Source organism: Actinoplanes sp. NPDC048796 (assembly GCF_040650035.1).
In the GTDB taxonomy this organism is placed as follows: Bacteria; Actinomycetota; Actinomycetes; order Mycobacteriales; family Micromonosporaceae; genus Actinoplanes.
In genome coordinates, this window is the sequence record NZ_JBEZGO010000014.1 from 1 (window position 1) to 55,651 (window position 55,651).

Below are 55,651 nucleotides of genomic sequence, written 5' to 3' on the forward strand. Positions count from 1 at the left end.
CTCATAGCCGACCTCGTCGACGAGCTCGGCGCAGGCGTCGAGCATGCGTTGGACCCGGGCCACGCTTCTGCCCTGCACCGGAACCCGGCGCAGGGCGGGAACCGCGTCCGGCGCGGGCACTCCACCGCGACCGAGGGTTCGCCGGACCAGCTCGCCTGACGGGCCCCGATCGGCACCATGGCCCGGCTCGGCCAGGGAGGAGTCCTCGATGAGATCGTCGATCTCGCGCGCGGACACCGCGGCCGGCGAGTAGGGGGCCCGAGGCGTGGGTGCTTGTGCGGTTGTCCCCGCGTTTCGCTCGTCCATCACACCTCCTCCTGGCCTCGAAGGCCCTTGCGTGCGCGATGCAGCAACGCCGTGGTGGCGGCGATCGGCACTCCGAGCAAACGAGCGATCTGATCGTGAGTCAAGCCCTGCGCCTCGAGAACCAGGACACGCTGCCGACGCTCGGGGAGGGCCGCCCATCTCCCGATGATCTGCTCTTTGGCGATGACCTCGCTCTCCGGAGTCTTCCAGTCAGCGGACTCGGGCTCGGGCCGATCCGCGGTGGCCGCCACGGATCGGCTCCCGCTCCGCCGCCACGTGCGGAACGCGTTGGGGTAAGCGTCGATGCACATGCCGATGAAGTACGTCAGAGGGCTGGCGCCGCGATCGGGACTCCATCGTCCCGCGATCAGCCCGGAGCGCATCCATCCTTCGATGGTTCCGAGACCGTGCCGGGCGAGCCGCTCGGCGAAGCGCGTATATCCGTCGCCCTGGAAGCCGTTCGCCCGCAGGGCGTCGACAAGTTTCTGATCGCGAAGCAACTGGCCGTCGTCAGTGTCTTGACCCGATGTCGGCGATTCGGGGCCGGCGGAGGGGTCGTGGCGCGGAGAGGTCATTGTCTGTCCGCGACCACGCTCGATCTGTCACGGGTGGTGACCCGCGATGCGGTCGGGTGTATCACACCGAAAAGCTGGCATGCCGGCGTCATGCGTCACAGGCCTCGAACACATCACCAAGCACAACACGAATGGTGACGGAGGCCAAGATGCCCAACGGACGAACCGGTGATTCTCTGATCGACCTCCGGTCGGCGGTGATCGGAATCGGCGCTGCGGGTGTGGCGCTCGGCGTCGGAGTGCTCGCTAGCTGGGGCCATGCACCGGACGTATCGAGGTCGCTGATCCCATGTATTGGACGCATGCGTTCCGGCGGTGAAAAGTCGGTCGGGTGAGCACGTATCGCGCCGGGACGCCCGGCTACCGCCGGATCTGTCTGACTCTGTTCGCGGCCGGGGTGGCCACGTTCGCTCTGCTCTACAGCACGCAGGCGCTGTTGCCGAATCTCGCCGTGGCGTTCGGGGTGACGCCGGCGCAGAGTGCCTGGTCGCTGTCGCTGGCCACGGTCGGGCTGGGTGTGGCGCTGCTGGTCACCGGGCCGCTGTCGGAGAAGGCCGGGCGTACCCGTCTCATCCACCTGTCGCTCGCGAGCTCGGCCGTGGTCGGGCTGGCCTGCGCGGTGGCGCCGACCTGGCACGTGTTGCTGGGGCTTCGGCTGCTCCAAGGCGTCACGCTGGCCGGGCTGCCCGCGGTGGCCACCGCCTACCTGCGGGAGGAACTGCACCCGGACACGCACGCGCGGGCGGCCGGGCTCTACATCGGCGGCACCGCTCTCGGTGGCATGGCCGGGCGTCTGATCACCGGGTGGGCCGCCGAGGCGTACGGCTGGAGATGGGCCCTGGCCGCAGTGGCCCTGCTCGGCGTGGCCTGCGCCGTGGTGGTGGCGGTGCTGCTGCCGCGGTCGCGCAACTTCGTGGCCCGGCCGGCTGCGGCCATGACCCGGCGGGCGCTCAGTGATCCGGCTTTGCTGAGCCTCTACGCGATCGGGGCGTGCGCGATGGGCGCGTTCGTCGCGGTCTACAACGCCGTGGGTTTTCGCCTGACCAGCGCGCCGTTCCTGCTCGGCGCGGGTGCGGCCGGCGCCGTCTTCCTGGTCTATCCGGTGGGCACGCTGAGCTCGGCGGTCTCGGGCCGGTTGGCCGACCGGTACGGGCGGCGGGCGGTCATGCCCTTCGGCGCCGTCCTGACCGCCGTGGGGCTGCTGCTCACGCTGCCGGACAGTCTGCCGCTCATGGTGACCGGGCTGGCCGTGATGACCGCCGGGTTCTTCTGCGTGCACGGGGTGGCCAGCGGCTGGGTGCCGGTGCGGGCGCACGCCGGTGGGGTGCCGGCCGGGCAGGCGGCGTCGTTCTACCTGTTCGCGTACTACGCGGGCTCGTCGATCTTCGGCAGTCTGGCCGGTACGGCCTGGTCGCTGGGCGCGTGGCCGGCGGTCGTGGCGCTCGCGTCGGTCTTCGCCGGGATCAGTGGGGTGCTCGCGCTGAACCTGCGGCGCGTACCCGCTCTGGGCCCCGTGGCACAGGTGAACGCCGGAACTTCATCCTGAGATGTGGCTATTACGTCTCTTGGGCGAACTCGTCGGAGTGTTTTACGACTTTCCCGGTCGACTTTGATCAGATGGCCTTGTGGCCAGGCGAGTCTTTCTGCACATCGGTGCGCCGAAAACCGGCAGCACCTACATCCAGAACGTTCTCTGGGGCAACCAGGACACCCTGCGCGACCGGGCCGGCGTCCTCGTGCCGCACACGCTCTACGCCCACGACCAGGCCATGGCCGACCTGCGCGAGGTGCCCTGGTACGACCCGTCGTCCGGCTGGACCTGGGACCGGCTGGCCGGGCTGGCCAACGCCTGGCCGGGCGACGTGGTGATCAGCAGCGAGGGGCTCGGCGCGGCCACCCCGCCGCAGGTGGCACGCGCCTTGGCGAGCTTCGGCGAGGCGGAAGTGCACGTCATCGTGGCCGGGCGCGACCTGTGGCGCACGCTGCCGTCGATGTGGCAGCAGAGCATCCGGGGCCGCAGCACGTGGCGCTTCGAGGACTTCCTGTCGGCCGTGGAGAAGGGGCGCTACCAAGCCTTCTGGGACGAGCACACGGCCGACCGCATGCTGCGCCGCTGGGGTGACCCGCTGCCGCCCGGGCACCGCCACCTGATCACGGTACCGCCGGCCGGGTCGCCGCACGACACGCTGTGGCGCCGGTTCGCCGGGGTCGTCGGGGTGCCCGGCGACCTCTGCCGGCTCGAGGAGCCGACGGCCAACGTCTCGCTCGGCGCGGCCGAGATCGAGCTGCTGCGCCGGGTCAACCAGGCCCTGGGCGACCTCTACCCGCACCGGGTGCCCTACCAGCGGGTCGTCCAGCGGCACCTGGTCGACGCCGTACTCAAGCAGCGGGCCAACGCGCTGCGCTTCGGCATCGGGGCCGACCGGGCGGCCTGGGTGCTGGCGGTGGCCGAGGAGCAGATCGCCACCCTGCGCAACTACCCGTGCGACATCGTGGGCGACCTGGACGAGCTGCGCCCGGTGGCCGTGCCGGTCACCGGGCCGAGCCCCGACCAGCTGCCGGACACCCAGGTGCTGGAGGCGGCCATCGACACCATCGTCGGCATGCTCGGGCACGCGGCGTCGCTCGACCGGCCGCTGGAGAAGCGCTCCCCGGGGACGCTGAACCGGCTGCGGGGCATGCGGCGCCGGTTGCGCGACACGGTCACTTTCGGCACCCGCGTAACCGATCCGGCCGACCGGGTACCCGGGGCGCGCCCCCGGGCATAGCCTGGGCCCATGCCGTACGTCGCCGCCCGCGACGGCCGCCGGCAGCGCGGCCCTCAGGATCGGGCACCCTCCGTCCCCGAACGACTCGACGACCTTCGTGGCCACAGCGTGGGAGTGCTGGAACTCCCGCATCACATGGCCGCCGGCCACAAGTCCCGCCGCCGGTTCGACCTGGAAGACCCGGCGCAGCAGCGGCTGGCCTACCAGACCGTGCTGTGCCAGGCCTCGGACTGCTGCGAGATCAACGATCTCCTGCATCCCGGCGTGCTCCGCCGCCTGTGGCGCCACCTGCACATTCCTGACCGCGTCCGGCAGGCGTGGGAGAACCGCTACCCGGATCTGAACGCGCCCGCCCCGTCGTCCGAGACGAAGATCCCCACCGCCGAGCTGATCGCCCCGCGCACCGACGACGGCTTCCGGCGGGCCGGGCGCCGGCCGACCGCCTCGGTGCCGGCCGACCGCCTCACCGCCGCGCAGATGATCGCCGCCCGTACGGCCTCCAGCCGTTGATCTCGGTTCGGGGCGTCGGCCTGGGCCTGGCCGCCGTCGCCCGCCCCGGGTACATCAACCTGGGGCGCGACGCCGACCTGCCCGCCGACCGTACGGTGGAGTCGCTGCGCACGCTCGTCTTCGCGCTGCTCGACGACGCGTACGGCAAAGGGGTCAGGTATTTCGACGTCGCCCGTTCCTACGGGCGCGCGGAGGAGTTCCTGGCCGCGTGGCTGCGTGCCCGTGACCCCGAGGGCGTCGTGGTCGGCAGCAAATGGGGCTACACCTACACGGCCGGATGGCGGGTCGACGCCGACGTGCACGAGGTCAAGGACCACAGCGTGGCCACCTTCGACCGGCAGATCGAGGAGACCCAGGACCTGCTCGGCGAGCGCCTGGACATCTACCACGTCCACTCGGTCACCCCGCACAGCACGGCGCTGACCGACAAGGTGCTGCACCGCCGCCTGGCCGGCCTCGCCGCCCAGGGCATCATCGTGGGCGTCTCGACGAGCGGCCCCGCCCAGGCGACGGCGATTCGAGAGGCTTTGGCCGTACGGATCGACGGCGAGCCTTTGTTCCGCAGCATCCAGGCCACGTGGAACCTCCTCGAGCCGTCGGCCGGTCCCGCCCTGGCCGAGGCCCACGAACAGGGCTGCCTGGTCATCGTCAAGGAGGCCATGGCCAACGGCCGCCTGGCCTCGGCCGGCGAGCTGGGCGAGGCCCCGGACGCGGTCGCCCTGGCCGCGGCCCTGGCCCAGCCGTGGGCCAACGTGGTGCTGTCGGGAGCGGCCACCCTCGAGCAGCTCGACTCGAACCTGCGCGCCCCGGCCGTCGATGTCGACGCCGAAGCGCTCGCGCACCTGGCCGAGCCGCCCGAGGAGTACTGGTCACACCGCTCGACCCTCGCCTGGACCTGACCACCGCCCGGCCGTCACCGTGACGCGGCACCGACCCGCCGGGACTTCGCCTCGTACATGGCGCCGTCGGCGCGGCGCAGCACCGAGACGGCGTCGTCGCCGGGGGCGGCGCGGACCGCGCCCACGCTGACGCCGACAGAAGCCGGCTCGCCGGTGACCACGAACGGGGCGGCGAAGGTGGCCTCGATCCGGGGCACCACCTCGGCCGAGGCGTCGCGGCACAGGACGACGAACTCGTCGCCGCCGTAGCGGGCGAGCAGGTCGGTGTCCCGGACGCACGCGGACAGGCGTACGGCAACCTGTCTCAGCAGTTGATCTCCGGCCACGTGGCCCAGGCCGTCGTTCACCGCCTTGAAGCCGTCGAGGTCGCAGAACAGGATGAGCGGGGCTTCGCCGGCCGCCAGGGCGGCGTCCAGGCCGTCCAGGAACTTCTTGCGGTTGGCGAGGCCGGTCAGCGCGTCGTGGGTGGCCTCGTGGGCCAGCGCCCGCTCGGCCCGCGAGCGCTGCGCCGACAGCATGCCGATGCGGACCATCACCATGGGCACGATCACCGCGGTGCCGACCGCGAGCAGCACGGCGTCGATCGGCCGGCCGGCGAGCTGCTGCACGGCGGCCACGACCGGGTTGAGCGCGATCGCGCTGCCGAGGAAGGCCAGCCGGCCGGGGCCGAGCCGGTCGGCCGACACCGGGCCCGGGCGCTGCAGCTGATCCATCGAGCGGTCGGCGACGCCCGTGCCGGCCACGATGTAGCCGGCCAGGAAGAGCGTGTCGACCCAGCCCGGCCGGGTCAGCGGGGTGTCGGCCGCGTACCAGAGCAGGCTCAGGTTACCGATCAGGGCCAGCGGCAGGACCACGACGAAGGCGCGCAGGGCGAGCAGCGACTCGCGCCCGGCGCTCTCCACGCGCAGCAGGGCGCCCAGCATGCCGGCCAGGCACAACGCCATCACGAGCAGGCCCGCCCGCGAGCCGGCGGACAGCTCGCTGGCCTCGAGCCGGGGCTGCACGAGCACGGTCCAGAGCAGCCCGGCGAGACCCACGGCCATCACGGCCGCGTCGAGGATGCCGCCGATGTCGCCGCTCCCGTGCCGCAGCACGATCCACACCGCGGCCCCGAGCAGCAGCAGATGCCCGGCCACGATGAAGACCAGCGAGGTCAGGTCCCGGTTGTCGGTCAGGCCCAGCTGGACGGCCGCCCACAGCCCGCCCAGGTTGATGACGGCGAGCCCGGCGACGATGAGCACCGACGGCCCGCGCCGCTCGCGCAGGGCCAGAATCCCCGGCACGAGGGAGGCCGAGCCGATCAGGAAGTACAGCAGGGGGTGGGCGCCCTCCGGCGCCAGCGGGTAGGCCACCGCCGCCACGAGAGCCGCCAGGGCGTACGCGAGCAGGGGGACCCGGGACATGACGCGCCTATCGCCCGAGCGCTTGCGAACCTGAGCCGAATCGGGTTGCGAATCCGGCGTGGCCGGGCAGGATCGGACCCCGTGACAAAGATCGAGGAGTTCCCGGTGCCCGGCGGACCGTACGCCCTGGCGACCGGCGGCGACGGCGCCCTCTGGTTCACGCTGGTGTCCCGCGGGCAGATCGGGCGGCTCGCACCGGCGGCCACCTTCGACGTGGGCGCCGCCGCCCGGCCCACGATCATCGCCGCCGGGCCGGACGGGGCGCTCTGGTTCACCGCGTACGGCACGCACACGGTCGGGCGGATCACCACCGCGGGCGAGCTGACGGAGTTCACCCTGCCGACGCCGCAGGCGGGCCCGTTCGGCATCGCGGCCGGCCCGGACGGGGCGATGTGGTTCACCGAGAGCGCCGCCGACCGGATCGGGCGGATCACCGCCGACGGCACGGTGACCGAGGTTCCCACCGGTTCGTTCCCGTCCGCGATCGCGGCCGGCCCCGACGGCGCGATGTGGTTCACCCTCAACCAGGGCAACGCGATCGGCCGGGTCGGCATGGACGGCTCGACGGCGATCCACCCGCTGCCGACCGAGGGCGCGGCGCCGGTGGGCATCGCCGCCGGCCGGGACGGCGCCCTGTGGTTCACCGAGATCGGCGCGGGCCAGATCGGCCGCGTCACACCGGAAGGAGCCATCACCGAGTTCCCGCTGCCCGACCGGGCCGGGCGCCCGCACGCCATCACCGCGGGCACGGACGACCGGATGTGGTTCACCGAGTGGGCGGGCAACCGGATCGGCTCGATCACTCCCGGCGGCACGATCGAGTCATACGATCTGCCGACCCCCGGCAGCGAGCCGCACGGCATAGCGCTCGCCCCCGACGGGACGGTGTGGGCCGCCCTCGAGATCGGCGCCCTGGCCCGCTTGACGGGGCGTCGGTGAACGCTCACTGATCCAGGTCGGCCAGCGCCTCCGGCCGCAGCGCGTAGATGCGGCGTTGCACGTCCTGCCGGAGGTCGACCAGTCCGGTCTCCCGCAGCAGCCGCAGATGCCGGGACACCCCCGGGCGGCCCATCGGAAGTGTCGCCGCGCCGGTGCCGTCCTACCAGAGCAGGCGACGCGTGTTCCGGCCGGCGGGGCGGCGGCGGAACGTGCCCCACATGGCCCACGCGACGACCATGGCCAGGCCCTGCACGGCCCACAGGGCCAGGTTCCAGGGGTTTTCGTCCCCGAGCAGGAAAGCGCGGACGGCGATGGTGGTCAGGGCGACGGCCGCCGCGACGACCGCGATGAGGTTGCGGGTTCGGGGAGTCAGCCGGTCGGGGCTCATGGTGGGACTCTATCGCGCGGGTAGGCCGCGGAGCGTGGGCGCGATGATCGATGCGGTGATGTGGCCGGATCGGCCGTGGCGCGAGCTGCGGGGGAGTGGGAGCGGGCCGAGCGGCTCGGGATCGGGCGAGGGTGGCTCTGGGATCACCTCGTTCTGGGTGGACGGCCGGTCTGGCACGACGCGTACGCCGTTCTCGCCGCTGCCGCGGCCACCACGACCACGACCACGATCGGGGTGGGCACGATGGTGACCGCGCCGAACTTCCGCCATCCCGTCACCACGGCCAAGGCGGCGCTCGCCCTCGACGATGTGAGCGGCGGCGCGACGCGGGTCGCCGTGTTGTGGCCGCGCGGTGACGACGCCGAGCGGCGGTTCGCCGTACTGGAGAAAGCCGAGTTAACGGCGTAGAAACCTCCGATACTTCTGGCCGAATCAACGCGTCTTTAGCTTCTTTCTCAGCTTGAGTCTCGCGAGTCACATCCTCGTATTCGCCTCGCACGCTTCTCCGGCTCCATTGACGATTTCTATCTGTCTGGAGACCGCTATGTTGGGAAATTCCGCATGAGCGGAGAAATCCGCGTCACCGGAGTGCGCCGGGTCTACGACATCGGCGCGGGCGGCTCGCTGACCGCCCTCGACGACGTCGATCTCACCGTGGGGACCGGCACCTTCGTCAGCGTCATCGGGCCCAGCGGCTGCGGCAAGTCGACGCTGCTGCGGGCCGTGGCCGGGCTGGAGACGCCGGACGCCGGCCGGATCACCGTCGGCGGGCTCACGCCGGAACGGGCCGCCGCCGACAAGATGCTCGGCCTGGTGCCGCAGACGCCGGCGCTGTTGCCGTGGCTGTCCGTTCTCAAGAACGTGTCGCTGCCGAGGAAGGTCAACCGCCGGAAGGGCCGGAACACGGCCGACATGGTGGATCTGCTGAGCAAGGCCGGGCTGGCCGACGTCATGCACAAACTCCCCTCGCAGATATCCGGCGGCATGCAGCAACGCGCGGCCATCGTGCGCGCTTTCGGCCTGCACCCGGACGTTCTGCTCATGGACGAGCCGTTCTCCGCGCTCGACGAGTTCACCCGCGAGGCCCTGCAGGAGCAACTGCTGGACCTGTGGGACGAGCTCAAGGCCACGGTCCTGTTCATCACGCACTCGGTCAGCGAGGCGGTCCGGCTGTCCGACCGCATCGTCGTGATGGCGCCCCGGCCCGGCCGGATCACCGACGTCATCGACATCGATCTGCCCCGGCCGCGCGGGCAGGCCCTTCTCAAGACCCCCGAGTTCCACGCGTACGAGGACCTCGTGCGTGACCGGCTCCGCGGTGCGTTCCACTACGCGAATGCGATCGCCTCATGACCATCGCTCTCGTGGCGAAGCCGCGCGCCACACGTAAACGAACCTTCGCCTTCCTGCACCCGGCGAAGTGGCTGCCGCTGGTGCTCATGCTGGCCGTGCTCGGCGCGCTGTGGCAGTGGGGCGCGGCCCGGATGCCGTACCTGCTGCCGCCGCTCGGCGACATCGGGCGGACGCTGACCGAGGACGCCGGCTACTACCTCGAGAACGCCCTCGTCACGTTGCGGGAGGCGGTCGGCGGCCTGGCCATCGGCACGGCGGTGGCGTTCGTGCTGGCCGTGGTGGTCAGCGAGTTCACGCTGGCCCGGCGGGCCATCATGCCGGTCGCGGTCATCCTCAACGTGACCCCGCTGGTGGCGATCGCGCCGGCGCTGGTGGTGGCGTTCGGTTTCGGGGCGGCGCCCAAGCTCATCGTGACCGGGCTGATCTGCTTCTTCCCGGTGCTCATCAACATGTCGATGGGCCTGCGGGCGGTGCCGTTGCCGGTGTTGCAGGTGTACCAGACCATGCACGCCTCCCGGCTCGAGACGCTCTGGTACATCCGGGTTCCCAGCTCGCTGCCGTATCTGTTCGCGGCGCTGCGGATCGTCTTCCCCCTCTCGGTGGTGGGCGCGGTCGTCGCGGAGCTTTCGGCCGCCGGGTCGTCCCAGGGTCTGGGTACGGCGATCAGCCTCGCCTCCTCCATGAACCGGCTGGCCGCCGTCTACGCGTCGATCGCGATCCTGGCCGTGCTCGGTTCCCTGCTGCTGCTCGTCGTGACGCTGCTGGAGCGCCGTCTCCTGCACTGGCACGAGACCCGCGCCGGCGCCAAATAACTCAACGCACCCTCTGACGGAGACTCCTCATGCGTACTCGCACCCTTTTTGCGGCTTTTTCCGCCGCGGCCCTGCTGATAGGCACCGCCGCCTGCGGTTCCTCCGACTCCTCGGACGAGGTGGCCGCCGCCGCGGCCGGCACGGCCATCTCGGCCGACCGCTGCGCCCAGAACAAGGCCGCCGGCAAGATCACCTACTTGTCGGGCTACCAGTGGCAGGCGTCGGCGTCGATCCTGGAGTACGCCGCGGCCAAGAAACTCGGCTACTTCGACGCGGTCTGCCTCGACGTCGCCATGCAGCCCGGCACCGGCGACACCAGCCAGAACACCAAGCTGCTGGCCAGTGGCAAGGTGACCGTGAGCCCGGTGAGCCAGCAGGACGTGCTCTCGGCCAACGCCAACGGCATCAAGGTCACGGGCGTCTCGTCGTACTCGAACGTGGGTCTCGAGGTTCTGATGACCAAGACCGACGTCACCGACCTCAAGCAGCTGGACGGCACGACGCTGGGCCAGAAGGGCGCCATGCCGGTCGGCGTGCAGGCCATGCTGGTGCGGGCGGGCGCCGACTTCGGCTCGGTCAAGCAGGTGACCGTCGGCTACGACCCGTCGGTGCTGACCCGCGGCCAGGTCACGTCGCTGACCGGCTTCATCTCCAACGAACCCAACCAGCTCAAGGCGGCCGGCACGCCGGTGACCGTCTGGCGGCCGTACGACTACAAGGTGCCCGGTTCGCTCGGCGCGATGGCCGTGAACCCGGACTTCGCGGCGAAGAACCCCACCGCCGTACAGGACTTCCTCCGGGCCGGCCTGCACGCCTTCGAATACTGCGAGGAGCACGGCGAGGAATGCGTGAAGGCGGCGGCCGACCTGACCGGCGCCGGATACGACGAGAAGCAGAACCTCGCCGTCTGGCAGACCGAGACCAAGGTCGTCCGGGACAGCCTGCCGACGGGCGCGGCGCTCGGTGCGATCGACACGAAGAACGTCACCGCGCTGGCCGAGATGCTGAACACGTACACGAAGACCTCGATCACGCCCGACCAGGCGACGAGCGAATTCGACCCTTCGTACGTGTCCGCGATCTATCAGGGTGACAAGCTGATCTGGCCCGCGCCGTAATTCGAGAACAGGAAACAGTTATGGCTAGCAAGGAATTCGGCGTGTTCCTGCCGATCGGCAACGGCGGCTGGATGATCTCGGAGACGGCCCCGCACCCGGAGGCCACGTACGCCTACAACCGGCGGGTGGCGGTGGAAGCCGAACAGATCGGCCTCGACTTCATCATGTCGATGGCCAAGTGGAAGGGCTTCGGCGGCACCACCGACCACTGGGGACAGACGCTCGAGTCGATGACGATGATGTCGGCGCTGGCCGAGGCGACCTCCACGGTGAAGATCTGGGCCACCATGCACGCGAACATCCACCACCCGGCGGTGGCGGCCAAGATGTTCACCACGCTGCAGGACGTGTCCGGCGGGCGGGCCGGCATGAACATCGTGAACGGCTCCTACGCCGACGAGTTCCAGCAGATGGGGCTCTGGGACGCCGAGCTGTCGCACGCCGACCGCTACCGGATGACCGAGGAGTGGACGCAGGCCGTCAACCGCCTGTGGACCGAGGACGTCGTCACCATGAAAAGCGAATTCTTCACGCTCGACGCCTGCGAGTCCCGCCCGCACCCGGCGGTGCGGCCGACCATCATCAGCGCCGGCCGCTCGGCGGCGGGCCGCGACTTCCAGGCCCGGTACGCCGACGGGGCCTTCCTGAGCGCCGACAACCTCGACCAGATGCGTGAGTTCTCGCGATACGTCCACGACAAGGGCGCCGAACACGGGCGCGAGGTGAAGACGTACTCGATGCTGACAGTCGTCCTCGACGAGACCGACGCCAAGGCCGAGGCGAAGGCGGCCCGCTACGGCGAAGGGCTCGACAAGGAGGCGCTGATCGGCATGCGCACCTCGTGGGGCATCCCGGCCGACACGGCACGCGCCTGGGCCGACGGGGCGACCGGGTCGGAGGCGTTCCAGACGCCGTACGTGACCGGTGGCCCCGAGAAGGTCATCGAGCACATCGAACAGATCACCAGCGAGGCCGAGCTCGACGGCCTGATGCTCATCTTCCCGGACTACCACGCGGACATGCTGCCGTTCGGTGAGGCCGTGCTGCCCGCACTGCGGGGCAAGTCATGAGCGAGCTTCGTACGGCCCAGATCGCCGCCCTCGACGGTCGCAAGCCGGCCCTCGTCGTCGTCGACGTGCAGCGGTCCTTCGCCGATCCGCCCGTCGTCGCCGACGCGGTCACCGCCATCGGCAAGCTCGTGGAGGCCGCCCGCGCCGCCGGCGTCACCGTGGCCTGGGTCGAGTTGGGCAGCGATCCCCGCAACCCCTGGCACGCGAGCCAGTGGCTCCGCGCCGGCGACCCCGAAGCCCCGTACGGACCGGAAGAACCCTGTGTTCTGGGCACCCCGGGCGCGCAGTGGTACGGCACCGGGCCCGCCGAGGGCGAGATCCGGGTGGTCAAGCGCGCCTACAGCGGCTTCCTCGGCACCAGCCTGGAGGCTCAGCTGCGCGCGGCCGGCATCGAATGGGTCGCCGTGTGCGGGCTCACCACCGAATGCTGTGTGGCGGCCACGGCCACCGACGCGTTCCAGCTCGACTGGCCCGTCCTGCTTCCGGTCGACGCCGTCGCGGCGTACGACAAGCAATTGCATGAAGCTTCTCTCGCCGCGCTCGCCCTGAACGTGGCCGTGCTGAGCGACAGCGACGAGCTCGCGAAACTGTGGGTGACGGCATGAGCGGCATGCACCTCGCCTTCGACCTCTCGTTCACGCACACCGAGGGCCGCTGGGCCCGGCGCGGCTCGTGGGTCGGCCGCGACTTCCCGGACCCCCGGATGTACATGGAACTGGCCCAGACCGCCGAACGGGCCGGCATCGGCATGCTGTTCTTCGGCGACGGCACCGGCATCCCCGACACGTGGCGCGGCTCCATCGACGCCGCCGTCGAATGGGGCGTGCAGTGGCCGCGGCACGACATGAGCCCGATCATCGCGGCCATGTCGACGGTCACCGACCACATCGGCTTCGGGCTGACCTACTCGTCGACCTTCATGCACCCGTTCTACGTGGCCCGGCTGCTCAACTCGCTCGACCACGTCACCGGCGGGCGGATCGCGTTCAACGTGGTCGCCTCCACCCGCGGCGCCGACGCCGCCAACTACGGCTTCGACCAGCTGATGGCCCACGACATGCGCTACGAGCGGATGGAGGAGTTCATCGACGTCTGCCAGGCGCTGTGGCGGTCGGTCGACACCGACGCCATCGTCCGCGACCGGCAGACCGGCCGCTTCGCCGACCCGGCCAAGGTGCGGGCCATCCACCACCACGGCAAGTTCTTCGACGTCCAGGGCCCGCTGCCGAGCGTGCCCAGCCCCCAGGTGGCGCCGATGCTGGTGCAGGCCGGCAACTCGCCGCGCGGGATCGCCGCGTCGGCCCGCTTCGCCGACCTGGTCTTCGGCTTCGGCGGCAGCCTGCCGTCGCAGCAGCGGCACCGCACGATGCTCGACGAGGCGCTGAAGGAAGAGGGCCGCGACCCGTCGCAGGTCGGCATCCTGTGGGCCACCCAGGTCATCGTGGGCCGCACGATGGACGAGGCGAAGGCCCGGCGCGACGAGGTGCTGACGTTCTGGAGCGAGGACGCGGTCGGCGCGTTCCTGTCCCACAACGCCGGCATCGACTTCTCGAAGCTGCCGGCGTCGTTCCCGCTCGGCGAGCTGAAACGCCAGGCGGCCGAGGCGCGGGCCACGCCGGGCGGCCTGATCGGCACACTGCTGGCCGAACACAGCGAGGACTACCAGATGAGCCGTACGGAGTTCTTCGAGCACGGCTGGCGCAGCGCCACCGGCATGGACCACACGGTCCTGGGTGACCCGGTCACGGTCGCGGACGCCCTGGAGGAGAACTTCGCGGCCACCGGCGCCCGGGGCGGCTACATGCTGTCGAGCCCCCTGGCCATGCCGTCGGGCCTGGCCGACCTGGCCGAGCTGCTGGCACCGGAACTGCGCCGCCGCGGTGCGCTGGCCGCCCGCTACCCGGGCCGCACCCTGCGCGAAAACCTCGCGATCTGATGCGGCAACCCTCGGTGGCCGAACAGACGGTGCTGGTGTGCGCGCTGATCGGGACGGCCCAGATGACGTGGGGCGTCACGGTGCCGGTGCTGCCGGTCTACCTCGACTCGTACGGGATCGCGGTCGGCCTGCTCGGCCCGTTGGTGGCGGCCTTCGCCGTGGGGCGCATCATCGCCAACATCCCGGCCGGGCTGGCGCTGCGCCGGTTCCCGGCCCGGGCCTACCTCCGGGTGGTGCTCCTGGGGCTGGCCCTGGTGACGGCGCTGACCGGGCTGGCCACGACGGCGGGCGCGCTGATCGGTTTCCGGCTGGTCGCCGGGGTGCTCGGCGGCGCGGCCGTCACGGTGGGGTTCGCGCTGCTCGTGGCCGGGGCGCCGGCCGGGCGGCGGGGCGCGGTGATGGCCACGGCGACGGTGGTGCAGATGAGCACGGCGGGGGGCGGGGCGCTGCTCGGCGGGGCGGTGGTGGGGGTGGCCGGGCCGGCTTGGACCTTCGCCGTGGCGGCCGTGCCGGTGGTGGCGGTGTTGCTCTGGGAGGTGGCGCGACCGGCGGCACATTATTGGGCGTCCACCGCACCGGCCGAATCGCGCCCTCCGATGGAGCTCGCGCCGAGCGAGCTCGCGCCGACCGAGCTCGCGCCGACCGAGCCCGCGCCGACGGAGCCCGCGCCGACCGAGCACCCAACCACGGAGCCCGCCCTCCCAGGGGGAGCCCCCGTCGGTCAGTATCGCGGAAAGTCGCATGATCGGGTCGGGCGGCTGTGGACGAAGCGCTTCGGTGGAAAACGCGGAGCGCGCCCGGAACCCGTGGTAACGCGGAGCTGGCTCCTGCTGGCCCTCTGCGCGGAGGCGTTCGCCACGTTCTTCGTGCGGTTCGCCGGTGAGCAGGGCCTGGTGCCCGTCTTGGCGTACGACAGTGGTGGCCTCCAACCGTTCACGCTCGGCCTGGCCACCGCGGCCGGGACCGTGGCCAGTCTGGCCGCGATGCCGCTGATCGCCCGCTGGGTGGATCGGGGTGCCCGGATCGCCCTGCTCGTGCCGGCGGGGATGGTGGGGGCGCTGGCGATGCTCTGCCTGCCGCTGCTGCATGTGCCGGCCGGGTTCGCCGTGGCCATCGTGGCGTACTCGCTGGCCACCAGCGTCATCGGCGTCCTGCCGGGTGTCATCACCGGTGACGCCTACCCGGCGTCGGCGGCCGGTGGGGTCATCGGCCTCACCCGCACCGCCGGTGACGTCGGGGCCGCGGTGGGGCCGCTCGCGGTCTTCGCGGTGGCCGGGTTCGCCGGCTACGAGGCGGCCTGCGCGGTTCTGGCAGTGCTGTTCCTGGTCGCCGCGGCCGGTTTGGTGACGGCGCTGCTGCGTCACCGCTCCCGGACGGCGGCCCCGGTCCTGGCGGTCGCCTCGTGACGCCCATGGTCACGGCCTACGGCGCCGGCAAGAAAGGCGGTTCGGCGGTGACGGACGGTGGCGCGGTCAAGAAAGTGGGTCGTTGTCCGCGCACGATGAAGGTGGGTCTGTGGTGACACACCGCGACGAAGGGGGCGGGTCCGTGGTGACGGGATTGACGGGCCGCGTAGTGCACGGCGCCGGCCGTGGGCGGCCGCTGGGCTTCCCCACGGCGAACCTGGCCGTCGAGGAGCCGGCCGCGCTTCCCGGGGACGGCGTCTATCTCGGCCTGTTCGCGCTAGACGGCGGGGCGGCCGCGCCGGCCCTGGTGTCGATCGGGGCCAACCCGACCTTCGGCGGGGAGGTGCGGACCGTCGAGGCCTACGTCCTGGACCGGGACGAGGACATGTACGGAAAGCGGGCCGACGTGCGGATTCTGACGCTCCTCCGGGAGCAGGAGCGGTTCGATTCGGTCGAGGCGCTTGTCGAGGCGATGGCCTCGGACGAACGCGCCGCCCGTAGGCTGTTGACCATGGGTGAGGACGCCGAGGAGCGGGGCTGGCGCCGGTTCGGGCCGGACAGCATCGAGCGGGCCATGCTGCTCGCCCTCAGCGACGAGCTCGGCGTCGACCTGCGGCCGCGCTCGGTCGATCTCGGCGACGGCACCCGGCTTGAGATCGAGGGCGCCGACGAGACGTACGGCCTCCTCGTCCAGATGGTCGGCAACCAGGGCACCTTTCGCTCCCTGCACCGCAACAAGGTGATGGCCGACATGTTCAAGCTGACCTGGCTGCGGTCGTCGATGTTCCCCGACAGCCGCATCGTGCTCTGTGTCAGCGAGACCGTGGCCCAGGTCTTCAGCCCGGCCGGCTGGACCACCCGGGCCGCCCGCGACCTCGGCATCGAGGTTCTGCTCTACACCGCCGACGGCAAGCTGGAGACCGTCGTAAGCAAGTAAGAGAAACTCCGCAGACGGCCGGTCTCATCCCTCTGTGCCTGGCGACCATTCCGGACTGCTCCGCGGTGGCTGATGTTCCCTGATAGTGAAGGAGTAACGCCTCCGCCATGAAGATCACTGTGCTTGTGGGCAACCCCAAACCCCTGTCCCGTACGAGGCTGACCGCCGACGCGGTGGCCGGCCTGTTCGGCGGCGCGGACCGGGTGGTCGACCTCGCCGACTACGCGGGCCGCCTCTTCACCTGGCCCGAGCCCGAGATCGACGAGCTCGTCGCCCGGGTCGCCGCATCCGACCTGCTGATCGTCGCGTCGCCGACCTACAAGGCGACCTACACCGGTCTGCTCAAGGCTTTCCTCGACCGGTACGGCTCGAACGGGCTGGCCGGGGTCACCGCGATCCCGGTGATGACCGGCGCCGCGCCCGGCCACGCCCTGGCCGTCGAGGCGTATCTGCGCCCTCTGCTCGTGGAGCTGGGCGCGAGCGTACCCACCAGAGGTCTTTACATGGTGATGTCGCGGATGGACTCGCTCACCGACGTCGTCGAGGAGTGGGGCAAGGCGAACGTGGGGCTGGTGGGCCGTGACTGACACCGCCATCGCGAGCCGCGAGTTCCGCCGCGTCCTGGGCGGCTTCGCCTCGGGCATCACCGTGGTCACCGCCGTGGTCGACGGCGCGCCGGTCGGCATGACCTGCCAGTCGTTCTTCAGCCTGTCGCTGGATCCGCCGCTCATCGCGTTCTCGCCGTCACGGGCCTCGGCCTCGTATCCGCTGATCCGCGGGGCCGGCGCGTTCTGCGTGAACATCCTGGAGGCGGGCCAGGAGCAGTTGTGCACCCAGTTCTCCCGTACCGGCACCGACAAGTGGCGCGGCGTGAGCTGGCGGCCCGGCCGCACGGGAAGCCCGATCCTGGACGGCGTGCTGGCCTCCATCGACTGCACCCTCGAACAGGAGCACGAGACCGGCGACCACTACCTGACGATCGGCCGGGTGGTGGCGCTGGAGAGCGACCCGGACCGCCATCCGCTGCTGTATTTCAACGGCGCCTACGAGCGCCTGCACCGGCCGGCCGCGTGAGTCACAGGACGCGGGCCCGGTGGTCCTTGGCCAGGCCGTGCCGCGCGCACGGGGTGCGCGGCTCGCGGGGGCAGAGGACCCACAGGGCGGTCACCGAGGCCCGGTAGAGCCGGTACTGCGATCCGGCGGTCACGTCGTCACGGTCCAGCATCGTGACGTCGTGGCCGTCGCGCCGGGGGTAGCGCGCGAGCGCCGCGTCGACCTCGTCGGCGGGAACCTCGAACGCCTCGGCGTCGGCGTAGACGGCCCGCCCGTGGTAGGGCTCCACCGTGGAGTCGAAGATGGCGAAGCCGACCCCCGGGCGGTCCCTGAGGTTGACCGAGTGCCGCGCGCTCGTCTCGGAGCACCAGAGGAAATCGCGCTCGCCGTCCGGCGCGAAGTAGACCGGCGAGGCCCACGGCCGCCCGTTCGTGTCGACGGTGCTCAGCGTCAGGTAGAGGTTGGACTCGACGATCGCGCGCGCGTGCTCGGCCAGCGACATCCCGTCATTCTCGCCGATCAAACGTGACGAATAGGATCAATCCCTCACGGTCTCGCCATTTTTGACCGTGTACGGCACCATGCTCGGGTGCAACGAACCCAACTCGTCTCGTTGATCGTCGCAGCGGTGGTGGCAGTCGGAGGCGGCGCGCTGATCGTTCAGGGCCTCCAGAGCGGCGGAGACTCCGGAGCGTCATCAGCTTCGCGCGGACCGTCACCGACACGTACCACCGTGGACCCGGCGATCGCCCTGCGCGCTCAGCGCCGCAAGCAGCTCACCGCCGCGCTCACGAAGCTGGCGCCGACAGTGCCCGAGTTCTCCGTCGCGGTCCTCGACCGCAAGACGGGGGAGCGGTTCGAATTCAAGGGCACCGAGCAATTCGACACCGCCAGCGTCGTCAAGGCCTCGATCCTGGCCTGTACGCTGCTGCAGGCCCAGGACGACGACCGCAAGCTCACCTCCGGGCAGCGGCAGCTGACGGCCAAGTCGATCCGCAACAGCGACAACGACGCCACCACCCAGCTGTTCGGCGCGCTGGGCAAGGTCGAGGGCCTGACCGCCTGCAACAAGCGCCTGGGCCTGACCCAGACCGCGGTGAACAGCGCCTGGGGCCTGACCCGCACCACCGCCGACGACCAGGTGCGGCTGCTGGCCGAGTTCGTCGACCCGAAAAGCCCGCTGTCGGTCAATTCCCGGCAGTACGCGTTCACGCTGATGACCACCGTCCAGGAGGACCAGGACTGGGGAGTCCCGGTCCTGGCCCGGACCGGCGAGGTCGCCACGGTCAAGAACGGCTGGGACACCCGCGACGCCGACAACGGCCTGTGGGCGGTCAACACGATCGGCCGCATCACGTCCACCGACAAGAAGACCGACGTCTCGGTCGCCGTCCTCTCGCACAACAACCAGACGTACGAGGACGGCATCGCCCTCGTCGAGAAGGTCGCCAAACTGACCAGGCAGTACCTGAAGTACTAGAAACGCGGCCCGGGAGAACCTCCCGGGCCGCGTCACTGCCGATGGTTAGCGTTTGGTGACGGTGGCGTCGCCGGTCCAGGTGGCCGAGTTGCCGGCCTTGTCGGTGGCGGTCGCCGTCAGGGTGTACGTGCCGGTCAGGCTGGTGGTGTTCCAGAGCAGGGTCCACGGCTCCTTGGCCGCCACCACCGTGTTGAGGATCTTGCCGTTCTGGCTGATGACCAGCTTGACCTGCTTGATGCCGGCGTTGTCGCTGACCGTGGGCGCGAGCTTGACCAGGCCGCTCATGGTGGCCGGCAGGGCGACGTCCAGGACCGGGGCCTCGTTGTCGACCGTGAAGGTGCGGCTGAGCGTGCTGACGTTGCCGAGCTTGTCGGTGGCCCGCACGGTGAGCACCTGCGTCGCCGTCAGCGTGGTGGTGTCGACCTCGACCTGGTACGGGCCGGTGGTGTCCTCGCCGATGACCTGGTCGCCGGCGAGCAGTTCGACCGACGCGACGCCGGAGACGTCAGTGGCGGTCATGGTCGCCTGGACCGTGCCGCGCAGCGGGAGCGACGCGATCGGGGTCGGCCAGGCGATCTTCGGGCCGGCCAGGTCGGTCACGACCTTACGGGTGGTGGTGGCCACGTTGCCGACGGCGTCGGTGACGCGCACGCCGAGGGCGTACGTGGTGGAGGCCGTCGGCGTCCACTCGATCGACCACGGCGCCGACTCGATCGTCCGGATCACCTTGTTGTTGAGCAGCAGTTCCATCTTCGCGGTGTCGTCCGACGGGTTGCTCAGCGCGACCGTGATCGGCCCGCCGGTCACGGCCGGCACGTCGGCGGCGGCCGAGGGCGCCGCGTTGTCGACGTTCACGGTCGTCGCGACCGTCGTGGTGTTGCCGGTGGTGTCGAACGCGGTCACGTCGAGGTGATAGGTGCCGGCCAGCTTGGCGGTGTTCCAGGTCAGCGTCCACGGGGCCTTGGCCGAGACCAGGGTGGCCAGCACCTTGCCGTCGTCATCGGTGACGACGCCCTTGACCTGCTTGACCGCGACGTCGTCGGCGACGGTCGGGGTGATCCTCACGGCGCCCTTGAGGACGCCCGGCACCGAGATCTCGACGGTCGGCGCGGTGTTGTCCAGGGTGAGGGCGCGGGCGATGGTGGTCACGTTGCCGACCTTGTCGGTGGCCCGCAGCGTCACGGTCTCCCCGCTGGCCAGGGTGGTGGTGTCGAGGTCGATGCGGTAGGGGGCGGTGTCGTCGCTGCCGATGACCTCGCCGCCGGCCAGCACGTCGACCGAGGTGACCCCGCTGGGGTCGGCGGCGGTGGCGGTCACCGCGACGGTGCCGCGCAGGCTGCCCTTGGGGGCCGGGGTGACCCACTTGAGCACCGGGCCCATGTTGTCGATGGTGACGGCGACGCCGGCCGCGGTGATCACGTTGCCGGAGGTGTCGGTGACGCGCACCTTCACGGTCTTCTGGCCGGCGAGGCCGGCCGTGTCCCAGTCGATGCTCCACGGCGCGGAGGTCGCGGTGGCGACGAGCTTGTCGGCGACGAACAGCTCCATGCGGGCCGTGTCGTCCGAGGGGGCGGTCAGGGTGACCGGGACGACGCCGGTGGCGGTGGCGGGGACGCTGAAGGCGGCCGACGGGGGAGTGTTGTCCCGGACCACCGGCGTGGGCGTGACGCCGCCGGTGATGGCCGCGAGGGCCTTCTCGGCGTTGACGCGACCCTGGGCGACCCAGGTGCCGACCGGGTCGGTGGTGCTCTCGACGGCGGCGCGGATCTGGTCGGCGGTGGCCGACGGCTTGGCGGCGCGGGCGAGCGCGGCGACGCCGGCGACGACCGGGCCGGCCGAGCTGGTGCCGGCGAACCAGTAGTACTTGTTGTCGGTGCCCTGCGCGTAGTTCTGGCCCGGCGCGGCCACGTCGACCCACGTGTTGCCCACGGCGTTGTAGTTCGACCAGGTGTAGCGAAGGTCGTTGGTGTCCGAGCCGGCCACGGCGATGGCGGCGGGCACGGCGGCCGGGTAGAACGGGGTCGTCTTGCCGTCGTTGCCGGCGGAGGCGATGACGACGACGTCGTGCGCGGCGGCGTAGGCGACGGCGTCGCGCACCACCTGGGTGTCGGTGGCGCTGCCGAGGGAGAGGTTGATGACGTCGGCGTCGTGGTCGACGGCGTAGACGATGCCCTTGGCGATGAGGTCGGTGGTGCCCCGGCCGTCCGCGCCCATCACCTTGACCGGCAGGATCTGGCAGGTCCAGCAGACGCCGGCGATGCCGGTGGCGTCGTCGCCCTCGGCCGCGATGACCGAGGCGGCCTTCGTGCCGTGCCCGTTGTCGTCGACCGGGCTGGAGTCGTCGTTGACGAAGTCGTAGCCCGGCCGGATGCGCCCGGCGAGCTCGCTGATCGGGCTGACGCCGGTGTCGATGACGGCGACCACGACGTCGTCGCCGGTGGTGTAGCCCCAGGCGCCGGAGGCCTTGATCTTGGACAGGCCCCACTGCTGCGGGTAGCTGGGGTCGTTCGGGGCGTCGGTGGAGACGACCGAGGCGACGGCCTTGGGCTCGACGTAGGTGACGTCCGGGTTGTCGCGCAGCGCCGCGACGGCCTCGGCGCGGTCCCGGGCCGGAACCGTGACGGTCAGGCTGTCCAGGGCGGGCGTCGTGGAACTGCCCAGGACACTGATGCCCGGCTCGGCGTCGAGGGCGCTCACCGTGCCGGCCGCCGCGCTGTCGCTGCGCAGGCCAACGACAAGTGAGGACGGGGTGGGGTCAGCGGGCGCGGCGAGAGCCGGCGCGGCGGTGACAGCGGTCAGCGAGGCGGTCGCGAGGGCCGCGGCGGCTGCAGTCTTCATTCGGTTGGCCACGGGCTTGTCGATCGGTCGTGACCCACCCCACTCGACCAGAAAAAGGTGGAGGGGCCCTCGTCCGAAAGGATGATCGGCGGCAACGGGTCGCTGGCAGATTTAGGACAGCGGGGCGGAAACGGCGATCATCTGCGGCATCCTCCGGTGTGCAGATCCTTCACCGAGGGGACCACCGTGGCGATCTCAACCGATGCACCGAAGATCCAGGGCAATATCCTGCTGCCCTTCGGCGGCCGGTACCAGGCCTTTCTGACCCTGTCGTTCCGCAGCGACCGGCCGGGGGCCCGCGCGTGGCTGGGCGAGGCGGCCGGCCGGGTCGCGGGGACCGACGACGTCGAACGGGCGCTCGACGGCGACGACGAGGGTCAGGGCCGGGCCCGCCGGGGCCGGCGGCTCAAGCAGTCGGCGGTTCTGCTCAACGTCGGGCTCACCGCCACCGGCCTGACCCTGCTGCACCAGGAGGTGGCGGCCGACCTGGCGCCGTTCGACGCGTTCTGGCGGGGCCCGCTGGGCACCCGGATCGACCCCGACGGGCGGATCACGACGGCGCCGGCCCTGCTCGGCGACGTCGGCGCCAGCGACCCGGCCCGCTGGGTCGTCGGCAAGCCGGCCGGCGCGCCCGTCGACGCGCTGCTCACCCTGGCCGCCGACGACGAGCGGACGATCGGCGACGCGCTGCGCGACGAGCGCCGGCGGGCCGAGGAGGCCGGTCTCGTGGTGCTCTGGTCCGAGCAGGGCGAGGTGCGGCGCAACGAGGGCAACCGGCGGGTCGAGCACTTCGGGTTCGCCGACGGCATCTCGCAGCCGGGCGTGCGCGGCTTCAGCGACCCCGAGCAGAGCGGGGCGGTCGTCGCGCCCGGCGAGTTCGTCCTGGGCTACCCGGGCGAGCGCCGGCCGCAGAACTGGGCCCCGCGCCCCCGGCCGGCCACCTGGATGCACGGCGGCTCCTTCCAGGTGTTCCGCCGGATGACCCAGGACGCGGCCGGCTGGTGGCGCCGGATGGGCGGCAGCGGCGCCACGGCCGACGAGGCCGCGGCCAAGGCCCTGGGCCGGTCCCTCGACGGCACCTCGCTCGAGCCGGGCGCCGCCACCCGGAACCAGAACGATTTCACGTACGGCGGTGACGAGTCCGGCCGGCACACCCCGCTGTACGCGCACATCCGCAAGATGAACCCGCGCGCGGACGACGTGTTCCGCGACCGCGGCCACAAGATGCTGCGCCGGGGCATCACCTTCGGCCCGGCCTTCGACCGGGAGCGGCCGGACGACCGGGAGCGGGGCATCCTGTTCAACGCCTACGTGGCCAGCATCGAGGACCAGTTCGAGTTCCTGCTGCGGCATTGGGTGAACGACCCCAAGTTCCCGACCAGCGCCCTCAACGCGTACGGCCGGAGCCTCGCCGACAAGAACCGGGTCGACGGCCTCGACCCCGTCGTGGGTCTCAGCGAGGAGCAGGCGCGCGAGCGCCTGCCGCGGGACGTGGTCGACCGCATTCCGCGCCAGGCGTTCGGCGGCTTCGTGACGACGACCGGCGCGGTGTACGCCTTCGCGCCCAGCCTGCCCGCGCTCCGGCAACTCGCGGGGGAGGCGCCGATCGGGTAGTCGGGCTCAGGCGCCCTCGGCCTGCCGCAGCAGGGTCTCGAGGTCGGCGCCGTCGTCGGCCGCGATCCAGTCCGGCAGTTCGGGCAGGATCGGGCCGGGCGGCAGCAGCGTGCCGGTGAGCCGGCGGTACGCCTCGCGGTAGTCCACGCTGGGCGCGCGCCGGTAGAGCGTGCGGTAGATGTCGGCGGCCGTGTCGCGGGCCTCGGTGTCCTCGGGGTCGGCCTGCCACACCGCGTCCAGCACCGCGGCCCGCTCGTGCGGCTCGGTCCACCGCGTCGCCGCCTCGCGCAGCGTCTCGGCCGCGCGGGCGGCGTCGATCTCGCCGGCCACGGCCCGCAGGCGTACGGACATGATGAAGGCGCTCACCAGCGTGTCCCGCTCGCCGTGCTCCTCGGCCACCCGCAGCGCCTCGCTGTTGAGCCGCTCGGCCACCGCCGGGCGGTCCTCGGCCAGGTGCAGGCGGGCCAGCCGGTGCAGCCAGTCGCAGAGGAAGTACGGCGCGTCCAGCGCGCGGGCCATCTCGATGGCCCGTTCCAGCAGCCGCTGCGCCTCGCCCGGGCGGCCCTCGCCGGCGGTGATCGCGGCCAGCTCGGCCACCTGGTCGGCCATGCTGGAGGTGTCGCGCAGCTCGACCGCCACCCGCAGCGAGCGCATCGCGCACTTGCGGGCCCGGGCGTAATCGCCCTCCTTCCGGTAGATCTCGCCCACGTTGCCCGCGATGACGTTGGCCTCGTGCCGCGCCCCGATCTCACGGGCCACCTCCATGGCCTGCCGGTACGAGGCGATGGCCTGCGCGTGGTCGCGGGCGCGCATCGCGGCCCAGCCGAGGTTGCCGGCGGTGTGCAGGATGCGGTGCCGGTCGCCGGCCCGGTCGGCCTCGGTGAGCGACCGGCGCAGGTGGTCGCGGGCCTCCTCGAGGCGGCCGCTGTTGAGGTGCACGAGCCCGATGTGGCCGAGCGCGGCGCTCATCGCCGACAGGTCCGCGCGCCGGGTGGCCAGCGCGAGGTGGCGCTCGGCCATGGCCAGGGCCTCCGGGTAGGAGCCCTGCCGGTAGAGCGCGAACGTCAGCCGGTCCATCGTGCGCGACAGGCCGGCCTCGTCGCCGAGACTCTCGAAGCCGGCTATCGCCCGTTCCAGCCAGGTCACCGACTCGGCGTAGGAGTGGGTGTACATCAGCAGGTCGCCGAGCTGGCGCTGGCCGGCCGCGACGATGTCGGCCCGGCCGGTGGCCCCGGCCACCAGCATCGCCCGCCGGTAGTGGTCCTCCGCCTCGGACCACTCGCCGGTGTGCTGGTGCACGGTGCCGATCTCGATGTGCAGCTCCGCCTGCTCGGCCCGGGGCAGCAGCGGCAGCAGCCGGCCGTAGTAGTACGTGGCCGCCTCGTTGGCGAAGATGGCCTTGGCCCGGTCGCCGGCCGCCCGGTACCAGAACCGCTGCTTGTCGACCCGCCCGGTGCGCGCGTAGTGGAACGCCAGGACGTCCACGTACTGCGGAAGCCGGTCGGGGTAGGCCGACTCGATGAACAGGCCCACCCGCTCGTGCAGGGTGGCCCGGGTGTCGTACGTGATGCTCTGGTAGGCCGTCTCCTGGGTGATCGGGTGCTTGAACTCGTACTCCGGCTCCGGCTCGGGCTCGACCTGCGGGGTCAGGTCGAGGTTGTGCAGCCGCCGCAGGCTGTTGGTGAGCTGGCGCCGGGTGCCGGCGGCCGGGTAGACCGAGTGGATCCACGGCGGCCGGAAGCGCCGCCCGATCACGCTGGCCACCTTGATGGCCGCCTTCTCGGCGTCGGTGAGCTGGTCGATGCGGGCCATCACGAGCCGCTGGAGGCTGCCCGGCGGGTGCAGTTCGGCCAGCGCGCCCGGATCGCCCGGATCGACGTCGTTGAGGTGCAGGTAGCTGACCAGCTCCTCGATGTAGAACGCGTTGCCGCCGGTCTGCTCGCGCAGGCTGCGCACGAGGCCGGCCGCGATCCGCGTGCCGGGGCCGTAGCGTTCCCGCAACCGCAGCAGGGTCAGCCGGTCGGCGTCGTCGTCGGTCATCGACGCCAGCGGCAGATCGACCACTTGATCGCGCCCGCTCAGCCGGTACGGCAGCGGCTCCCGGGAGGTGGCCAGGATCAGCACCGGCACGTCGGCGATGTGCCGGGAGATGAGGTCGAGCAGCGTCAGCGAGGCCGGGTCGATCCAGTGGCAGTCCTCCAGCAGCAGGATCAGGGGTTGCGCCGCGGCCCGGTCGAACAGGCAGGCCAGCAACGTCGAGCGCAGCAGGTGGTCACGGCCGGCCACGTCGAGCTGGGCGGTCAGCTCCGTGTCGTCCATCGGCAGGTTGATGACGGCGGCCAGCAGCGGCGCCCGCTGGCCGCTGCCGTCGTAGCGGGCGCTGCGCTCGGTGAGCAGCCGCCGCTGCTCGTCGATCGGCAGCTCCGGCGCGATCTCCAGCAGCTCGCGCCAGATCGAGCGCCAGACCAGGTAGCTGGCGCTGGTGCCGTGCGAGCGGCAGCTGTCGCCGTAGCCGGTGAAGCCGAGCTCGCCGGTGAGCCGGCACATCTCGGCGGCGAGCCGGGACTTGCCGACGCCGGCCTCGCCGTGCAGCCACACCACCCGGCCCGCGCCGCCGTGCACTTCGCGGACCACCCGGTCGAGCACGGCCAGCTCCCGCGACCGGCCGACCACCGGCCCGGGGGCGGGCGACGGCAGCGGGGCCGGCGCCTCGTACACCTCGACGACCGTCCACGCCGGAACCGGCTCGGCCTTGCCCTTGGCGGTCACGAACCGGGGGCCCTCGGCGATGAGGAGGTCGCGGGTGCGGTCGTACGTGGCCTGGTCGATCAGCAGCCGGCGGGCCGGCGCCGCCTGCATGAGCCGGGCGGCCAGGTTGACCGCGTCGCCGACCACCGCGTACTCGCGGCGCACGTCCGAGCCGACCTCGCCGCAGTAGACCGGTCCGGTGGTGACCCCGCCCCGGTACGGGCCGCCGGGCAGCGCCAGCAGTTCCAGGCAGCAGCGCAGCGCGCGTTCCTCGTCGTCCTCGTGGCTGACCGGGGTGCCGAAGACGGCGACCAGCACGGTGCCCTTGTCGTCGGCCATCAGGTGGCGCAGGTGCCCGCCGTACCGGTCGATGATGCCGACCCCGGCGGCCAAATAATCCTGCAGCGCCTGGACCGTGCCGGGGTCGTCGGCCGAGAGGTCGGGCAGGCGGACGAAGGCCGTGGTCACTTTGCGGTGCTCGTTGACCAGCTCGTGGCGGCCGGAGCGCAGCCGTTGCCGGATCGCCGGGTGCAGGAAGGGCTTGAGCAGCCGTTCGAGCTCGGCGCCGGGCAGCGGCGGTTCCTCGTCGCCGGGCCGGTCGCCGGCCGGGCCGGCCTTGTCCGCGAGCACGCGCAGCGCCTCGTCGGCGATGATCTCGCCGCGGCCGGCCCGGTGCAGCGCGTCGATCGCGTCGTCCAGCGCCTGGCCGGCGATCAGGTGTTGCAGGCGGATCGCGGGATCGCCGACCAGCATCACCTGCAACGGGCCGCCGGCCAGTCCGATCCGGATGGTCAGCGAAAGCGGCCCGTCCGGGGTTTCGACGGGCGCGACCGCGGCGGTGGCGGCGCGGATCAGCTCGGCGCACTCGATGGCCCGGCGGGCCACCTCGGGGGCGTCCTCGGGCGTGTGCAGGAAGGTGCCGACGAGGGCGTCGCCGGCGAAGTCGACCACGCTGCCGCCGGAGCGGGCGATGGTGTCGGCGGTCAGCTCGAACCAGTGATTGATGATCCTGGTCAGTTGCTCGGTGCCGTAGGCGCCGGAGCCGGCGAAGCTCTCCGTCATGGCGGTGAAGCCGACGACGTCGGCGAACAGGACCACCGCCTGGGCACGCTGGGTGATTGGCGGATTGCTGACACTCTCGGTCGCCACGCGAAGCCGGAGGGCGTAGTCGGGCAGGTAGGAACGCCAGGTCGCGGCGAGTTCGCTCACGATCTGTGACGAGGGGGTAACCGCAGACTCGTCGGTCACGCCTTGTGCCGCCACCCTTCGGATCCTACTGTCGGGTTCGCTCGGCTCGTTCGGGATTGTTCGTGCCGTCAACCTCGCCAATTTCGTCTATTTCGACATTTTCGTCAATGTCCTTGTTCGTCACTGTCGATCTTGAGGGGATACGGACATGAGTCAACCGCTCAGTGATGTCGCTTTCGAGCTCCGTGGCGCGTGCGTGCACTCCTTGCGGTTCGCCTTCGGCGCCCCGCTGGACTATCCGTACGCCCCACCCATCGCGGAAAGCAATCCACCGTCCGCTCTGTACCGTCGCGTGCTGGCCGCCTCGCCGCCGCCCAAGCGCGAGGGCGCGGCCTGGAACACCGGCCTGACCCTGGACGGCAAACCGTTCCAGCCGGACGCCTTCTCCGACCGGCTGGCCGAGGTCGTCCCGGACGAGGGCGTGCCCTCGCTCGACGTGCCCGAGCCCGAGACCGTCGTGCTCGACCAGATGATCACCGTCACCCGGACGCCGGGCACGATGGCCTTCCCGGGCCGCGACCACGGCAAGTACGTGCTGTCCACCCGGTACTGGACCCCGCGGACCGACGACGCCGAGGTCACCAAGGACGTCGACTACTACGGCGAGTTCCGGCTGGACTGGAGCCGGCCGCCGGTCGGCCCGTGGGTCGCGGTGAGCCTCGACGGCTTCTGGCCGGCCGAGCGCGACAGCGCCGACGTGGTCATCCCGCTCGGCGCCTGCGACGCGTCCTGCAAGGATTGACGTTCATCTAACCGACGTGATCCGATCGGGGACATGTGGCGCCGATTCGCCGTCCCCGCTGTCCTCACCCTCCTCCCCCTCCTGCTGATCCAGGCCCCCGCGCGGGCCGCGCTCCCGACCGCCGCCGTCGCCCTCGGCGACAGCTTCATCAGCGGTGAGGGCGCCGGCAACTACCAGCCCGTCGTCGACGCCTCCGGGCAGGCGCAAGCCTTCCCGGGGTGGTCGGCGGCCAACAGCAACGCCTACTTCTGTCACCGCTCGGCCGACGCCTCGCTGCTGAAGGCCACCCTGCCGGGCATCCAGGACCGCTTCAACCTGGCCTGCTCCGGCGGGCAGCCGGCCGACATCGCGACCGCGTCGAGCGCTCGCGAGAAGGGCCGCACGGTCGCCTCCCAGCTCGACCAGCTGCGCGCGGTCGGCCGCACCCACGACATCGACCTGGTACTGATCGGCCTCGGCTCGAACAACTCGTCGTTCACCTTCGGCGACGTGGCGGTCAAGTGCGCCAACCGGTTCGTGGCCGACGCCTGGACCGGGTGGTGGGAGTTCTGGGCCTATCTCGGCGGGCCGGTGCCGCAGGAACCGTGCGCGCCCGGCGACCTGGCCACGCCGGCCCAGCTGACGGCGGCCCAGGCCGAGACGGTCACGGCGGTCCGGGCCATTCTCCGTACGCTCGACGAGATCGACGCCGACGGCGTGCACCGCGTCGTCTTCCAGGACTACACGAACCCGCTGCCGACCGAGCTCGAGAGCAGCCTGCACGCCGAGGACGGCCGGGCCGACGACCGCGACAAGTTCCGGGCCCTGGGCGCCGAGCGGTACCGGGCGGGCTGCCCGATCCACCGGGCCAGCCTCGGCCCGGGGCACACGTTCTCGGCCGGCCTGGGCACGCTCGTGGCCGGCGTGCACGGCACGCTCAGCACCGAGTTCCCCGACCTGGTGTACCTGAACGTGCAGTCGGCCTTCGACGGGGCCCGGCTCTGTGAGCGGGCCGGCAGCCCCGGCAACGCGCTGGCCACGCCGATCCGGTTGCAGGACGGGCCGACCGGTGTGTTCCTGACCGACCTGGCCGGGCTCGACAAGCTCGACATCCAGCGGATCGCCAACGCCTGCGTCACCTACTTCCAGACCTGCCAGGAGTCGTGGCACCCGAACGCGGCCGGCCACGCCGTCCTCGCCCAGTGCCTGTCCGGGGCCGCGGTCGCCACCGCCCGTTCGGTCCGCTGCACCCGCTCCGCGAGCGGGACGATCACCGTGAGCTGACCCCCAGCTCGTCGTCGAGGGCGGCCACCAGGCCGTCGTCGGCGGCGAGCGCGGGATCCAGCAGGCCGAGCAGTTCGCGGGCGGTGGTCGCGGCCGCGAAGCGGGCCGCGCCGGTGTCGTCGACCGGGGCGCCGGCGCCGTGCAGGTGCCGGAGCCAGGCGGCCAGGATGCCGATCGCGCCGTGCGGCAGGCTCTCGCGCTCCCGCGACCACCGCAGTACCGGCAGGACACGGACCGGGATCTTCTGCGAGCCGTCCATGGCGATCTGCGCCAGCAGGTGCCGGATACGGGCGTTCTGCCAGCGTTCGACCAGCGCCGCCCGGTAGTCGCGGACCTCGCCGGCGGGCAGCGGCAGCGCGGCGGCCGCCTCGTCCCACCAGGTCTCCAGCCGGGCCCGGCACTCCGGGTCGTCCACGGCCTCGGCCACGGTGGTCAGGCCGCGGGCGCTTCCCACGTACGCCAGCAGCGAGTGGCCGCCGTTGAGCAGCCACAATTTGCGCTGCTCGTGGGGGAGCACGTCGTCGACGAAGCGAGCTCCGACGGTGTCCCAGGCCGGCCGGCCGGCCGGGAAGTCACCCTGCAGGACCCATTCGTGGTACGGCTCGGTGACGACCTCCGGCGCCGTCGAGGCCGGCGTGATCCGGTCGACCATGGTGGACACGAAGGAGACGTTCTCCTCGATCCAGCCGGCCAGGGCCGGATCCGTCCGGCGGGCCGACCGGAGAACCACGCGGCGGGTGACGGCGCCGTTGCCGGGCAGGTTGTCGCAGGGCACGATCGCGATCGGGCCGCTTCCCCGGTCCTTGCGCGCGGCCAGGCCCCTGGCCAGGCGGGCGGGTACGTCCTCACCCGCGTACGCCTTCTCGGTGACCGTGAGAGTCACGATGGCCGTTTCCCGGTCGGCCACGAGCCTTTCCCAGGCGGCCGTGTCGGTGCCGGGATGCGTCTCGCGGATGGCGTCCGGCCAGGAGACGTCGTCGGTCTCCGGGCCACGGGTGACCAGCTTGTAGCGCGGGTCCGGGGCATGCGCGGAGCGGCCGGTGAAGGCGGCGATGTCCCAGCCGTCGTTCGCCTCGGCCGTGTACCAGGCCTGGTGCGCGCGGAAGAAGTTGCCGAGTCCGAGGTGGACGATCACAGCTTGAAGACCTTCCGGGGCTGGTCGGTGACGAGGGCGGTGAGCGTTTCCAGGGCCTCGTCCTCGTCGAGGCGGTGGGTGCACACCAGGCCGGCCAGATAGCCGGCGTCGAGGCGGCGGGACATGTCGTGCCGGGCCGGAATCGAGCAGAGCGCGCGGGTGTCGTCGATGAAGCCGGACAGGCGGCTGAACCCGGCGATCTCGGTGACCGACTCCTGGAAGTGCCGGATGGCCGACGGGTTGTCGAGGAACCACCAGGGCACGCCGGCGTAGACCGACGGGTAGAAGCCGGCCAGCGGGGCGATCTCGCGGCTGTAGACGGTGGCGTCGACGGTGAACAGCACGAGGTGGAAGCCGGGGTCGGTGCCGTGCCGGGCCAGCAGGGGCGCCAGCGCCCGGGTGAACTCGACGGTGGTCGGGATGTCGTGGCCGGTGTCCGGCCCGTACCGCTGGAAGGTCGGTGGGTGATGGTTGCGGTGGATGCCCGGGTGCAACGTCATCACCAGGCCGTCCTCGGCCGACATCCGGGCCATCTGAAGCATCATGTGGCGGCGGAAGGCGGCGCCCTCCTCGGCCGAGATCTCGCCCCGCAGCGCCTTCTCGTAAAGGCGTTCCGGGTGGTCGACGGGCTCGGCCCGGGCGTCGGCGTGGCTGTGGTCGGCCGACACGGCCCCGTTCGCCTTGAAGTGGCGGCGCCGGCTCTCCAGAGCGGCCAGATAGCCCTGATAGTGGGAGACGTCCGTGTCGGCGGCGGCACCCAGACGTTCCACCTTCCCGGCCCAGCCGGGGGCGGCCGGCTCGAGATAGGCGTCGGGGCGGAAGGTCGGCGCGACCCGGGTCTTCACGGTCCGGGCCAGCTCGCGGTGCGGGCCGAGGTCGTCGGCCGGGTCGTCGGTGGTGGCCAGGAACTCGATGCCGAAGCCGTTCAACAGTTCCTGGGGCCGCTTGGCGGCGCCGGCGATCCGGTCGTAGAGGTCGTCCGCGTTCCCGGCCGACGGCCGCTCGGTGATGCCGTAGATGCCGGCGAACTCGGTTTCCAGCCAGTACCGCACCGGAGTGCCGCGCAGCAGCGCCCAGTTGGCACAGAGCAGCCGCCAGGCCTCCCTCGACCTTTGCTCGGTCAACGGGCCCTGGCCCACGCCGAGGCGGTTCAGCGTGACGCCGCCGGCGTGCAGCAGCCGGGTCACGTAGTGGTCGGGGGTGATGAACAGGGCCGTGGGGTCGGTGAACGGCTCGTCGGCCAGCAGCATCCGAGGGTCCACGTGGCCATGGGGGGAGATGATCGGCAGGTCGCGGACCGCCTCGTAGAGCCGCCGCGCCACGGGCCGTACCGCCGGATCCGCCGGCAGCAGCCGGTCCTCACGCATCGCCATGAGATCGAGGTTTCCCTCGCGGGGCGGGCACGGCAAGCGGTTGCCATGTGTTGCCCGGTCCGCTTGCCCCGGCACGGCGTCCGGGCGCAGGGTGGAGCCATGATCGAGCTCCTCGGCGGCCCGGACGTCACCCTGGACGACGCGGCCGTGCGCGACTACGTCCTGCGTACCCTCGCCTCGCACGACCTGGACGGGCGCAGCGTCTGCGTCATCGTGCCGGACGGGACCCGGAGCTGCCCGCTGCCGATGCTGCTCTCGGCGGTGCACGAGGCCCTGCACGGGCGCGCTTCGCACGTGACGGTGCTGGTCGCGCTCGGCACCCACGCCCCGATGACCGAGGACCAGCTGGCCGCGCACCTCGGCGGCCCGTACGAGGGCTTCGACGTCCGCAACCACGAGTGGTGGCAGCCGTCGGCGCTGACCTCGATCGGGGTCATCCCGGCGGCCCGGGTCGCCGAGCTGTCCGAGGGCCGGATGAGCCAGGACGTCGACGTGGTGCTCAACCGGGCCGTGGTCGAGCACGACGTGTGCCTGGTCATCGGGCCGGTCTTCCCGCACGAGGTGGTCGGCTTCTCCGGCGGCAACAAGTACTTCTTCCCGGGCGTGGCCGGGCAGGAGATCATCGACTTCTCGCATTGGCTGGGCGCCCTCATCACCAGCGCCTCCATCATCGGCACGCGCGGGGTGACGCCCGTACGGGCCCTCATCGACCAGGCGGCGGCGCTGATCCCGAGCCGCCGGCTGGCGCTCTGCCTGGTCGTGCAGTCCGGTACGGGCGCCCTGCACGCGGCCGCGCTCGGCTGCCCCGAACAAGCGTGGGCCGCGGCGGCCGAAGTGTCGGCCGAGACCCACGTACGCTATCTCGACGCCCCGGTCTCGAAGGTCTTGTCGATCATCCCCACGAAGTACGACGACATGTGGACCGGCGCGAAGGGCTTCTACAAGGTGGAGCCGGTCGTGGCCGACGGGGGACAGGTCATCCTGTACGCGCCGCACATCACCCGGATCGCCGCCATGCACCCCGAGATCGAGAAGATCGGGTACCACTGCCGCGACTACTTCCTGAAGCAGTGGGACCGGTTCAAGGGCTACCACTGGGGCGTGCTGGCCCACTCGACCCACCTGCGCGGGGCGGGCACGTACGACCCGGTCGCGGGCGAACGGCTCCGCGTGACGGTCACGCTGGCGACCGGGATCCCCGAGGACGTCGTACGGGCCGCGAACCTGGACTATCTCGACCCGGCCTCGGTGCGCCTCGACGATCCGGGCGCGTTCGTCGTGCCCCAGGCCGGCGAGGTCCTGTTCCGGCTGCGCTGAGCCGTCGACGCCCGCACGACCAGCCGCGAGGGCAACACCAGCGGCCCGGTGGTGCGCGGCACGGCGCCGTCCGCGATGGCCAGCACGGTCGTGACGGCCGTACGCCCCATCGCCCGCAGCGGCGCCGCCACGGTGGTCAGGGCCGGCGTCACCAGTTCGGCCGCCTCGATGTTGTCGAAGCTGACCACGCTGACGTCCCGCGGCACCCGCGCGCCCATCGCCGTGAGCCGCCGGATCAGCCCGATCGCCATCGCGTCGTTGTAGGCCAGAACGGCGCCGGCCGGCTGCCGCGCGAGGTCGGCGGCGGCCTCCGCGCCGCCGGACACGCTCGGCGCGTACGGGCCCAGACGCCGGCTGCCCGGCGCCAGCTCCCGCAGCGCGCGCCAGCGGATCCCGTCCGCCCACGACGCCTCCGGCCCGGCCAGGTAGGTGATGTCCCGGTGCCCCGAATCGGCCAGGTGCGCGACCGCCCGGCGGACACCGTCCGGGTTGTCGGAGATGACGCTGGGCACGTCGGCCACCGCCCGGTTGAGCACCACCACGGGCCGCTGCTTGGCGAGGGCCCGGATCGCCGAGTCCGACATGCGCGAGGTGGCCAGCACCAGCCCGTCGACGGCCGGGAGGGCCCGTTCCAGCCCCTCCTGTTCCCGGGTGCCCGACTCGCGGGCGTCGGTCAGCATCAGCGTGTAGCCGGCCTCGGTGGCCGCGTCCTGCGCCCCGCGGATGATCTCGGTGTAGAAAGGGTTCCCGATGTCGGCGACGCCAAGACCGATCATGTGGGTACGCCCGGACGGCAGCTCCCGTGCCAGCGGATGAGCCCGGTAGCCGAGCTCGGCCGCCACCCGCCGGATCCGCTCCGCCGTCGCGTAGTTGACCCGCCCCGGCCGCGCGAACGCCCGCGACACGGTCGACGCGGCCACCCCGGCCGCCCGGGCCACGTCGTAGATCGTCGGGGCCCGCTCAGCCACCACACACCTCCCGCAACATGTGGCAACCGCTTGCCGTCCCGCCCACCCCGGGCATCAAATAAGGATCATGACCGATCATCCCACCGCCTTCCCCGATGACGTCGCCGGGCGGATCGCCGAACTGCTCGACGGCGTCGAGCGGCTCGGGGTGGCCTTCTCCGGCGGGGTCGACTCGTCGGTGCTGCTGGCGCTGGCCGTCCGGGTGCTGGGCCCCGGGCGCGTGGTGGCGATCCTCGGGGTCTCACCCAGTCTGGCCGCCGACGAGCGGGCCGGCGCCCACGAGGTGGCCCGGCACATCGGCGTTCCCGTCGTGGAGATCCGCACCAATGAGGGTGAGGTGGCGGCATATCAGGCGAACGGGCCGGACCGCTGCTTCCACTGCAAGCACGAGCTCTTCACCCGCATCGACGACGAGGTGGTGGCGGCGCACGGCCTGGACGCGGTCGCCTACGGCGAGAACGCCGACGACGCCCGCCGCCCCGACCGCCCCGGCAGCCGCGCGGCGGCCGACCACCGCGTGCTGCGCCCCCTGGCCGACCTGGGCCTGGACAAGGCGGCGGTGCGCGGCCTGGCCCGCGCGTTCGGCCTGCCCAGCGCCGACAAGCCGGCCGCGCCCTGCCTGGCCTCCCGCATCCCGCACTTCACCCCGGTGACCAGGGAGAAGCTGGGCCAGATCGAGGCCGCCGAGGCCGCTCTGCGCCGGCTCGGCCTGGGCGACCTGCGGGTACGCCACCACGGCGACGTGGCCCGCGTCGAACTCCCCGCCGCCGACCTGGTCCGCGCCGTCACCACCCTGCGCGAGGACATCCACGCCGCGATCGTCGCTGCGGGGTTCCGCTTCGCCGCCCTCGACCTGGCCACCGGCATCCAGTCCGGCGCCTTCACCCTCCCCCTGGTCACGGCCGCCCATGCCTGATCCCGTCGACATCGAGGAATTCGCCCGGCTGGACGCCGAACGGTATGCCCGGCGGGGATATCCCGAGGCCGTGTACTGCGAAGGCAAGACGCCGGCGCAGGTCGCGGCCATCGCCGCGATCGGTGGGGGAGCGGGCGTCACGTTGTTCACCCGGGCCGGCGACGAGCACGCTTCAGCGGTTCTGCGGGAGCGGCCGGACGCCTTCCACGACCCGGACGCGGGGCTGCTGGCCCATCCGCCGGAGCCACCCGAGCCGTCCGGCGGGCTGGTCGTGGTGGTGGCGGCCGGCACCTCCGACCTGCGGGTCGCCAAGGAAGCGATGCACACCGCGCGGTATCTGGGCCGGGAGACCGAACTGGTCGTCGACGTCGGGGTCGCCGGGCTGCACCGGGTGCTCGCCCACCTGCCGCTCCTGCGCCGGGCCCGGGTCGTCGTGGTCGCCGCGGGCATGGACGGGGCGCTGCCCAGCGTGGTCGCCGGCCTGATCGCGGCGCCGGTCGTGGCCCTGCCGACCTCGGTGGGCTACGGCGCGGCCTTCGGTGGCCTGGCCCCGCTGCTGTCCATGCTCAACGCCTGCGCCCCCGGCGTCGCCGTCGTGAACATCGACAACGGCTACGGGGCGGGTCATCTCGCGGCCCAGATCGCGGCTGCCGCATGAGGCACGCCTGGATCGACGCCTCGGCCGGGGTGGCGGGGGACATGCTGCTCGCGGCCCTGCACGACGCCGGTGCCGGTCTCGACGCCATCCGGGCAGCCGTCGAGGCGGTCGTCCCGGGGTCGGTGGAGATCGGCATGCGGACCGTCTCGCGCGCCGGTCTGCGAGCGGTGAAAGCGGAGGTGCGGCCCCTGGCCGGCAACCCGCCGCACCGGACGTGGCGGGGGATCCGCGACCTGCTCGCGGCCGCCGATCTGCCTCCGGGCGTCCGTGAGCGGGCCCTGGCCGTCTTCGCGCGGCTGGCCGAAGCCGAAGCCACCGTGCACGGCGTGCCCCCCGAGGACGTGCACTTCCACGAGGTCGGCGCCCTCGACTCGATCGCCGACGTGGTCGGGGTGTGCGCCGCCCTGGACGACCTGGGGGCCGGCACAGTGTCGGCGGGTGAGGTCGCGGTCGGCTCCGGCCGGGTGCGGACCGCCCACGGTGAACTACCCGTCCCGCCGCCGGCCGTGGCCGAGCTCTCCCGGGACTGGCGGATTCGCGCGGGCGGCACCGGCGAACTGGCGACACCGACCGGCATGGCCGTCATCCGGGCCCTGGCCGCCCGGTGTGAGGACCTTCCGGCCATGAGTGTGGACGCGACCGGCGTCGGTGCCGGCGGCCGCGACACCCCGGGCCGCCCGAACGTCGTCCGGGTCTTCGTCGGCCGTACGGAAACCGCCGGTCCGGCCGAACCGGCCGTCCTGCTCGAGGCGAACGTGGACGACCTCGACCCGCGGCTGTGGCCGGGCGTCGTCGAGGGGCTGATGGCCGCCGGCGCCTCGGACGCCTGGCTGGTGCCCATCCTGATGAAGAAGGGACGGCCCGCGCACACCCTGAGCGTGCTCTGCGATCCCTCGGCGGCGCCGGCGCTGCGGGCCAGGATCTTCCAGGAGACCACCACATTGGGTGTACGGGAGTCCCCGCGCGCCAAGACCGCCCTGCCCCGTCTCTTCGTCCCGGTCGACGTCGGGGGAGTCTCCGTGCCGATCAAAGTCGGGCACCTCGACGGGGTGATAGTGCAGGTCATGCCCGAGTTCGCCGACGTGGCCGCCCTGGCCGCCCGGCAGGGCCGCCCCGAGCGGGCCGTGCTGTCCGAGGCCTTGGCCGCCGCGGCCGCGAAAGAGCTCGTCGTCGGGGCGCCCCTGCCTAGCGCCGCGGCGACTCCAGGCCCCGCACCAGAGCCCCGGTCAGGCGGGCCAGCCGGGCCGTGAAGTCCGAGGCGGCGTGGGCCACCCGCTCGTCCTCGGCGTACAGCCGGGCCAGCGTGGCCGGCGGATGGGAGATCTGCCAGAGACTGCCCGCGATGCTCGTGACCGCCGCGACGAGGTCCTGTGCGGCCTCCCGGGACAGGGGGGTGACGCCGCTGATGGCGTCGAGCAGCACCTCCAGGGCGGCCAGGGCGGCGAGCTTGTAGGCGTGGACGGCCTCGGCCGACACCTCCCGCTCGAGACTGAGCGGCACGTGCGCGAGCAGGTCACAGAAGAGCGGCCGTTCGGCCAGCGTCTCCGCCAGCGTTCCGGCCAGGTCCGCCGGTTCCAGGCGGGCCTCGACGGCGTGCGCCCATGCGGTCCACTCCTCGGCGGCCAGGGTCAGGAAGATCTCCTCACGGGAGCCGAAGTACCGGCGTACGCCCGAGACATGGACGCCCGCGGCCTGAGCGATCTCGGTCAGCGTGACGGTTCGGAGCCCCTGGGGCGTGGCGAGCGCCCGGGCGGCGGTGAGCAGGGCGGCGGTGCGCTCCTCTTTCGCCTCGACCGAGCGGGCGCGCTGAAAGGTGTGTGGCATGACACCAAGATAACGCAACATCATTGCGTTAACTTCGGTTGCGGGACGACAACAAAGGAGACAGCGATGAACTGGTTTGTCACCGGTAGTTCCCGCGGCCTCGGGCGCGCGATCGTCGAGGAAGCCCTCGCCGCCGGGCATCACGTCGCGGCCACCGCGCGGAACATCGGCGCGTTCGGCGACCTCGTCGAGACGTACGGGAAACGGCTATTGCCCTTGACCCTCGACGTCACCGACGCGGCGCGGGCGCAAGAGGCGGTCGACGCGGCGATCGAAGCCTTCGGGCACCTCGACGTCGTCGTCAACAACGCGGGCTACGCGAACCTCGTGCCGATCGAGGACATCACGCTGGACGACTTCCGCGCCCAGATGGACTCGGTCTTCTACGGAACCGTGTACGTGACCAAGGCCGCGCTGCCGCACTTCGTCCAGCGGCGCGCCGGGCACTTCATCCAGGTGACCTCGGTCGGCGGGCGGGGTACGGCGCCGGGCGTGGGCGCCTACCAGTCGGGCAAGTGGGCCGTCGAGGGCTTCTCCGGTGTGCTGGCCAAGGAGACCGGGCCGCTGGGGGTGAAGGTCACGCTGGCGGAGCCGGGCGCCATGCGTACGGACTGGTCGGGCTCGTCGATGGAGATCCCGCCCGTCTCGGAGAACTACGCGGCCACCGTGGGCGCGATGGGCGAGTTCCTGCGCGGGCGGGGCGGCCGGGAGCCGATCGACCCGGTCAAGGTGGCACGGGTCCTGCTCGACGTGACCGCCATGGAGGAGCCGCCGCTGCACCTGCCGCTGGGCCGCGACGCCGTCGACCTCGTGCGCCGCGAGATGGCGATCCTCAACGCGGAGGACGCGCGGTGGGCCGAGCTGGGACGATCGGTGGACTTCGACTAGGTACGGTGGGTTTCGTGCTAGACGTCAGCCGGATCTATTACGAGGCCGCCGCGGCCGAGTTGCCGCGCGGCAAAGAGGTCCTGGCGCGGTTTCCGGGCGCCACGCTGGTGGAGGTGGAGACCCACAATCGCATCCCCGAGTTGTATGGGGATGAGTCAAACGTGAATCGGTGGGTACGTATAAAGCAAGAGGCACTCGTCCTCGGGGTGAAGAAGTCGCTGAGCGCCCGTCCCAACGGGCGCTCAGCCGACTTCATCGCGCCGTCGACGGCCAACGGCTGTGCCATGGCCTGCGCCTACTGTTACGTGCCGCGGCACAAGGGCTACTCCAACCCGATCACAGTCTTCGCCAACATCGACAAGATTCTCGGGTACGTGCAGCGGCACGCGGCCCGGCAGGGCGTGAAGCCGGCCGGCAACGAGTGTGACCCGCTCGCCTGGGTGTACGACATCGGCGAGAACTCCGACTGCAGCGTGGACGCTCTCCTGAGCGACAACGTCCGCGACCTGGTCGAGCTGTTCCGGTGGATCCCCACCGCGAAGGCGTCGTTCGCCACCAAGTACGTCAACCGGGATCTGCTCGACTGGGATCCGCAAGGGCGTACCCGGGTCCGCTTCTCGCTGATGCCGCAGGCCGACGCGAAGCTGCTCGACATCCGCACCTCGCCGATCGCCGAGCGGATCGCCGCCATCGACGACTTCGTGGCCGCCGGCTACGAGGTTCACGTGAACTTCAGCCCGGTCGTGGTGCGTGACGGCTGGCTCGAGGCCTGGGCCGAGCTGTTCGGCCAGCTCGACGCGGGGATCGGCGCCGCCGCCAAGCAGCAGCTCGCCTGCGAGGTCATCTTCCTGACCCACAACCGCGACCTGCACGAAGTCAACCTGGGCTGGCATCCCAAGGCGGAGGAACTGCTCTGGCGCCCGGAGCTGCAACAGCCGAAGCGGTCGCAGAACGGCAGCTGGAACGTGCGCTACCGCACCGGCAGCAAGGGCGCCTACGTGCAGGCCTTGACCGGCCTGATCGCCGAGCGGATCCCCTACTGCCGCGTGCGGTACGCCTTCTGACTACTTCGTGGCCCGCCCGGTCAGCTTGTCGCGCAGCCGGTCGACCAGGCCGACGCCGGGGCCGACGAGCTTGTGGAAGAGCTCGGCGTTCGGCGCGCTCGGGTGCGGCCGGGTCGGCGCCAGCTTCTTGGCCGTCTCCACCTTGCCGGCCAGCTCGACCAGCTCGTCGGCCGGCACGACCCGGCGCAGCTCGGGGAACTGCTCGCTCTCCTCGTCCTGCACGTGGTCGCGCAGCACCTCCTCGAGCTTGCGCAGCGCCTCGTCGAACTCGGGGCTGGAGACGTCGACGTCCTCGAGACGCTTCATCGTCTCCTCGAGCTCCTTGTGCTCCTCGACGTCGTGCTCGACGGACTTCTCGCCGTCCGGCAGGTACTTCTTCATCGCCGGGTAGACGTACATCTCCTCGGCGACGGCGTGGCGGACCAGCTCGCTGATCGCGGTGTCGGTCAGATCGCGGCGCATCATCGGGTCACGGATCGTCCAGATCTCCCCGATCAGGGCCGTGACGTCCCGGTGGTCGCTGGTCAGAACGTCGATGACGTCCTTGGTCATGATTGCTCCTCGGCTTCGGTAGGCCGTCCGAATACCCCGGTGAGGGTGGTCTATCCCTCACGCCACCGGTCGGTTGTCAGGTGCGAGCCGGCCTGCGGGCCCATCAGTAGCATCCCGCCGTCGACGACCCAGGACGAGCCGGTGACGTACGCGGCCGCGGGCCCCGCCAGCATCGCGACCACCGCCGCCACCTCGTTGGCGTCGCCCGGCCGGCCGGCCGGGATGCCGGGCCGGTCCACGGTGAACGGGTCGACGTCGTCGTTGCCGGTCATCGGCGTGGCGATCTCGCCCGGCGCCACCGCGTTGACGGTGATGCCGTGGCTCGCCAGCTCCTGCGCCATCACCTTGGTCAGCAGCCCGAGGCCGCCCTTGGCCGCGCAGTACGCGCCGGAGCCCACCCGCGGGGCGTGCTCGTGCACGCTGGTGATGTTGATGATCCGCCCGCCCCGGCCGGCGGCGGACATCCGGCGGGCGGCCCGCTGCGCGCAGAGGAACGGCCCGTCCAGGTCGACCGCGAGTACTTCGCGCCACTGCTCGTACCCGGTGTCGAGGACCGGCGTCGAGATGCCCGTGCCGGCGCAGTTGACCAGCACACCCAGACCGCCCAGGGCGTCGGCGAGCTCGTCCACCACGTCCGCCGCCCCCGGCAGCTCCGTCAGGTCGAGGCGGCGCAGCTCGGCGCGGCGCCCGGCCGCCCGTACCTTCTCGGCCGTGGCCTTGGCCCCGCTGTCGTCGGACCGGTAGGTGACGCCCACGTCGAACCCGCCCCGGGCCAGGGCGACAGCTATCGCCTCGCCGATTCCGGAGTCCGATCCCGTCACCACCGCAACCCTGTCGTATCCGTCATATCGCCTGGTCATGGCCCGGCGGATACCCCGTCGGCGGGCCGGTATTCATGTCATTCGACTTATCCGATTCCCAGGCCTCGCATATCGGCCGGACAACTTCCGAAAATAGTTTTCTCTCTGCAAGCGCCGCACGGCGGAAAACAAGAGAAAGGGCATGAGTCATGCCGTTCAACAACATCCTCCCGAAGAAGCGCGAAGAGCTCCCCCGCCCGCCGGCCGAGCTGAAGAAGAAGGACAAGAAGAAGAAGTCCGGGCCGCGTCGCGACGGGAACTGACGGAGTGGGGCCGGTCGGCAGGGCCGGCCCCCACCCCCTGATGAGCAGGAGAGCGGAAATGAACGGGTGGCCGACGATCAGGCGGTTCTGGCCGCTGGTGGCCGCCGACCGCAAGCTGGTCCTCCTGGGCGGCTCGCTCGCCGTCCTCGCGGCCGCGGCCGAAGTGGCCGCCGTGTATCTGTTCGGCGTCATCACCGACGACGTGCTGGCGGCCGGCGACATCCACGCATTCTGGAAACCGGCGATATCGTGGCTCGTCATCGCTGTCGCGGGCGCGGCCGCCTCATTTTCCGCCGGCCTTCTGGTCACCCTCGCCGGCGAACGATTCCTGTTGCGATTACGCGGCCGTATGTTCGCGCACGCGCAGCGCGTTCCGCTCGATTTCCTCGACCAGAGCCGCCTCGGCGACCTGATGACCCGGTTCACCGACGACCTCGAATCGGTCGAGGGTTTCGTCGTGTCCGGCCTGGTCCGCACGGCCACGGCGGCGGTCAGCGTCATCGCCTTCGCCACGGCCGCCCTTCTCGTACGGTGGGACCTCGCCCTCGCCTCGTTCGCCCTCGCGCCGCTGTTCCTGGTGGTGTCCCGGGCCATCGGCGGCCGCTTCCAGGCGGCCGCGGCCGAGGAGCGGGCCGGCAACGGCGGCATCGCCACGGTGGTCGAGGAAAGCCTTTCCAACCAGGCGGTGGTACGCGCGTACAACCGCCAGGAAGCCGAGCAGGACCGCCTGCACCGGCAGGGCCTGGTGTGGTTGCGGGCGCGGATGGCCGAGACCCGGCTGGGATCGCTGTACGGTCCACTGGTCGGTGTGGTCGAGACCATCTGTGTGCTGACCGTGCTGGGCCTGGGCGCCTGGGAACTGTCGGCCGGCCGGGTCAGCCTCGGCGGCCTGCTGTCGTTCGCGGGCTACCTCGGCTACCTGTATCCGCCGATGCAGACGCTGGGCCAGTTCCCGCTCGGCGCGGCCGAGGCGGCCGCCGCGGTGGAACGCCTGGACGACCTGCTGCGCGTCCAGCCCGCGCCCGTTTCCTCGTCCGAGGCCGGCTGGGCGGACGAGAACTGGCGGGCCCGGGGCCGGGTGGACGTCGACGGTGTCGAATTCAGTTATCCGCGAGCGGAAGGTCCGGCCCTCCGGGGCCTGTCGTTCACGGCGCATCCCGGCGACGTGGTGCTGCTGGCCGGCCCGAGCGGGTCCGGCAAGTCCACCGTGACGAAGCTGCTGCTGCGCTTCCACGACCCGACGGCCGGCCGGATCCTGCTCGACGGTGTCGACATCCGGCGCCTGCCGCTGCGCACGCTGCGCGCCAACGTCACCCTGCTGCACCAGGAGAGCCAGCTCTTCGCCGGCAGCCTCTACGACAACATCGCGTACGGCCGCCCCTCGGCGACCCCCGAGGAGGTGGAGGCGGCCGCCCGGGCCGCCGACGCCCACGACTTCATCGCCGCGCTGCCCGAGGGCTACCGTACCGACGTGGGCCACCGCGGCCGCCTGCTCTCCGGCGGCCAGCGCCAGCGGATAGCCATCGCCCGCGCCCTGCTGCGCGACACACCGGTCCTGATCCTGGACGAGCCCACCACCGGCTTGGACCGCGACTCGGCGGCCCGCGTCATGACCCCGCTACGCCGCCTGATGACCGGCCGCACCACCATCCTGATCACCCACGACACCCACCTCGACCTTTCACCGACCCGGGTGGTCCCCGTCGCCCCACACCCGGACGAGGAGCCCTCCGCGCCTTCACCTGCGACGCCCTGCGCGCCTTCACCTGCGACGCCCTGCGCGCCTTCACCTGCGACGCCCTGCGCGCCTTCACCGGCTACGTCTTCCGCGCCTTCACCGGCCACGCTCTCCGCGCCTTCACCGGCCACGCTCTCCGCGCCTTCACCGGCCACGCTCTCCCCGCCGTCACCGGCCACGCCGTAGGTGTCATCTTTTTCGGCCGCGCCGAGCGCATCGCCTCTCCCCAGCGCGCCGAGCGAATCGCCTCCCGGAACCTCGCCCTGCGCCGTAGCAGCGGGAGAGTCCATACACCCGGACGTTGTGGGTCTCTCCACTCATGTGGAGGTGGGACAGTGAGTCAAACCTTCCGGGCGAAGTCCGGCACCGGCGCAGTCCGGTTCGTTGAGGGCGCAGTTCCTTCGGCTCAGCGGGCCGCCTGCCGAGCCGGTAGCAGCGAGCCCGCGCCCTGCTCCCGACGCGGTGAATTCGCCATTTCATAGTGATTTACCGTATAAATCCAGGAGCGGTGGTTCGGCTCATCCGGTCCGCTGATGTGCCCGCGCGGGCACATCACGGTCGCGTTCCCCAACAGCGGCTTGCGGCCGGGATGCCCACCCGTGCGGGCCTGGCCGGTGCGCCGACCCGTCCGGAAACGCCGGGCGCGCCGACCCCTCCGCCCAGAGCCGAGACCCGCGCCGACCCTTCCGCCCAGAGCCGAGACCCGCGCCGACCCCTCGGCCCAGAGCCGGAGACCCGCGCCGCCCCCTCGGGCCAGAGCCGAGACCCGCGCGGATGGGCCGGGCGCGCCGACCCCTCCGTTCAGAGCGGAGACCCGCGCCGCCACCTCGGGCCAGAGCCGAGACCCGCGCCGATGGGCCGGGTGGGGCGGTGGATGCCGCGCCGGCCGCCGCGGTGCCGGGGAGGCGCCACCTCGGCCGGGCGCGGGTTCCCGCCGGCCGTGGTTCAGTTGGTCAGGCGGGGAACGCTGGCCAGGAGCTTGCGGGTGTACGGATGGGACGGCGCTCCCAGGACCTGGGACGTGTCGCCCTGTTCGACCAGGCGGCCGTGTTCCAGGACGGCCGTGTGCCGGCACAGCTCGGCCACCACGCCCAGGTCGTGGGAGACCAGCATGATGGTGAGGTCCCGTTCGGCGCAGAGTGATGCCAGCAGGTCGACGATGCGGACGCGGGTGGTCAGGTCGAGGGCGCTGACCGGCTCGTCGGCCAGCAGGACCTTCGGGTCGCAGACGATGGCGCGGGCGATGGCGATCCGCTGCCGCTGGCCGCCGGAGAACTCGTGCGGGTAGCGGCCGGCCGTGTCGGCCGGCAGGCCCACCGCGTCGAGGGCCTGGGCCACCCGGGCCGGGTCGGCGCCCAGGCCGAGACCGCGCAGGGGCTCGGCCACGATCCGGCCGATCTTGTGGCGGGGGTCGAGGGACGAGTACGGGTCCTGGAAGACCGCCTGGACGGAACGCCGGTACTCCCGCAGCCGTCCCCGGGTCAGCGGCCGGCCGCCGAACGTGATGGTGCCGGTCGTGGGCTGGGCCAGCCCGAGCAGCAGCCGCAACAGCGTGCTCTTGCCGGCCCCCGACTCGCCGACCAGCGCGACGTTGCGGCCGGCCTGCACCGCCAGCGACACGTCAGTCAGCGCCGGCATGCCGCCGCGATACGAGAACCCGACGGCCTCGGCGGCGAGCAGAGAGGAGGCGCCCGTGGACGCCGCGGAGATGGACGGGTGGGAAGAGTCAGTCACGGGCGGTCCGCTCCAGGGCGGCGTCGAAGCGGCGGGCGCTGTCGACGAGGGTTCGGGTGTACGGGTGTTCGGGGGCGGCTATCAGCGAGGAGATCGGGCCGGATTCGACGATGCGGCCGTTCCGCATGACGTGGGTGTCGTGGATGACCCGGGCCGCTACCGGCAGATCGTGGGTGATGAAGACCAGCGCCGTGCCGTGGGCGGTCGCCAGGCGGTCGAGCAGGTCGAGGATTTCCGCCTGTACGGTCACGTCGAGCGCGGTCGTCGGCTCGTCGGCGATCAGCAGGCGGGGGCGGCAGGCGATCGCCATCGCGATGGCCACCCGCTGGCGCTGGCCGCCGGAGAGCTGGTGCGGGTACGAGCGGGCGATCCGGTCGGTGTCGTCGAGCAGCACCTCTCGCAACGCCGCGTGCACGGCTTCGCGCAGCGCGGCGCCGCGCAGGCCACGGACGCGGCGCAGCGGCTCGGCGATCTGGCGGCCGGCGCGCATCAGCGGGTTCAGCGCGGTCAGCGGCTCCTGGAAGACGATCGCCGCCACCGGGCCGCGTACCGCCGTCCGCTGCCGTTCGGGCGCGCCGATCATGTCCACCCCGTCCAGGCGTACCTCTCCCGTCGCGGTCAGTCCCGGCGGCAGCAGGCCGGTGACCGCGAGGGCGGTCAGGGACTTGCCCGACCCGGACTCGCCGATCAGGCCGACCCGGTCGCCCTGGCCGACGGTGAACGAGACGTCGTCGACCAGCGTGGTGCCGCCGCTGCGGACGGTCAGCCCGGAAACGGAGAGCAGAGCCATCAGTCCTCCCGTCGATCGGAGCCGGTGGTGCGGGCGAGGGCGGGGTCGACGACCTCGGTGTAGTCGGCCAGTTCGACAACGTCGACTGCGGCGCGGCCCCGGCGGCGTGTGGGGTCGGTCAGGTCGCGCAGGCCGTCGGCGGTCAGGTTCATGCCGATCACCAGGACGACCAGGGCGATACCGGGAGCCAGCGCGGCCACCGGTGAGGTCAGCACGGTGGCCTGGGCCTCGTACAGCATGCGGCCCCAGGAAGCGTTCGGCGGGGGCGTGCCCAGGCCCAGGTACGACAGGCTCGCCTCGGCCAGGACCGCCAGGCCCGCCTGCAGGGCCAGGTTCACCATCACGACCGGGCCGATGTTCGGCATGATGTGGCTGGCCACGATGCGTGGCCAGGACACGCCGGCGACGCGGGCCGCGGTGATGTAGTCGCGGGCCAGCACCTGCTTCACCAGCACCCGGACGAGCCGGGCCACGATCGCCGCCATGGCCAGGCCGATGGCCAGGATCGCGGTGCCCAGCGACGCGCCCGTGCCGGCCACGATGAGCATCGCCAGCAGCAGGGTCGGGAACGCGATCAGGATGTCCAGCACCACCGCGAAGGCGTCGTCGAGCCAGCGCGTCGCGAACCCCGCGAGCAGCCCGGCGCTCACCCCGAGCACGCCGCCCACCGCGACCGCGCCCAGCGCCGTGCCGATCGCGATCCGGCCGCCGATGAGCAGCTGCGTGAACAGGTCCCGGCCCAGCTTGTCGGTGCCCAGCAGGTGGTCGCCGCCGGGCGGCATGAGCCGGCCGCCTGACGTGTCGTCGGGCGGGAACGGCAGCCAGACGTACGACACCAGCACCGCGCCGACCACGATGAGCACCAGCACGAGCCCGATGACCAGGTGAAGGGAACGACGGTTCACGAGGCGCTCCGATGCAGCAGGCGGGGGTCGACCAGGCGCTGCGACACGTCGCCGAGGAAGCCGACCACCAGCACGGTCGCGGTGCTGACCAGCATCACGCCCTGGATGACCGGGAAGTCGTGCTCGCCGATGGCCTTGACCAGCAGGCCGCCCAGGCCGGGCAGCGCGAACACGCTCTCCACGACCACCGCCCCCAGGAACGTCGTCGCCAGCTCCATGGCGAGCACCGCGATGACCGGCACGGCCGCGTTGCGCAGCCCGTGCCGCCACAGGGCGCGCGCGGGGGAGGAGCCGAGCGACCGGGCCGTACGCAGGTAGTCGGCGCCCTTGACCTCGAGGACGGCCGCCCGGACGTACCGGATGAGAGACGCCGACATGACCAGCGCGACCGTGACGACCGGCAGGATCAGTGACTCGACGGCCGTACCGAAGTCGTTCCAGCCGTCCGGCGGGAAGCCACCGGCCGGAAGGACCTGGAGCTTCAAGGCGAACACGGTGACCAGCAGCAGCCCCACCCAGAAGGCGGGAACCGCGATGCCGAACTGGGCCACCGCGTTCAGCACCACCCCGTACCACCGATCGGCCCGGACCGCGGCCAGCGTGCCCACCGGCACCGCCACCACGACCGCGAGCACGAACGCGGCCAGCGTCAGCGGCACCGTGACCGGCAGCCGGGCCGCGATCTCCGGCGCCACCGGCAGCTTGCTGATCAGCGAGGTGCCGAGGTCGCCCGTGAACAGGTCGCCGAGCCAGGTGAGGAACTGCTTCAGCAGCGGTTCGTTCGTGCCCAGCTCCCGCCGGGCGGCCTCGATCTGCTCGGGCGTCGCGCCCACCGGGAGCAGCGCGTTGGCCGGGTCGCCCGGCAGGAGCCGCAGCAGCACGAACAGGGCCACCGCGGCGAGGAACAGCGATCCGAGCAGGATCGCCGTCCGTCGCAGCAGGTAGCCGGTCATCAGCTCTTGACGATGTCGTACGCCGGGAACTGCGCGTTCAGGCCGTTGAGGGGGTAGCCGGACAGCTTCGTCGAGGCCACCACGATCTGCGGGTACAGGTACAGCCAGTCGCTCGCCGCGTCGGTGGCGATCTGCTTGTTGGCCTGCTTCAGCAGAGCGGTCTGCTCGTCGGTGGTCTTGGCCTGCTCAGCCTGGTTGATCCACGCCGTGACCTGCTTGTTGTCGTAGCCCCAGTAGAAGGTGGGGTCGCCGTACCAGACCACGTCCCGATCGTTGACGTGCTCCTGCATCGTCGCCTGGAAGTCACGCTTCTGGTACACCTTCGTGTACCACTGGTCGGCCGTGATCGTGTTGATGTTCACCGTGACGCCGACCTTCGCGAGCTCCGACTTGATGAAGGTCGCCGCGGTCGGGTGCGGGTCGTAGTTCGGCGTGTCCAGGGTGAAGGTGAAGCCGTTCGGGAAGCCGGCCGCGGCCAGCTTGGCCTTGGCCGCGTTCACGTCGTACGCGTTGACCGAGGTCAGGTCCTCGTACCACGGGTCGGTGGGCGGGACCATGGAGCCGATCACCGTGCCGTACTCGCCCCAGATGCTGTTCAGCAGCTTCTTCTTGTCGATGGCCTGGGTGATCGCCTGGCGCACCTCGGCCTTGTCGAACGGCGCGACCTTGTCGTTGAAGGCCAGCAGCAGCTTGGTCGTCGACTTGCCGTCGTTCACCTTGTACGAGGAGTTGTTCTTGAACTGGGCCAGCGCGTCCGGGCTCTGCTCGCTGGTGACGACGTCGACCGCGTTGGTGAGCAGCGCGTTGTTCAGCGCCGTGGCGTCCGTGTAGTAGTGGAAGACCACGCCGGCGTTCTTGGCGGGCGTACCCCAGTAGCCGTCGAACTTCGTCAGCGACAGCGTCGAGCCGCGCTTCCACTCGCCCAGCTTGTACGGGCCGGTGCCGTCGGCCTTGGTCGCGTAGTCGGACGCGGCCGAGTTGACGATCCAGACGTAGCTGAGGTTGTAGACGAACGAGATGGACCGCTTGGACAGCGTGACCACCACCGTCGCGTCGTCGGGGGTGGTGATGCTCTTGACGACCTCGAGGTTGCTCTTGCGGGCCGACTTGGAGTTCTCGGCGGTGACCCGCTCGATGCTCGCCTTGACGTCGGCCGAGGTGAGCGCCTTGCCGGACTGGAACTTGACGTTCGGCTGAAGGGTGAACGTGTAGGTGAGGCCGTCGTCGCTCACCTTCTGGCTCTTGGCCAGCAGCGGCTCGACCTTGCCGTCGTCGGTGAGCTTGTACAGGCCCTCGTACACGTTGCCGTTGAGCGCCTCGGTCACGCCCTGGCCGCCGCCGGCGGTGTTGTCCAGGTTCTGCGGCTCATAGACCGACCCGACCTGGATGGTGGCGGCGGCGTCCGATTTGCCGGTGGAGGAGGTGGAACCGCTGCCGCAAGCGGCCACCACACTCAGCGCGGTGACCGCCGCCAGCGAGGCCAGAAGCCTTCTCATACTTCGTATCCATTCTTGAACAGAGGGAGTTTCTCGCCGGCGTGGACCGGGACGGCGATGCGGTTCTGCGGTGGCGGCATCGGGCAGTTGTAGGCCGCGGAGAACCCGCACGGCGGCACGAACGCCTGGTTGAAGTCGAGGGTGATCTTGTTGGTGCCCGGCGTCAGCGTGGGGAACAGGAAACGGCCGGAATGGTAGGTGTCGACGCCGTTGGTGGGGTCGCCGAAGACCAGCAGGAGCGTGCCCTCGTCGTCGAAGGCGCTCAGGTTGTAGTCGCGGCCGGCGATGGTGAGGTGAATATCACCCGGCACCGGAAGATCGCGCGTACGGCCCTCGTCGCGGGCGTGTTCAAAGGGCAGATACCGCGCTCCGGGCACCTCGGTCCAGGTGCCCTCAAGTACCCAGTCCTGCGCATATGGGTACGCCTCGATGCCTGCGAAGGCACGGATCGCGGGGGAGTCGGCATCCCAGAGGCGGACGCCGCGCTGCTCGATGCCCGTGATCAAATCACGGCGGGCCAGCGTGCTGGCGGTTACTGTGGGTGGCTGGCCCTGGAGGGCCGCGGCTGGGTCGTCGGCGCCCCAGCGGGTCTCGATCAGGGCGAGATTGCCGGTGGGCGCGGTGACCGAGCGCTCCCGCGCCTGTCGCCACGCAGCGTATTCGTCTGCCGTCATGGAGGGGCCTCAGCTAGTTGATCATGGGGTGTGCCATCGCAACCCTACATTCCCCATGGGTTTAATAGCACGGTGGGTCTCGTCACGCTCCGCTACGGAATATCACCCGGCGGGACCTCATTTGATCTGAACCTAGGTTGAGGTTTTACAGTTAGGTTCGCCTAACGTCGATCTTGTTAAGGAACCGCGACCATGAACCGCCCTCTGCGGGTTGCCGTCATCGGCGCCGGCCCGGCCGGCATCTACGCCGCCGACCACCTCATCAAGGCCGTCGAGAACGTCACCGTCGACATCTTCGACAAGCTCCCGACCCCCTACGGTCTGATCCGGTACGGCGTCGCGCCGGACCACCCGCGCATCAAGGAGATCATCAAGGCTCTCCACCGGGTGATGGACAACCCGCGGATCCGCTTCATCGGCAACGTCGCCTACGGCGTGGACGTCAAGCCCGAGGAGATGAGCCGCTTCTATGACGCGACGATCATCGCCACCGGCGCCGAGAAGGACCGTGAGCTCGACATTCCCGGCATCGACAAGCTGGGCAGCTACGGCGCCGCCGACTTCGCGTCCTGGTACAACGGGCACCCCGACGTCTCCCGCGACTGGCCGCTCACCGCCCAGAAGGTCGCCGTCATCGGTGCCGGCAACGTCGCCGTCGACGTGGCCCGGATCCTCGCCAAGACGGCCGACGAGCTGCTCGAGACCGAGATCCCGGACAACGTCTACCAGCACCTGAAGAACAGCCCGGTCACCGACGTGCACGTCTTCTCGCGGCGCGGCCCGGCCCAGGTCAAGTTCACCCCGCAGGAGCTGCGCGAGCTCGACCACTCGCCGAACGTCGACGTCATCGTGCACCCCGAGGGCATCGAGTTCGACGAGGGCAGCCTCGAGGCGATGCGCCAGACCCGGCACGTCAAGATGTGCGTGGACATCCTGCAGAACTGGGCCGTCCGCGACCCCCGCGAGGACCGCCCGCGCCGCCTGCACCTGCACTTCCTCCAGGCTCCGGTCGAGGTCCTGGGTGACGGCAAGGTCGAGGGCCTGCGTACGGAGACCCAGGAGCTCACCGGCGACGGCTGGGTCCGCGGCACCGGCGAGTTCACCGACTGGGACGTGCAGGCCGTGTACCGCGCGGTCGGCTACCTCAGCACCGCCCTGCCCGACCTGCCGTTCGACACCAGGACGGGCACCATCCCGCACGAGGCCGGCCGCATCCTCGACCTCGACGGCGAGCACATGCCCGGCATGTACGTGACCGGCTGGATCAAGCGCGGCCCGGTCGGCCTCATCGGCCACACCAAGGGCGACGCCAACGAGACGGTCACCAGCCTGCTGGCCGACGTCGAGAAGCTGCCGACCGCGCCGTCCCGCGAGCACGACGACGTGACGAACTACCTGCGCGGCCGCGGCCTGCCCATCACCACGTGGGAGGGGTGGCAGAAGCTCGACGCGCACGAGATCACCCTCGGCGAGCCGCACGGCCGCCAGCGCATCAAGGTCGTCGCCCGCGACGAGATGACCGACATCTGCAACGGCTAGCTAGTTCGGCGGGCCTTCCCGGTCGACGATCGGAAAGGCCCGCCGCACGTCCGTCAGAAACACCGAGCTTTCCCGGGCGTACGTCGTGACGCCCACCCACAGAGCCGCGAGCGCCGCCTGCACCTGCTCCCGCGGCGTAGCCCTGGCCGTACGCGACCGGCGGCGGACCGTCGACGAGGATTCGCATCGGTCGATCCTGCCTTTCAGCCGCCGCGCCGTGTCCCGTACGCGGCGCGGCTGGCCTCGATCGCCGGCACGTGCTCGATGGCCCACCCGGCGAGGGCCAGCGCCGGCCCGATGAGGCTTTTGCCCATGGCGGTCAGCGCGTACTCGACCCGGGGTGGCACCTCGCCGTACACCGTCCGGGAGACCAGGCCGTCGCGTTCCAGGCGGCGCAACGTCAGCGTCAGCATGCGCTGCGAGATGCCCGGAATCTGATGCTGAAGATCGGTGAAGCGGACCGTGCCCTGATCGAGCGTGGCCACGATCAGCAGCGTCCACTTGTTGCAGATCTGGTCGAGGATCGCGCGCAGCGTCCGGCCGCCGTCGCCGCGGATCACGCACGTGTGCCCGTACTCCGACATGTCACCCCCCAGGCACACGGATGTGCCTTTTGTAAGCCCGTCGAAAGTGCCCCATGATGCCTGATCATGGAGATCGCCTACTGGATCGTCGCCGGGCTGCTCGCCCTGGTCTACCTCTATTCGGGTGGAATGAAGATCGTGCGGAGCCGCGATCAGCTGCGCCCGATGATGGGCTGGGTCGACAGCATTCCACTGCCAGTGACCCGTACGATCGGCGTGCTGGAGGTCCTGGGCGCCGTGGGCCTGATCCTGCCGCCGCTGACCGGCATCCTGTCCGGGCTGGCCGTCGCCGCCGCCGCCGGCCTGGTGCTCGTTCAGGTCGGCGGGATCGTGCTGCACCTCGCGCGCGGCGAGGCCCGGCTGATCGGCTTCAACATCGTGCTTCTGGTGCTCGCCGTCGTGGCGGTCTGGCTCGCGACCGTCTGGGTGTGATCATCTATCGGCATGACCAGGATCGGATTCATGTTCGACCGTGACCGGCAGCCCGAAGAGCTGACCGGCTTCGCCACCGACCTCGAGCGGCTCGGCGCCGACGACTTGTGGGTGATCGAGGACCTCGGCTGGACCGGCTCGATCAGCTCGGCCGCGCTCGCCCTGGCCGCCACCTCCCGGCTGCGGGTGGGCATCGGCATCGCGCCGGTGGCGCTCCGCAACCCGGCGCTGCTCGCCATGGAGGTGGGCAATTTGGCCCGCGTGCACGAGGGCCGGCTGGTGGCGGGCGTCGGCCACGGCGTGCCGGACTGGATGCGCAAGGTCGGCGCCGACCGGACCCGCAAGCTGGCCCTGCTGGAGGAGACGATCGTCGGCACCCGGGGCCTGCTCGCCGGGGAGACCGTGACCCTGCACGGCCAGGAGGTGACGTTGGACGGCATCTCGCTCGTCCATCCGCCGCGTGTGGTCCCGCCCATCGTCACGGGTGTCGTGAAGCCGAAGTCGCTCGAACTGTCGGGCCGCGTGGCCGACGGGACGATTTTGGCCGAGGGCGCCGGACCGGCCGAGATCGCGGCCGCCCTGCAGCACATCGGGCGCGGGCGCGAGTCCGGGGACCGCCCGGCCCACGAGCTGATCGTCTTCACGTACCTGCGTACCGACGACTTCGGCGTCACCCGCGAGATGGTCGAGGGGCAGGCGGCCTGGCTCGGGGTGGATCCGTCGGAGATCTTCTCGCTGATCGGCCCGGCCGGCGAGATCCCCGGCAAGATCGAGGCTTTGCGCGCGGCCGGTGCCGACACGATCGTGCTGCGGCCGCTCGGCCCGGACCCGCTGGCCCAGGCCCGTACGGCCATGGAGGTCATCGGCTCGCGGTAGGCCCGGCTGGATGCACTGATAGCCATCTATCAATGGCTACGGTGTGTCCTCCACCGGCACCGCCACCCGCATCATCGGCTGGGGCCCGACCTGCCCGACCCGTGGTCGCGGCTCCACCCCGCGAGTGGCCGACGAGCTGGACACGTCCATCGTGGCCGACAGCCGCTGCTGCGGCATCAACGCGGCCTACGAGATCTGCACCAACAACACGAACGGCAACGCCGGCGCCTGCTCCGGCGACCTGCCCTCGATCCGCGCGTGGGTGAACACCCAGGTCGGCGGGCTGCCCGCCGCCTAGGTGGTCAGCCCGAACCGCTCCACGATCTCCGGCAGCCACTCCGGCTCGCCGAACCGCAGGCCGTAACGCTCCGCGAGATCGCCGCCGTCGGCGGCCGCCGCCGGCCCGGCCGCGATCAGCTCCGCCACCTCGCGGAAGAAGTGTTCGAAGCCGGCCGGGGTGATGATCTCGATCATCCGGGCCGGCTTCGCGCCGGCGTTCCACATCGCGTGCAGCTCGCCGCGCGGCTTGGTGATGTAGCCGCCGGGCCCGAGCACCACCTCCCGGTCGCCCGAGCGGAAGCCGATCTCGCCCTCGGTGACTATCGAATACTCGTCCTCCCGGGTGTGCAGGTGCGGCGCGACCAGCGCGCCGACCGGGAACGGATGCTCGACGACGGCCAGCTGGCCGCCGGTGTCCTCGCCCCACAACTTGAATTGCACGCCGATGTCGCCGAGGCTGCCCGATGTTCCGCCGCCCGGCGGCACCACCTTCAACGGCGATGGTTCCGATGTCGTCATGCGACGTGCCTACCGCATCCGGGCGCGGTGGGGTACTAGTAATTCGTGCTGAGGGCTATCGAATGGGCTGTGCTGGGAGTCGGTAGCGCGGCCGCCATCCTCTACGGGGTCCGCCGTCACCGGCCGGCCCGGACCGCGCCCTGGCTGCTGCTGGCCGGCGCCATCGGGGCGAGCGCCGCCGGTGACGTGCTGACCGCGGTGGGCCGGCCCGGCGTGGCCGGCGCCTGCTTCTACGCCATGTGCGTGCTGGTCGCCTGCGGCCTGCTGCAACTGACCCGGATCGGTGCCATCCTGGTCGACCGGGCGCGGCTCATCGACCTGCTCGCTCTCGCCTGTTCGGTGCTGCTGGTGGTGTGGGTGTTCGCCGTCGGCGACGCGAGCCGGCTCGGGGACGTCGCCGGGTCGTACGTCATCGGCGCCCTGCTTCTCCTGGCCGTCGTCGTCCGCCTGCGGGCCGCCGTGGGCCGCAACCTCTCGGCCACGCTGCTGGTCGTCGGCGCGGTGGGGGTGCTGGTCAGCGACATCGTGCAGCCGCTGTGGCCGGGCCGGGCCGGCGAGACCGGCTTCGTGGTGCTCTACCTGGCCTGGGGTGCCGCCGCGCTGCATCCGTCGATGGCCCGGCTCACCGAGCCCGCGACGCCGCGCCCGAGCCCGTGGCGCGGGCGCTGGGCGGCGCTGCTGGGCGTTTCGGTGGCCACGCCGCCGGTCGTTCTGCTGGTCGAGGCCGTCGACGGTACGGTCGGCGACGGCGTGGTCATCGCCGTGGCCGGCGCGATCACTCTGCTCCTGACCATCACCCGGCTGACCGACTCGGTGACCCTGAACCGCCAGGCCCTGACCCGCGAGCGCGCCCTGCGGCAGGCGAGCGCCGCGTTGGTCGCCGCCGCCGACACGGCGGCCGTCGACGAGGCCGTCCGCGCCGCGATCGCCGAGCTCATGCCGCCGGACGCCGTCCGCGGCACCGACTTCGCCCTCGACGACCGCCGGATCGCGCGCGAGGCGGTGCCCGGCGCGGGGGCCGGGCCGCCGCATCGCAGCTGGTGGATCGAGGAAGCCGACCACGACTACGCCACGCTGGTCTGCCCGCTCCGCCTGGAACCGCTCGCCGTGGCCCGCCCCGGCGGCGGCGCCCTGATCCTCGAGGGCCGCCGGGACACTCTCACCGCCACCCGCGACAGCCTCGAGGTGCTGGCCGGTCAGGCCGCGCTCGCGCTGGACCGGATCGCCCTGGTCGAGGCGGTGGGCCGCCGCGACAGCGACCTCTATCTGCGCGCGGTCATCCGCAACAGCGCCGACATCATGGTGGTGCTCGACGAGGACCAGCGCATCCGGTACGCCAGCCCCTCACTGCGCGCCCTGCTGGGCGCCGAGGACCTGCCGCCGCTGGCCGCACTCGACGATCTGGTCCATCCGGACGATCGTCACCAGCTGCGCCGGGCCCTCGGCGGCTCCGGCGACGGGGTGGTGTTCTGCTCGCTGGTGCGGGCCGACGGGAGCCAGGTGCTCATCGAGGCCACGTACCGCGATCTGCGCGAGGACCGCCTGGTGCAGGGCTTCGTCGTCACCATCCGGCATTTAACCCAGGGCCATGAGCTGAAAGCGCGGCTGCGCCATGGCGACCACCTGGACGACCTACCGGCTCGGGTCAACCGGCGCAGCTCGCGACACAAGTTCCGTTACTGAAGCGCCGGCTGGTCGGCCCAGACGTAGACCTGGGGCGCGGTGGCGGCGACCGAGGCGAAGTTGCTGTTGACCGTGCTCGCCTCGCGCGTGTTCGGGTAGGCGTTCGTGCACGACACCGGGGCGCTGCTGCCGGACATCAGGTCGGCGCACAGGCCGGTCCGCCGGTCGGGCAGGCCGAGGATGTGGCCGAACTCGTGGGCGGCGATCCGCGGCTGGGAGTAGCCG

Annotated in this window: 52 protein-coding genes and 3 pseudogenes (1 of these 55 cut by a window edge); 32 read left to right on the forward strand and 23 right to left on the reverse strand. The window is 71.5% G+C overall.

Translation table 11 applies throughout. The annotated features are described in order from the left end of the window. Together AB0C26_RS37735 and AB0C26_RS37740 are read right to left on the reverse strand one after the other, a co-directional pair. Positions 1 to 306, reverse strand: a pseudogene (locus AB0C26_RS37735) (hypothetical protein); the annotation flags it as partial. Further along, on the reverse strand, positions 306 to 806 hold the full coding sequence (locus AB0C26_RS37740) for a sigma factor-like helix-turn-helix DNA-binding protein (RefSeq protein WP_360257666.1): 501 nt from the start codon (positions 804 to 806) through the stop codon (positions 306 to 308). The gene AB0C26_RS37740 and the pseudogene AB0C26_RS37735, both read right to left, overlap by 1 nt. A gap of 406 nt (positions 807 to 1,212) precedes the next feature. Here AB0C26_RS37740 and AB0C26_RS37745 point away from each other — a divergent pair, with 406 nt between their 5' ends. From AB0C26_RS37745 to AB0C26_RS37760, 4 genes are all read left to right on the forward strand, one after another. Then, on the forward strand, positions 1,213 to 2,427 hold the full coding sequence (locus tag AB0C26_RS37745) for an MFS transporter (protein WP_360257668.1): 1,215 nt from the start codon (positions 1,213 to 1,215) through the stop codon (positions 2,425 to 2,427). A 79-nt stretch (positions 2,428 to 2,506) separates the two neighbouring features. Then, on the forward strand, positions 2,507 to 3,649 hold the full coding sequence (locus tag AB0C26_RS37750) for a hypothetical protein (protein ID WP_360257670.1): 1,143 nt from the start codon (positions 2,507 to 2,509) through the stop codon (positions 3,647 to 3,649). Positions 3,650 to 3,658: 9 nt separating this feature from the next. Continuing rightward, positions 3,659 to 4,159, forward strand: coding sequence for a hypothetical protein (locus tag AB0C26_RS37755; protein WP_360257672.1), 501 nt, complete (start codon positions 3,659 to 3,661; stop codon positions 4,157 to 4,159). Next, a complete protein-coding gene (locus AB0C26_RS37760; RefSeq protein ID WP_360257674.1) occupies positions 4,156 to 5,058 on the forward strand; it encodes an aldo/keto reductase in 903 nt (300 codons plus the stop codon). Before AB0C26_RS37755 ends, AB0C26_RS37760 begins: the two co-directional genes overlap by 4 nt. Positions 5,059 to 5,072: 14 nt before the next feature. Here the strand turns inward: AB0C26_RS37760 and AB0C26_RS37765 are convergent, their stop codons facing one another. Further along, entirely contained in the window at positions 5,073 to 6,461 is a 1,389-nt protein-coding gene (locus tag AB0C26_RS37765) for a diguanylate cyclase domain-containing protein (protein ID WP_360257676.1), read from the reverse strand. Between the two features lie 81 nt (positions 6,462 to 6,542). Between AB0C26_RS37765 and AB0C26_RS37770 the strand changes: the two genes are divergently transcribed. After that, positions 6,543 to 7,400 (forward strand): virginiamycin B lyase, encoded by an 858-nt coding sequence (locus AB0C26_RS37770; protein ID WP_360257679.1) that lies wholly within the window; start codon positions 6,543 to 6,545, stop codon positions 7,398 to 7,400. Between the two features lie 4 nt (positions 7,401 to 7,404). On the opposite strand, the gene AB0C26_RS37775 is transcribed toward AB0C26_RS37770, so the two are convergent. Together AB0C26_RS37775 and AB0C26_RS37780 are read right to left on the reverse strand one after the other, a co-directional pair. Further along, entirely contained in the window at positions 7,405 to 7,533 is a 129-nt protein-coding gene (locus AB0C26_RS37775) for a hypothetical protein (protein ID WP_360257682.1), read from the reverse strand. A gap of 27 nt (positions 7,534 to 7,560) precedes the next feature. Then, positions 7,561 to 7,788: a hypothetical protein gene (locus tag AB0C26_RS37780; protein ID WP_360257684.1), complete on the reverse strand. Its 228-nt coding sequence runs from the start codon at positions 7,786 to 7,788 to the stop codon at positions 7,561 to 7,563. A 60-nt stretch (positions 7,789 to 7,848) separates the two neighbouring features. Between AB0C26_RS37780 and AB0C26_RS37785 the strand changes: the two are divergent. From AB0C26_RS37785 to AB0C26_RS37835, 11 genes and pseudogenes are all read left to right on the forward strand, one after another. Next, positions 7,849 to 8,109: pseudogene (locus tag AB0C26_RS37785) on the forward strand (LLM class flavin-dependent oxidoreductase); the annotation flags it as partial. A 240-nt stretch (positions 8,110 to 8,349) separates the two neighbouring features. Next, a complete protein-coding gene (locus AB0C26_RS37790; protein WP_360257686.1) occupies positions 8,350 to 9,141 on the forward strand; it encodes an ABC transporter ATP-binding protein in 792 nt (263 codons plus the stop codon). Continuing rightward, positions 9,138 to 9,953 (forward strand): ABC transporter permease subunit, encoded by an 816-nt coding sequence (locus AB0C26_RS37795; RefSeq protein WP_360257688.1) that lies wholly within the window; start codon positions 9,138 to 9,140, stop codon positions 9,951 to 9,953. Before AB0C26_RS37790 ends, AB0C26_RS37795 begins: the two co-directional genes overlap by 4 nt. Before the next feature lie 29 nt (positions 9,954 to 9,982). Beyond that, positions 9,983 to 11,071 carry an ABC transporter substrate-binding protein gene (locus AB0C26_RS37800; RefSeq protein ID WP_360257691.1) on the forward strand — a complete coding sequence of 363 codons (1,089 nt, stop codon included), beginning with the start codon at positions 9,983 to 9,985 and terminating at the stop codon, positions 11,069 to 11,071. Positions 11,072 to 11,091: 20 nt separating this feature from the next. After that, on the forward strand, positions 11,092 to 12,141 hold the full coding sequence (locus AB0C26_RS37805; protein ID WP_360257693.1) for an LLM class flavin-dependent oxidoreductase: 1,050 nt from the start codon (positions 11,092 to 11,094) through the stop codon (positions 12,139 to 12,141). After that, on the forward strand, positions 12,138 to 12,746 hold the full coding sequence (locus AB0C26_RS37810; protein WP_360257695.1) for a cysteine hydrolase: 609 nt from the start codon (positions 12,138 to 12,140) through the stop codon (positions 12,744 to 12,746). Before AB0C26_RS37805 ends, AB0C26_RS37810 begins: the two co-directional genes overlap by 4 nt. Continuing rightward, positions 12,743 to 14,077, forward strand: coding sequence for an NtaA/DmoA family FMN-dependent monooxygenase (locus tag AB0C26_RS37815; protein ID WP_360257698.1), 1,335 nt, complete (start codon positions 12,743 to 12,745; stop codon positions 14,075 to 14,077). The genes AB0C26_RS37810 and AB0C26_RS37815 overlap by 4 nt, the downstream gene beginning before the upstream one ends. Further along, positions 14,077 to 15,483 (forward strand): MFS transporter, encoded by a 1,407-nt coding sequence (locus tag AB0C26_RS37820; protein ID WP_360257700.1) that lies wholly within the window; start codon positions 14,077 to 14,079, stop codon positions 15,481 to 15,483. Before AB0C26_RS37815 ends, AB0C26_RS37820 begins: the two co-directional genes overlap by 1 nt. Positions 15,484 to 15,637: 154 nt before the next feature. Further along, on the forward strand, positions 15,638 to 16,420 hold the full coding sequence (locus AB0C26_RS37825; protein WP_360257702.1) for a riboflavin kinase: 783 nt from the start codon (positions 15,638 to 15,640) through the stop codon (positions 16,418 to 16,420). A 107-nt stretch (positions 16,421 to 16,527) separates the two neighbouring features. Beyond that, entirely contained in the window at positions 16,528 to 17,007 is a 480-nt protein-coding gene (locus AB0C26_RS37830; RefSeq protein WP_360257705.1) for an NAD(P)H-dependent oxidoreductase, read from the forward strand. Then, positions 17,000 to 17,494, forward strand: a complete 495-nt coding sequence (locus AB0C26_RS37835; protein WP_360257707.1) for a flavin reductase family protein — start codon at positions 17,000 to 17,002, stop codon at positions 17,492 to 17,494. Before AB0C26_RS37830 ends, AB0C26_RS37835 begins: the two co-directional genes overlap by 8 nt. A 1-nt stretch (position 17,495) precedes the next feature. Here the strand turns inward: AB0C26_RS37835 and AB0C26_RS37840 are convergent, their stop codons facing one another. Further along, positions 17,496 to 17,996, reverse strand: coding sequence for a pyridoxamine 5'-phosphate oxidase family protein (locus AB0C26_RS37840; RefSeq protein ID WP_360257709.1), 501 nt, complete (start codon positions 17,994 to 17,996; stop codon positions 17,496 to 17,498). Positions 17,997 to 18,206: 210 nt separating this feature from the next. On the opposite strand from AB0C26_RS37840, the gene AB0C26_RS37845 reads away from it, so the two are divergent. Next, entirely contained in the window at positions 18,207 to 18,953 is a 747-nt protein-coding gene (locus AB0C26_RS37845) for a serine hydrolase (protein ID WP_360257711.1), read from the forward strand. 45 nt (positions 18,954 to 18,998) lie between these two features. Here the strand turns inward: AB0C26_RS37845 and AB0C26_RS37850 are convergent, their stop codons facing one another. Continuing rightward, on the reverse strand, positions 18,999 to 21,791 hold the full coding sequence (locus AB0C26_RS37850; RefSeq protein WP_360257713.1) for a S8 family serine peptidase: 2,793 nt from the start codon (positions 21,789 to 21,791) through the stop codon (positions 18,999 to 19,001). 186 nt (positions 21,792 to 21,977) lie between these two features. Between AB0C26_RS37850 and AB0C26_RS37855 the strand changes: the two genes are divergently transcribed. Next, complete coding sequence (locus AB0C26_RS37855) at positions 21,978 to 23,405, forward strand: hypothetical protein (RefSeq protein ID WP_360257715.1); 1,428 nt, start codon at positions 21,978 to 21,980, stop codon at positions 23,403 to 23,405. A gap of 6 nt (positions 23,406 to 23,411) precedes the next feature. Here the strand turns inward: AB0C26_RS37855 and AB0C26_RS37860 are convergent, their stop codons facing one another. Further along, positions 23,412 to 27,401: a tetratricopeptide repeat protein gene (locus AB0C26_RS37860; protein ID WP_360257717.1), complete on the reverse strand. Its 3,990-nt coding sequence runs from the start codon at positions 27,399 to 27,401 to the stop codon at positions 23,412 to 23,414. Positions 27,402 to 27,549: 148 nt separating this feature from the next. Between AB0C26_RS37860 and AB0C26_RS37865 the strand changes: the two genes are divergently transcribed. Continuing rightward, positions 27,550 to 28,143, forward strand: coding sequence for a hypothetical protein (locus AB0C26_RS37865; RefSeq protein WP_360257720.1), 594 nt, complete (start codon positions 27,550 to 27,552; stop codon positions 28,141 to 28,143). 33 nt (positions 28,144 to 28,176) lie between these two features. After that, the gene (locus AB0C26_RS37870) at positions 28,177 to 29,406 is read left to right on the forward strand and encodes a hypothetical protein (RefSeq protein ID WP_360257722.1); all 1,230 of its coding nucleotides are present in this window, start codon (positions 28,177 to 28,179) and stop codon (positions 29,404 to 29,406) included. Here the strand turns inward: AB0C26_RS37870 and AB0C26_RS37875 are convergent. Both AB0C26_RS37875 and uxaC read right to left on the reverse strand, forming a co-directional pair. After that, positions 29,393 to 30,541: a mannitol dehydrogenase family protein gene (locus AB0C26_RS37875; protein ID WP_360257724.1), complete on the reverse strand. Its 1,149-nt coding sequence runs from the start codon at positions 30,539 to 30,541 to the stop codon at positions 29,393 to 29,395. The genes AB0C26_RS37870 and AB0C26_RS37875 overlap by 14 nt on opposite strands. Beyond that, positions 30,538 to 31,914: a glucuronate isomerase gene (gene uxaC / locus AB0C26_RS37880; protein ID WP_360257726.1), complete on the reverse strand. Its 1,377-nt coding sequence runs from the start codon at positions 31,912 to 31,914 to the stop codon at positions 30,538 to 30,540. Before uxaC ends, AB0C26_RS37875 begins: the two co-directional genes overlap by 4 nt. Positions 31,915 to 32,013: 99 nt before the next feature. Between uxaC and AB0C26_RS37885 the strand changes: the two genes are divergently transcribed. After that, a complete protein-coding gene (locus AB0C26_RS37885; protein ID WP_360257728.1) occupies positions 32,014 to 33,231 on the forward strand; it encodes a lactate racemase domain-containing protein in 1,218 nt (405 codons plus the stop codon). Here AB0C26_RS37885 and AB0C26_RS37890 read toward each other — a convergent pair. After that, positions 33,144 to 34,199 (reverse strand): LacI family DNA-binding transcriptional regulator, encoded by a 1,056-nt coding sequence (locus AB0C26_RS37890; RefSeq protein WP_360257730.1) that lies wholly within the window; start codon positions 34,197 to 34,199, stop codon positions 33,144 to 33,146. The two genes, AB0C26_RS37885 and AB0C26_RS37890, sit on opposite strands and share 88 nt — an antisense overlap. A gap of 67 nt (positions 34,200 to 34,266) precedes the next feature. Here AB0C26_RS37890 and AB0C26_RS37895 point away from each other — a divergent pair, with 67 nt between their 5' ends. From AB0C26_RS37895 to larC, 3 genes are read left to right on the forward strand one after another with little or no spacing between them, the layout of a single operon-like run. Then, positions 34,267 to 35,115 carry an ATP-dependent sacrificial sulfur transferase LarE gene (locus AB0C26_RS37895; RefSeq protein WP_360257732.1) on the forward strand — a complete coding sequence of 283 codons (849 nt, stop codon included), beginning with the start codon at positions 34,267 to 34,269 and terminating at the stop codon, positions 35,113 to 35,115. Continuing rightward, entirely contained in the window at positions 35,108 to 35,773 is a 666-nt protein-coding gene (gene larB, locus AB0C26_RS37900; protein WP_360257734.1) for a nickel pincer cofactor biosynthesis protein LarB, read from the forward strand. Before AB0C26_RS37895 ends, larB begins: the two co-directional genes overlap by 8 nt. Continuing rightward, the gene (larC, locus tag AB0C26_RS37905; RefSeq protein WP_360257736.1) at positions 35,770 to 37,023 is read left to right on the forward strand and encodes a nickel pincer cofactor biosynthesis protein LarC; all 1,254 of its coding nucleotides are present in this window, start codon (positions 35,770 to 35,772) and stop codon (positions 37,021 to 37,023) included. Before larB ends, larC begins: the two co-directional genes overlap by 4 nt. Here larC and AB0C26_RS37910 read toward each other — a convergent pair. After that, positions 36,959 to 37,597 (reverse strand): TetR family transcriptional regulator, encoded by a 639-nt coding sequence (locus AB0C26_RS37910; protein ID WP_360257738.1) that lies wholly within the window; start codon positions 37,595 to 37,597, stop codon positions 36,959 to 36,961. The genes larC and AB0C26_RS37910 overlap by 65 nt on opposite strands. A 66-nt stretch (positions 37,598 to 37,663) precedes the next feature. Here AB0C26_RS37910 and AB0C26_RS37915 point away from each other — a divergent pair, with 66 nt between their 5' ends. Beyond that, entirely contained in the window at positions 37,664 to 38,485 is an 822-nt protein-coding gene (locus AB0C26_RS37915) for an SDR family NAD(P)-dependent oxidoreductase (protein ID WP_360257740.1), read from the forward strand. A gap of 14 nt (positions 38,486 to 38,499) precedes the next feature. After that, complete coding sequence (locus AB0C26_RS37920; RefSeq protein WP_360257743.1) at positions 38,500 to 39,549, forward strand: spore photoproduct lyase family protein; 1,050 nt, start codon at positions 38,500 to 38,502, stop codon at positions 39,547 to 39,549. Here AB0C26_RS37920 and AB0C26_RS37925 read toward each other — a convergent pair whose 3' ends face one another. After that, entirely contained in the window at positions 39,550 to 40,101 is a 552-nt protein-coding gene (locus tag AB0C26_RS37925; protein WP_360257745.1) for a hemerythrin domain-containing protein, read from the reverse strand. A gap of 50 nt (positions 40,102 to 40,151) precedes the next feature. Next, positions 40,152 to 40,961: an SDR family oxidoreductase gene (locus AB0C26_RS37930; protein WP_360257747.1), complete on the reverse strand. Its 810-nt coding sequence runs from the start codon at positions 40,959 to 40,961 to the stop codon at positions 40,152 to 40,154. Between the two features lie 321 nt (positions 40,962 to 41,282). On the opposite strand from AB0C26_RS37930, the gene AB0C26_RS37935 reads away from it, so the two are divergent. Further along, a complete protein-coding gene (locus tag AB0C26_RS37935) occupies positions 41,283 to 43,148 on the forward strand; it encodes an ABC transporter transmembrane domain-containing protein (RefSeq protein ID WP_360257749.1) in 1,866 nt (621 codons plus the stop codon). Positions 43,149 to 43,907: 759 nt separating this feature from the next. On the opposite strand, the gene AB0C26_RS37940 is transcribed toward AB0C26_RS37935, so the two are convergent. The 6 genes from AB0C26_RS37940 to AB0C26_RS37965 are packed head-to-tail and all read right to left on the reverse strand — an operon-like array spanning position 43,908 to position 49,514. Further along, positions 43,908 to 44,696, reverse strand: a complete 789-nt coding sequence (locus tag AB0C26_RS37940) for an ABC transporter ATP-binding protein (RefSeq protein WP_360257751.1) — start codon at positions 44,694 to 44,696, stop codon at positions 43,908 to 43,910. Continuing rightward, positions 44,689 to 45,486, reverse strand: a complete 798-nt coding sequence (locus AB0C26_RS37945; RefSeq protein WP_360257753.1) for an ABC transporter ATP-binding protein — start codon at positions 45,484 to 45,486, stop codon at positions 44,689 to 44,691. Before AB0C26_RS37945 ends, AB0C26_RS37940 begins: the two co-directional genes overlap by 8 nt. Beyond that, positions 45,486 to 46,391, reverse strand: coding sequence for an ABC transporter permease (locus AB0C26_RS37950; protein WP_360257755.1), 906 nt, complete (start codon positions 46,389 to 46,391; stop codon positions 45,486 to 45,488). The genes AB0C26_RS37945 and AB0C26_RS37950 overlap by 1 nt, the downstream gene beginning before the upstream one ends. Further along, complete coding sequence (locus tag AB0C26_RS37955) at positions 46,388 to 47,344, reverse strand: ABC transporter permease (RefSeq protein WP_360257757.1); 957 nt, start codon at positions 47,342 to 47,344, stop codon at positions 46,388 to 46,390. Before AB0C26_RS37955 ends, AB0C26_RS37950 begins: the two co-directional genes overlap by 4 nt. Beyond that, a complete protein-coding gene (locus tag AB0C26_RS37960; protein ID WP_360257760.1) occupies positions 47,344 to 48,840 on the reverse strand; it encodes an ABC transporter substrate-binding protein in 1,497 nt (498 codons plus the stop codon). The genes AB0C26_RS37955 and AB0C26_RS37960 overlap by 1 nt, the downstream gene beginning before the upstream one ends. Continuing rightward, positions 48,837 to 49,514, reverse strand: a complete 678-nt coding sequence (locus AB0C26_RS37965) for a DUF1684 domain-containing protein (RefSeq protein WP_360257763.1) — start codon at positions 49,512 to 49,514, stop codon at positions 48,837 to 48,839. Before AB0C26_RS37965 ends, AB0C26_RS37960 begins: the two co-directional genes overlap by 4 nt. 192 nt (positions 49,515 to 49,706) lie before the next feature. Between AB0C26_RS37965 and AB0C26_RS37970 the strand changes: the two genes are divergently transcribed. Next, positions 49,707 to 51,053, forward strand: coding sequence for an FAD-dependent oxidoreductase (locus AB0C26_RS37970; protein WP_360257765.1), 1,347 nt, complete (start codon positions 49,707 to 49,709; stop codon positions 51,051 to 51,053). 203 nt (positions 51,054 to 51,256) lie between these two features. Here AB0C26_RS37970 and AB0C26_RS37975 read toward each other — a convergent pair whose 3' ends face one another. Beyond that, positions 51,257 to 51,637, reverse strand: coding sequence for a helix-turn-helix domain-containing protein (locus AB0C26_RS37975; RefSeq protein WP_360257768.1), 381 nt, complete (start codon positions 51,635 to 51,637; stop codon positions 51,257 to 51,259). Between the two features lie 66 nt (positions 51,638 to 51,703). On the opposite strand from AB0C26_RS37975, the gene AB0C26_RS37980 reads away from it, so the two are divergent. The 3 genes and pseudogenes from AB0C26_RS37980 to AB0C26_RS37990 form a co-directional block, all read left to right on the forward strand. After that, positions 51,704 to 52,069: a DoxX family protein gene (locus AB0C26_RS37980; RefSeq protein ID WP_360257770.1), complete on the forward strand. Its 366-nt coding sequence runs from the start codon at positions 51,704 to 51,706 to the stop codon at positions 52,067 to 52,069. A gap of 12 nt (positions 52,070 to 52,081) precedes the next feature. After that, the gene (locus AB0C26_RS37985; protein WP_360257773.1) at positions 52,082 to 52,945 is read left to right on the forward strand and encodes an LLM class flavin-dependent oxidoreductase; all 864 of its coding nucleotides are present in this window, start codon (positions 52,082 to 52,084) and stop codon (positions 52,943 to 52,945) included. 55 nt (positions 52,946 to 53,000) lie between these two features. Further along, a pseudogene (locus tag AB0C26_RS37990) lies at positions 53,001 to 53,243 on the forward strand (peptidase S1); the annotation flags it as partial. On the opposite strand, the gene AB0C26_RS37995 reads toward AB0C26_RS37990, so the two are convergent. Next, on the reverse strand, positions 53,240 to 53,743 hold the full coding sequence (locus AB0C26_RS37995) for a cupin domain-containing protein (RefSeq protein WP_360257775.1): 504 nt from the start codon (positions 53,741 to 53,743) through the stop codon (positions 53,240 to 53,242). The pseudogene AB0C26_RS37990 and the gene AB0C26_RS37995 overlap by 4 nt on opposite strands. A gap of 69 nt (positions 53,744 to 53,812) precedes the next feature. On the opposite strand from AB0C26_RS37995, the gene AB0C26_RS38000 reads away from it, so the two are divergent. Next, positions 53,813 to 55,426, forward strand: a complete 1,614-nt coding sequence (locus AB0C26_RS38000; RefSeq protein WP_360257778.1) for a PAS domain S-box protein — start codon at positions 53,813 to 53,815, stop codon at positions 55,424 to 55,426. On the opposite strand, the gene AB0C26_RS38005 is transcribed toward AB0C26_RS38000, so the two are convergent. Further along, positions 55,420 to 55,651, reverse strand: the end of a protein-coding gene (locus AB0C26_RS38005) for a snapalysin family zinc-dependent metalloprotease (protein ID WP_360257780.1). It continues 320 nt past the right edge of the window; only the last 232 of its 552 coding nucleotides appear in the window; its start codon lies off the right edge, out of view; the stop codon is at positions 55,420 to 55,422. The genes AB0C26_RS38000 and AB0C26_RS38005 overlap by 7 nt on opposite strands.

Bases quoted from the DNA above. Each gene is read 5' to 3' on its own strand.
- AB0C26_RS37910 (WP_360257738.1), bottom strand. From the start codon at position 37,597: ATGCCACACACCTTTCAGCGCGCCCGCTCGGTCGAGGCGAAAGAGGAG.
- AB0C26_RS37870 (WP_360257722.1), top strand. From the start codon at position 28,177: ATGTGGCGCCGATTCGCCGTCCCCGCTGTCCTCACCCTCCTCCCCCTC.
- AB0C26_RS37965 (WP_360257763.1), bottom strand. From the start codon at position 49,514: ATGACGGCAGACGAATACGCTGCGTGGCGACAGGCGCGGGAGCGCTCG.
- AB0C26_RS37810 (WP_360257695.1), top strand. From the start codon at position 12,138: ATGAGCGAGCTTCGTACGGCCCAGATCGCCGCCCTCGACGGTCGCAAG.
- AB0C26_RS37780 (WP_360257684.1), bottom strand. From the start codon at position 7,788: ATGAGCCCCGACCGGCTGACTCCCCGAACCCGCAACCTCATCGCGGTC.
- AB0C26_RS37925 (WP_360257745.1), bottom strand. From the start codon at position 40,101: ATGACCAAGGACGTCATCGACGTTCTGACCAGCGACCACCGGGACGTC.
- AB0C26_RS37815 (WP_360257698.1), top strand. From the start codon at position 12,743: ATGAGCGGCATGCACCTCGCCTTCGACCTCTCGTTCACGCACACCGAG.
- AB0C26_RS37865 (WP_360257720.1), top strand. From the start codon at position 27,550: ATGAGTCAACCGCTCAGTGATGTCGCTTTCGAGCTCCGTGGCGCGTGC.
- AB0C26_RS37985 (WP_360257773.1), top strand. From the start codon at position 52,082: ATGACCAGGATCGGATTCATGTTCGACCGTGACCGGCAGCCCGAAGAG.
- AB0C26_RS37885 (WP_360257728.1), top strand. From the start codon at position 32,014: ATGATCGAGCTCCTCGGCGGCCCGGACGTCACCCTGGACGACGCGGCC.
- AB0C26_RS37765 (WP_360257676.1), bottom strand. From the start codon at position 6,461: ATGTCCCGGGTCCCCCTGCTCGCGTACGCCCTGGCGGCTCTCGTGGCG.
- AB0C26_RS37775 (WP_360257682.1), bottom strand. From the start codon at position 7,533: ATGGGCCGCCCGGGGGTGTCCCGGCATCTGCGGCTGCTGCGGGAGACC.
- AB0C26_RS37935 (WP_360257749.1), top strand. From the start codon at position 41,283: ATGAACGGGTGGCCGACGATCAGGCGGTTCTGGCCGCTGGTGGCCGCC.
- AB0C26_RS37755 (WP_360257672.1), top strand. From the start codon at position 3,659: ATGCCGTACGTCGCCGCCCGCGACGGCCGCCGGCAGCGCGGCCCTCAG.
- AB0C26_RS37955 (WP_360257757.1), bottom strand. From the start codon at position 47,344: ATGACCGGCTACCTGCTGCGACGGACGGCGATCCTGCTCGGATCGCTG.
- AB0C26_RS37820 (WP_360257700.1), top strand. From the start codon at position 14,077: ATGCGGCAACCCTCGGTGGCCGAACAGACGGTGCTGGTGTGCGCGCTG.
- AB0C26_RS37800 (WP_360257691.1), top strand. From the start codon at position 9,983: ATGCGTACTCGCACCCTTTTTGCGGCTTTTTCCGCCGCGGCCCTGCTG.
- AB0C26_RS37970 (WP_360257765.1), top strand. From the start codon at position 49,707: ATGAACCGCCCTCTGCGGGTTGCCGTCATCGGCGCCGGCCCGGCCGGC.
- larC (WP_360257736.1), top strand. From the start codon at position 35,770: ATGAGGCACGCCTGGATCGACGCCTCGGCCGGGGTGGCGGGGGACATG.
- AB0C26_RS37805 (WP_360257693.1), top strand. From the start codon at position 11,092: ATGGCTAGCAAGGAATTCGGCGTGTTCCTGCCGATCGGCAACGGCGGC.
- AB0C26_RS37980 (WP_360257770.1), top strand. From the start codon at position 51,704: ATGGAGATCGCCTACTGGATCGTCGCCGGGCTGCTCGCCCTGGTCTAC.
- AB0C26_RS37850 (WP_360257713.1), bottom strand. From the start codon at position 21,791: ATGAAGACTGCAGCCGCCGCGGCCCTCGCGACCGCCTCGCTGACCGCT.
- AB0C26_RS37795 (WP_360257688.1), top strand. From the start codon at position 9,138: ATGACCATCGCTCTCGTGGCGAAGCCGCGCGCCACACGTAAACGAACC.
- AB0C26_RS37995 (WP_360257775.1), bottom strand. From the start codon at position 53,743: ATGACGACATCGGAACCATCGCCGTTGAAGGTGGTGCCGCCGGGCGGC.
- AB0C26_RS37830 (WP_360257705.1), top strand. From the start codon at position 16,528: ATGAAGATCACTGTGCTTGTGGGCAACCCCAAACCCCTGTCCCGTACG.
- larB (WP_360257734.1), top strand. From the start codon at position 35,108: ATGCCTGATCCCGTCGACATCGAGGAATTCGCCCGGCTGGACGCCGAA.
- AB0C26_RS37915 (WP_360257740.1), top strand. From the start codon at position 37,664: ATGAACTGGTTTGTCACCGGTAGTTCCCGCGGCCTCGGGCGCGCGATC.
- AB0C26_RS37930 (WP_360257747.1), bottom strand. From the start codon at position 40,961: ATGACCAGGCGATATGACGGATACGACAGGGTTGCGGTGGTGACGGGA.
- AB0C26_RS37975 (WP_360257768.1), bottom strand. From the start codon at position 51,637: ATGTCGGAGTACGGGCACACGTGCGTGATCCGCGGCGACGGCGGCCGG.
- AB0C26_RS37895 (WP_360257732.1), top strand. From the start codon at position 34,267: ATGACCGATCATCCCACCGCCTTCCCCGATGACGTCGCCGGGCGGATC.
- AB0C26_RS37960 (WP_360257760.1), bottom strand. From the start codon at position 48,840: ATGAGAAGGCTTCTGGCCTCGCTGGCGGCGGTCACCGCGCTGAGTGTG.
- AB0C26_RS37945 (WP_360257753.1), bottom strand. From the start codon at position 45,486: ATGGCTCTGCTCTCCGTTTCCGGGCTGACCGTCCGCAGCGGCGGCACC.
- uxaC (WP_360257726.1), bottom strand. From the start codon at position 31,914: ATGGCGATGCGTGAGGACCGGCTGCTGCCGGCGGATCCGGCGGTACGG.
- AB0C26_RS37790 (WP_360257686.1), top strand. From the start codon at position 8,350: ATGAGCGGAGAAATCCGCGTCACCGGAGTGCGCCGGGTCTACGACATC.